Source organism: Peribacillus sp. TH16 (assembly GCF_016651095.1).
Lineage (GTDB): Bacteria > Bacillota > Bacilli > Bacillales > DSM-1321 > Peribacillus > Peribacillus butanolivorans.
Map to the genome: position 1 here is coordinate 1 of NZ_JAEKEM010000009.1, position 57,671 is coordinate 57,671.

Genomic DNA, 57,671 nt, shown 5'->3' on the forward strand with positions numbered 1-57,671 from the left:
GTGGGATTTCACCAATTTCATCGAGAAAAATGGTCCCTCCATTAGCCTGCTCAAATTTCCCTTTATGCCCTTGACGCTTAGCCCCTGTAAATGCGCCTTCGACATAACCAAATAATTCACTCTCCATTAAATCTTTGGGGATGGCTCCGCAATTTATGGTAATAAACGGTCCTTTTTTTCGAGGACTATTTTCGTGAATAGACATAGCAACAAGCTCTTTTCCAACCCCTGTTTCACCAGATATATACACATTAGCTTCGGTTGGTGCAACAAGCTTTACTTTATGTAATGTGTTTTGAAACGCTTCACTAATACCCATTTCACCCTTGAAATTAAACAACTTAGATGGCGAAGAAGTTGGAAAAAGCCTATTTTGGGTATGACTAAGACCTTCTGATAAAAATAAACACTTTCCTGATACCCTTTTATCTTCTGTAGAAATAAGAAGAGTTTCCTTTTCAATTTGGTATCCAAAGTTTAAAAAATCAGACAGTCTCATTCCAATAGATTGAGAAATTTTTTGACGAACTTGTTTGCTGGCTGAAATGATGATTTCTTTATGATTACAAACAATAAAGGGGCGGTCTGGATAAGCTTCTGCTAGTTCAATAGATTGCTGAGTTAGTGCCAACTCTCTTTTATAGGAGCGAACCGCCATCTCTTGTTCTATCGTATACGCCAAAGTGGCAACCATACCAAGCATAGATGGATGAAAATATTCAACCGGATATCTAAAACGCCCATTAACATCCTATCTTCATTAAAAATAGGCATTGCAGAACAACTCCATTTATGTGAGGCAATAGAGTAATGTTCAGTTCCTTGAATCATTACTGCCTCCCCCGTTTTCAAAGCAGTTCCAATAGCGTTTGTTCCGACTTCACCCTCCGTCCAGCGTACGCCTTCCACAAAATTTATTTTACCTGCTTCATCCAGAATTTTTTCGTTTCCAGATAGGGAAAGAACATATCCATCAGGGTCTACTAATAAAGCCATCATTCCAGACTCTTTAATCGCTTGGTTCATTCTTGTTAATTGGGGCGATGCTACATCTAGAAGTACGGAGTTTTTTTCTCTTTGAACGTTCAATAAATCATTTGTTAACACATGATTACCTTTATTTAGATACGGATTGACTTGTTCTTTTTTACAGCGATGCCAAGATTCCTTAATTCGCTTGTCCAAGCGATTTGAATCGAGAACCCCCTCACTAATAAAACGTTCCCATGTACGTAAATAACAACTAGTGGATAACATATAATCCTCCTCTAATCATCTGGTTTAAACATTTTCAACATTCATTTGAAAAATAAGAGCATGTCTTTTCAATCAAGAGAAATAATACCGTGGAGTAATAAAAAGGATGTTAATCGAGGTCCACTTTATTATAGTAGATTATGTATACGCTTACAATATTTTGATTGCAATTAACAAAAACTTCACAATAAAAGCTTCACATGATCATTCACGTGAAGCTTACTTATTAATCATTTATGCGATTCCTATTCCTATAATGCTTGTTTTTATGAAAAAATGACGCCTCCATCAATCATGATAGATTGTCCTGTCATATAGTCAGAATCTCGTGAGGCGAGATACGATACAAACTTCGCAACATCTTCTGGGGTCTCAGGTCGTCCCAAGGTAATAGAATCCGAAAACTTTTTAAATGCTTCTCCTTTTCCCAGATTCATATATTGACCCATTTTTTCATCGATAAGATCCCACATTTGTGTACCGACGATACCTGGACAGTATGCATTTAACGTAATTCCAAACTGAGCCAATTCTTGTGCTGCCGCTTGTGTAATGCCTCTAACGGCAAATTTAGTTGCTGAGTAAGTTCCTAGTAGGCTAAACCCTTTGTAACTAGCTATACTGGCAGCACTAATAATTTTCCCGCCTTCTTGCTTTTTCATTTGCTCAGCAGCCGCTTGCAGACAAAAAAGCACACCATTTACATTTATACTAAAAATCTGTTCAAGGTCTTCCTGAGTCACTTCAAGCAATGGTTTAATTTGGGCAATTCCTGCATTTGAAACCATAACATCAAGTTGTCCAAAATGATCCACAACTTGATCAACCATATTGAATACTTCATTTCTTTTACTTACATCAGCTTTCACTGCAAAGCTTTCACGTCCAAGTTCCTTAATTTCGTTTACGACCGATTCGGCGCTATCCAAATTGACGTCGTTAATCACCACATTCAATCCATCTTGAGCTAGTCTCAATGCAATCGCACGTCCAATTCCACGACCTGAACCAGTGACAATCGCTGTTCGATGACTAATAACCATACAAAATACCCCCAATTCAATAGGATTCAGTTCATTTAAGTATGCACTGCTTGGCCACTAACGCTTAATAATGCCTCATGTATGCACTCCGACAAGGTTGGGTGCGCTGCTATTAGATCTTCCATAATATCAGTCGTAATTTCCGCATGGAGCATGACCGTTCCTTGACCAATTATTTCTGTCGCGTGTGGGCCAACGATGGAAAACCCCAGTATCTCATTAAATTGAGGATCTACTACGACTTTGACCTTTCCAATCTGTTTGTTAGAAATAAGAGCTTTTCCATTTGCGGAAAAAGGAAATTCTCCAACTTTAATATCACCATATTTATTTCTTGCTTCTGTTTCCGTCAATCCTACGCTAGCAATCTCAGGGGAAGTATAAATACATCGAGGAATTGCTCGATAATTTACTTTAGTCTCGTGTCCACAGGCATTCAGAGCAGCTACTCTTCCCTCATGAAAAGCTACATGTGCAAGTTGGATTCCACCAATCACATCACCACAGGCATATATTGAAGAATTACTTGTTTGCATTTGATTATTTACAGAAATACCATGTTTGGAAAAATCAATACCATTCCGCTCTAGGTCCATTCCGTTTACTCTAGGCTTTCTCCCTATTGAAACAAGTACGTAATCGGCATGAACTTCGTCAATACTGCCATCACCTTTATCTAAAAATACTATCTTATTATTAGTATTCATGTCTTTGACAGATGTGGAGGCATGGATTATTACCCCTTGGCTTTCCAATTCTTTATGTAGGACGGCTGAGATATCTTCATCTTCCCCTGGGAGCAGCTTTTCACCCATCTCAACGATTGTAACCTTAGTGCCCATCCGGCTATAAATACTTGCAAACTCGCATCCAATGACTCCGCCTCCAATAATCAAAAGTGAAGTAGGAATAGAAGGGAGTGACATGGCTTGGCCACTATGGATGATCCATTTACCATCGAACGGTGCAAATGGCAATGGAATCGGTTCGGAACCTGTAGAAATAATGATTTTACTAGCTTCAATCTCTTCATATTTATTGTCATTTTCTATCCGAAGTTGGTGGTTCGTTATTAAAGAAGCTCTTCCTTGAATTACTTTTATATTATTTTTTTCATTAAACAATGAACGCCTTGGACAAGTGTCGACACAATAGCTTTCTTTCGTTTCTGCACCACTTCCCAATCGATATCAATTGAGTTAGATGGGAGACGGATTCCCAATTCACCTGCATTTTTCACCAACTCATACGTATCAGCACTTTCTAACAAAGACTTCGTTGGCATGCATCCTTCGTTTAAACAGGTTCCTCCAAGTGGCCCATCGACAACCAGTATCACTTCTTTTCCCTGCTGGGCAGCAGTAATTGCCGCTACATACCCAGCAGGACCTCCTCCGATAATTGCTATACGATTCAAGAGATTTCCTCCTTTTTCTATAAAAGCATAGTCATTGGCTCTTCTAAATATCTTTTTATTGTTTGTAAAAAGGCAGAAGCAGGAGCCCCATCTAAGACACGATGATCAAAGGTTAAACTGAGTGGCAAAATAGTTCTTCTTTCCAACGTATCTTCAATAAAGAGCGGAGTATCATAAGCAGAGCCAATTCCAAGAATTCCTGTTTCCGGGGTATTTAAAATCGGCGTGAAGTGTTCTACACCGTATGCTCCCAAATTGCTGATCGTAAAAGTAGAGCCATTCATTTCTTCAGATGGCAATTGACCTTCACGAGCAAGCTTAGCTAGTTCCTTTCCTTTCTTCGATAACTGCTTTAGTGTACAGACATCCGCATTTCTTATAACTGGAACAACTAACCCCTTTTCCAAGGCAACAGCTAATCCAAGATGTACATGCTCAAATAAATGGATTTTATCTTCTACATAAGCACTGTTCATTTTAGGGTGATCTTTTAATGAATGGACGACAGCTTTGGCAACAAAGTCTGTGACCGTCAGTTTACTATCATCATGTTTTTGAATAATTTCTGTAGCTTGTCTTTGCAATTTGATTAAAGCGGTTACATCTGCCTTCATCGTAAGAGTTAATTGAGCACTACTTTGTAAGCTATCCTGCATACGTGTGGCAATAATTTTCCGCATTCCGTTTACAGGAATCTCCTGTGTTTTCTCTATAGATTGCGCAGGGATTAAGATACTATCTTCTTTATTTTCAGGCTTTGATTCAGGTCTCTTAATTGCTTTCTGTACATCATCTTTAGTAATTCTTCCACCCGGTCCAGTGCCTTGAATTTTCTCAATATCAAGATTAGCGGCCTGTGCCATTTTACGTGCAACAGGGGTAATCATCACACGATCCACATTTTTACTAATTGGCAAATTAGGTAGATCTGGATTTTTCTGTGTTTCTTTTTTGTGGTTTTCCGGCTTGATTTCTTCAGCAACAGGCTCATAAACCAATACGTTTTCATTCGGATTTCCGATATAACAGATAACAGTTCCAGGAGGGACGCCTTGTCCTTCTGGTACAGCTATGTTTAGTATCGTACCTTCTGACGGCGACTCGATATCCATTTCTATTTTCTCAGAATTAATGCTGGCTATTGCTTCGCCCTTTTCTACAGTATCGCCGACTCCCTTACTCCATTCCGAAACAGTACCTTCTTTCATTGCCATGCCTAATTTCGGCATTACTACTTCAACAGCCATGTCTTTTTTCTCCCTTCAGCTTTGTTTCTTTGCCTATCATTGGTTTCAGGCTCCAACTTTCGAGGATCAATGCCAAAAAGGTGGAGCCTTTTTCATTTTTACTTACACCCTAAGAATAGATGGTTCTCCTAACAATTCTGATACAACTTTAATTACTTTCTCTGGTGTAGGTAGATAGATATCTTCTAGTGGTGGAGAAAAAGGTACCGGCGTATGTGGTGCAGTAATTCTTTTTATTGGCGCATCAAGCGTATCAAATCCTTTATCCGCGACCAATGCTGCAATATCTGTGGCCACGCTGCACCTTGGATTTGCTTCATCCATCACAATAAGACGGTTTGTTTTTGCGACGGAGGAAAGAATCGATTCTTCATCCAGCGGTGACAAGCTCCTTGGATCAACAATTTCAACTTCAATGCCTCTACCAGCAAGTTGTTCAGCAGCATCCATTGCCGTATGAACTTGTTTACCGATAGCAACGATGGTTAAATCTGAACCAGACCGTTTTATTTCTGCTTTTCCGATTGGAATCGTATAATAACCTTCTGGTACCTCACCTACCATGTTATATAGCGTTTTATCTTCAAAAAAGATTACTGGATCATTATCCTCGATAGCTGAGAGTAACAGCCCTTTTGCATCATAAGGGGAAGAGGGGACAACTACTTTCAGTCCCGGAATACTTGTAAACAAGGCATATAAGCTTTGCGAATGCTGAGCTGCTGCCCTAAATCCTGCGCCATGCATCGTACGAATCGTAACAGGAACTTGCGCTTTTCCTCCAAACATATAACGGAACTTGGCCCCTTGATTTAAAACCTCATCTAAACAACTCCCAATAAAATCGTTAAACATTAACTCTGCAATCGGACGTAATCCCGTAGAAGCTGCTGCCATAGCGGCTCCCATATACCCTGCTTCGGCAATCGGTGTATCTAAAATCCGGTCACGACCAAATTCTTGCACTAATCCTTTTGTAACCCCTAAAACACCACCCCATGCTTCGTCATCTTGAAGATGATCAACTTCTGCTCCGCCGGCTACATCCTCTCCCATAAGAATGACATTTTCATCTTTTCTCATTGCGAGCGCCATTGCTTCATTTATTGCTTGTGACATACTGATTTTTCTACTCATCTCAATTCCTCCTTTTATTGTTTAATAAGAAACATAAACATCGTTTAATAAATCGGAAGCCTCTGGATATGGGCTTTCTTCACTAAACTTAACAGCTTGTTTAATTGCCTCTTCAACTGAATTCTCGAGGGAAACCAATTCAGTTTCAGCTAACAGATTCTGATTCAGTAAGTATTTTCTAAATTGAGCAATAGCATCTTTTTCTTGTTTATGTTCTTTCTTGTCTTGTTCTTTTTTATATTTCTGAGCATCGCCCTCGAAGTGTCCATAATTTCTATAGGTTACGCATTCTATTAATGAAGGACCTTCTCCTCTGCGAGCTCTTTGAACTGCTTCTTCTGCTGCCTGATAAACAGCAATTACATCCTTCCCATCCACTCGAACTCCCGGGATATTGTAGCTTATCGCACGATCGGCTATTGTTTTGCAGCTAGAAGCATAATTAAAAGGTGTGGCTTCACCATAACCATTGTTTTCAGCAATAAAAACAACAGGAAGATTCCAAATAGCCGCAAGATTGATCCCTTCATGAAAAGTGCCGTGATTATTAGCACCATCTCCAAAAAAACATACACTTACATGATCAGTTTTTTTATACTTGGCAGTTAATGCTGCACCACAAGCAAGTGGAAAGCCTCCTCCGACAATACCGTTTGCGCCTAACATTCCTTTATCTAAATCGGCTATATGCATGGAACCGCCTTTTCCTTTACAAAGACCTGTTACTTTCCCGTAGATTTCGGCCATCATTCCATTTAGGTCGCATTCTTTAGCTATACAGTGACCATGACCCCGATGAGTGCTTGTAATGCTGTCCTTTTCTGTAAGGTGGGCACACACGCCTACTGCCACCGCTTCCTCCCCAGCATACAAATGAACAAATCCTGGTAAGATTCCCTTAGCAAATGATTCATGAACTTGGTCTTCGAATTTTCTAATCTCAAGCATTTTTTTGTACATCCAATAAGCCTTGTCCTGTGATAACTGAATTTCTTTAATTTGAATCGTTTCCATATTCCAGCCCCCAATCTTAATAATGAGTCAATAATATATAGTGCAATTTACGTGCCAAAATGGAAATTCGCTATATTAGGAATTTATCTATTTTCTAGAGAAACAAAACGAGACAAAATGAGATAGTTGTCTCGTTTTGTCTCGTTTTAAAAGAAAAATGATAAAGGTGGTTTTAGAATTTTTTATATAGAATGTATGTAACATGATTTAGCATGCAAAATTGATAGGTACTATTAAATAGCAGTTCAAAAACTAATAGAGATGGGGACAAAAAAAGACGGATCCATTTTGCTCCGCCTGTATTTGTAGCTTTGTAATAAAGTTTGATAAAAAGTAACCTTATTTGGTTGTTAACACAAAGACTCCATTTTGAAAAAAGTTTGATTATTTCATTGAACCTTCTTCTGCTAAAGCCCCCGTTAGTTCCATAAAAGTGCTGCTGACCTGCTCCTGATATTGAAGTAAAGCACCGTTAAGTTGTAGAAGACGTCGCTTCCACCTACCTTTAGATGGTTATTATAGAAATCTCACATTATGAAATATATGTTTTTTTTCATTCCGTTCGATTATTAATTCTTCTATACCTAAAATTGCTGTATCTGATTTTGTTGTTTGTTCTTGAATCCATGGCGGGTAAAACTGAATTATTAAATTCTTCGTACGCTTTTTTTGGATAAGTATTTCTGGATATTGCAAAGAAATAAATACCTATCGTTCTACCTCTTTGGTAAGAGGCAGTGGCGATAACGGTAGACATCTACTATCAAATTCAAATTGTCTAGTCAGACCAAAGCAAATACTTAGTTCGTCGCTATTCAAAAGTTGATATTTAAGTTGCTTTTGTAACATATTTCTCAGTATCGTTCAGATTCCTATAATAAGTAAATTACCTCAACTTATAAAAAAAGTTGCGTAGCAACCCTGTAATAGAAGTAAATCCACCTGTTAGGTGGAAGATCGTTCTGCATTACCGCGCTGCACTATATAACAGATAGGGCCCGTTTGGTTATGTAAGTCGATACCTGACATAATAATCTGTATTACAATATTTATTATTACTAAAGTATTTAACATTAAATTATTTGTTTAGATATCTAAATATATTTTCCACTTGCTTATGTTTATTAAATTTGCTAATATAACTGACGAACGTTCGTTAGATTCGAGGTGATTTTATTGAAAAGCAATGAAATTAAGGAGGCAGCTCTAAAATATTTTACAATTCATGGTTATGAAGGAGCATCCCTTTCTCTAATAGCTGAAGAAGTCGGCATGAAAAAGCAATCCATTTACGCACATTTTAAAGGAAAGGATGATCTTTTTCTACAAGTTTTACGTGATGCTAAAGAGACTGAATTATCTTCAAAACTCCAATATTTCAGTGAAATTGATTCACAAAATCCTAAATCAGATTTATACGGATTTCTACAATTGGTAATCGATCTTTTCCAAAAAAATGAGCAGTTAAAGTTTTGGCTACGTATGTCTTTTTTTCCGCCAGCACATCTTGCGAAAGCAATCGAAAAGGAAGTAATCGATATAGAAGATAAGGTGCAGGTGATACTGGAAAGTAAATTTCAGGATTGGATCGATGCTAAAGTAATAGTCGGAGATGTATCAAAAACGCCGACCTTTGCCTTCTTAGGAGTAGTCGATTCTATTTTGCTGGAGCTTGTATATGGCAATGATGAGAAGCGGCTGAAGGATAAATTAGAAGCCTCTTGGACAGTATTTTGGAGAGGTATTTCACATCAATGATTCATAAAGAAAGGAGGTGTTGATACATGGAGAAAACAATAAAAGAACAAAAGGCGGTATTAATTATTCTTCTAAGCAATATATTCATTGCTTTTCTGGGAATTGGACTCATTATCCCCGTTATGCCGTCATTTATGAATATCATGCATTTATCAGGAAGTACGATGGGCTATCTTGTTGCTGTATTTGCGGTATCACAGCTTGTTATGTCACCATTCGCGGGTCGTTGGGTTGACCGTTACGGCAGAAAGAAAATCATCATTATCGGATTATTCCTTTTTGGTGTTTCAGAACTTATCTTTGGTGTAGGCACGAACGTATCCGTGTTTTATTTATCAAGGATCCTAGGGGGAATCAGTGCCGCCTTTATTATGCCAGGTGTTACTGCATATGTTGCAGATATTACATCTGTTCAAGAAAGGCCAAAAGCAATGGGCTATATTTCAGCCGCCATTAGCTTGGGCTTTATAATAGGACCTGGGATCGGTGGCTTTATTGCAGAATTTGGTATACGCTTACCCTTCTTCCTGGCAGCGGCCATTGCTTTTTTAGCATGCCTTTCATCAATATTCATTTTAAAAGAGCCGATGACAAAGGAACAGCTTGCAAAAGTTTCTGCTAATACAAAGCAAACAAACTTTATTGGTGATTTAAAAAGATCACTTAATCCACTTTACTTTATTGCGTTCATCATTGTATTTGTACTCGCTTTTGGTTTATCGGCCTATGAAACTGTTTTTAGCCTATTTTCTGATCATAAATTCGGCTTCACGCCGAAGGATATTGCAATTATCATTACAATAAGCTCTATTTTCGGAGTTGTTGTGCAAGTATTTATGTTTGGAAAACTGGTAGATATCCTCGGCGAAAAAAAGCTTATCCAATTATGTTTAATCGTCGGTGCAATTTTTGCGGTAGCGTCCACTATGATCTCTAGCTTTTTGGCAGTTCTTGTGGTAACTTGCTTCATCTTCCTTGCATTTGACTTGCTTCGTCCGGCATTGACGACATTTTTATCAAAAGCTGCCGGGAAAGAGCAAGGATTTGTTGCTGGAATGAACTCAACCTATACGAGCTTAGGGAATATCGCCGGGCCATCTATGGGAGGATTACTATTTGACATAAACATCCACTATCCTTATCTTTTCGCTGCTGTCATTATCGTCATTGGCCTCGGTATTACAGTCATTTGGAAAGAAAACCGATTGGCAGAAAGCTTAGCGAAATAATTAGAAAAGCACAGGGAGCCTTTGAACAATCAAAAACCCAGGTTTTTTCCTGCGATGATCATACAAAGTAGCTTTCCTTGTGGAGATTGACAATTTTTCTAACTCGAAAAGTTATACTTTTATTTGTATCAAAACCCTTTGTCCATATTGAACAAGGGGTTTTGATCTTATCTACTAATAAATATCCGTTGAGTCAGAATGTAGATTTAAAACGTGTTTTAGGTACTTCTTTACCCTTTTAGCTTCTCCCGCTGTCGAGCCAACCGAGCCATTTTTTATATATAAAATCCTTCTGCGTCATCTTCATTTAATAATCTCAAAGAGACTTCTTCATCAATCTTATGGATAACAAATTTTTCTCTTCCGTTGTCTCTATCCTACCTTGTCTTCTAAGAAAAAAGTTACTTCCCTCTTTTTTCACCAACCTACTACTTTCGTTAAATAAAAAATATCCTGCATTAAACAGGATATCTTATCTAACCACTCTTCATCGGAACATTTTTTAAACATCACGACTCTATTTTAAAGCCACAGTATTCTTAGAATATTTTTTCCTCATTTAATTCAAATGCTAAATCTTTGAAAAATTGAAGCGATTCAGGATTGCCCATAGAGTCTGGATTCACTACCTTATCAAACTCAAAACCTAATAGTACTTTGCGAATCGGAACTTCCATTTTCTTTCCGTTCAATGTTTTTGGTATTTGCTCAATGACATAAATTTGGTCTGGGATAAAACGAGGAGAAACATTCCCTCTAATTTGTTCCTTAATTTTTGCTTTCAGGGTAGGGTCTAGACTGTTGCCAGACTTAAGAACAACAAACATCAGTAAGGAAGAACCACGCCCTAGCACTTCTCTATCAATTACAAGACTTTCCATTACCTCTTCAATCGCTTCAACAACCCGGTAAATATCACTTGTACCCATACGTACTCCAGAACGATTAATCGTCGAATCGGAACGTCCATAAATGATACAACTGCCTTTATCGTCAATTTTTATCCAATCACCATGTTTCCAAATACCAGGATACGTATCAAAATAACTCTCGTAGTATCTTATCCCATCTTTGTCATTCCAGAAATAAAGCGGCATGGATGGCATCGGTTTGGTAATGACCAGTTCTCCGACATCATTAATTAAAGATTGGCCTTGTTCATCAAAGGCTTCGACATGAACACCTAATGCCCGTCCCTGTATTTCGCCAATTCGAACGGGTAATGTAGGCACACCTCCTACAAATCCGGCACAGACATCTGTTCCGCCACTCGATGAACTGAGCCAGATATCCTTTTTAACATTTCCATATACCCACTTGTATCCGTCACCTGATAAAGGAGCTCCTGTAGAAAAAAGAGCTTTCAATTTCGATAGATTATATTTTTCCATTGGCTTGATTCCTAATTTCATAGAATTCGTTAGAAAAGGGGCACTTGTTCCAAAGAATGTCATGCCTGTATCTTCAGCCAATTCCCAAAGAGTATCCATGTTAGGGAAGGAAGGACTACCGTCATAAAGAACTATTGTCGCTCCATTAAGCAAACCACCCATTAGCAGGTTCCACATCATCCAACCTGTCGTTGTGAACCAGAAAACGGTATCTTCGGAAGTCATACTTTGATGCAATCGTGTGGATTTAAAATGCTCCAATAAAATGCCACCATGCCCCTGTACAATCGGTTTTGGCATTCCGGTTGTACCTGATGAATAGAGGATCCAAAGCGGGTGATCGAATGGAACACTTTCAAAAGATAGATCCGCTGATTCGTTTAGAAGGGTTGACCATGGAATTATTTTCTTCAGATTTACCTCAAAGTTCGTTTTATCTATGTACGGAATCAACACTGTATGCTTGATAGTGGCTATTTCCTTTTGCAGCTGCGAAACAACTGAGGTTTTATCATACACGTTCCCATTATACTGATACCCGTCAATTGCAAGTAAAACAACCGGTTCAATTTGCTTAAAGCGGTCAATGACACTTCTTGCCCCGAAGTCGGGTGAACAACTCGACCAGATGGCGCCTATACTTGCTGTTGCCAAGAACGCTATGACGGTTTCAGGGATATTTGGCATATAGGCCACAACACGGTCACCCGATTTCACACCAAGTTTCCTTAATGAATGAGCGACAGAGGCAACTTTTTCTTTCAGCTCTTTCCAGCTTACCTCTTGCTTCTTGATATGCTCGGAACGGAAAAAAATCGCCGTTTTATCTTCTTGATCATTCGATAATGCATTCTCTGCATAATTGAGTCTCGATCCTTCAAACCACTTTGCACCCGGCATCGAATTATCTGCTAAAACCTTGTCATATTTTCTTTCAGCTTTTACTTCACAAAAATCCCATATTGACGCCCAGAAGTTCTCTAGCTCATAAACCGACCATTTCCATAGCTCATGATAATTATGAAACGCCAAACCTTTCTTTTCCTTTAACCAATTCACGTAATGACTCAATACCGTCTGATCGATTTGTTCTTTACTCGGTTCCCAAATGATTTGTCCATCTGCAAGCGTTTTCATTTAAATCATCTCCCTTTGGCATCAAATGCATTATTGAATTATTTCATATAATTGGTAGTTTAATTAAATGATAAAGTATTCTCTCAAAACCGTCAATTCACTCAAACTTAGGATGGATTAATTCTTTAATCTATCACTTTCGTTTCTATGAATAGGAAGTTTAATACAGAAGCAAGTTCCTTTCCCTTTCACACTTGACACACTAATAGTTCCATTCATACTTTTAATAATACTATAAGAAACCATCATACCTAGTCCTGTCCCTTTTTCTTTTGTCGTAAAATAAGGCTCACCTAAGCGGCTTATTTGTTCTTTTGTCATGCCAACGCCTTTATCTTGAATCTTAATTTGGAGAGTTGTTGTTGGGGCGTGATGGATTAAATGTATGTATAGTTCACCATTAACTTGCATCGATTCGATGCCGTTTTTTAAAATATTAAACAAGCACTGTTGAAATTTTTTTCTTTCTCCTATGATATAATAAGCGTCATCTTCCAAAAGCGATAATTTTATGTCTATTCCATTCATGTTTGCCAAGGGCTTAATAATATTTACCGCATGCTGAATCTCATCGGACACTCTTAAGTGTTCTTTATTTTCAGGGGTTGTTGCTGCAAACGTTAAATAATCATTAATGACTTCTGTAGCTCGATCTAATTCCCTCAAAGCGATATTTGCATACTTTACCTTTGTTTGCGAAGAAACTTCCTCTTGTAACATTTGAATATATCCTCTAGTTACTGTTAGGGGATTACGAACTTCATGTGAAATACTTGCAGCAAGGTGACTTACGATTTGTAACTTTTCTGCTTTTGCTAATTTTTCTAAAATCTGAAAATTCGCAAGGATGGCCTCCCACAGAATAATCACAATAACAATGCCAACGACTTGGATTATAAAGTATTGTTTCCATAAACTTATACCTATATTGATTCCAAATATTTGTGTTGCAATAAACTGTGTAAGAATCTGAACAATAAAGATTAATAAAATACCAACGATATTTTTTTGAATACAGACATTTGTAAATAGTATTTAGAAAGAAAAGATATTGAAATACCAATTAATGGAAAAGTGATGCATGAAATATAAAATCCATTTTCTCCCCCCGACAAATATCGAATAATAAGAGTGATAGCTATTAATAAAAAACTTAATCGATAACCTCCATATAAACCACCTAAAAGAAATGGAATCCATCGGAGATCCCAAACAAAGTGTTCTTCTATTACTACTGGAAATAACATACATAGAACAAGTGAAAGAATAGGAAAAATGGCTAAGAACCATCCTTTTAATGCATCTAAACGGTACACGTATTTCACTAGATACACCATTTGCAATAAAAAGATGGGAAGAAGAATTAATAAAAAGTTAATCAGTAAATCTTTGGTCATAAGATTCATATCTACACCGAACTTTCAATGTTTTGCGAAAATTTTGAAATGCATATAAATCATAACAAGTTAGGGAATTTTAATCTAGTAAAATTATTGAGTAATTTTCAATAAAGAAAAGCGCAAAACACTGAAGTACATAATAGAATACGAAACAAGAAGCGGTCGATTCAGTCTAAAAAATGAATAGGTGAGAACTTCTCAAAAAAGACAAAAAAAAAGCACTGAAACAGTCATTTCAGTGCAGCACAAATATAATTCTTTAATAAAGAGCTGCTTTTGCGAGCATAGTAATCGTTGCATCGTCCATTGGAGGATTATGAAGTCCCGCACGTACATCTCTGTAATAACGTTGCAATGGGTTCGTCCGTTGTAAGCTTTTGGCCCCAACGACCCTCATCGCTTTATCAACGATAGATATTGATTTGTTTACGACTGATAACTTAACCGCACCCAGCTCTTTCGATAATTCATCATGATTTTCAGTTTGTGTTTCCCATTTTTCCGCGACAGAATAGAGAAAATGGCGTGCTTCACTTAATTCCAGTTCAATTTCTCCAATCATTCTTTGAACATTAGGAAGATCTCGAATTGGTCCCGGCAGGCTATTTGGTGAATAAGTTTTCGCAAATTCGACTGCATAATTTCTTGCAGCCATCGCGATTCCTAAATAGCAGGCTGGTATATGTAACAGCCATGATTCAGGTTTCTTCTTGCCAGGTTTGCTTTGCATGACATAATACTTATCTGGAAGGATGACTTCATTTAACACTAAATCATGACTTCCTGTACCCTGCATAGAAATCATATCCCATGTTTCTTCTATACTTATCCCTTTTATGTTTCGATGAACCAAAAAGGTGCCAAGTTGCTCATCGTGAGGTACCCAGGCTGTAACAAGGAAAATATCTAGGACAGGTGATAGGGTCGTAAAGGTTTTTCTGCCATTCAATACCCATTGATTACCTTTCTTGATAGCTGTCGTTTCAGGACGTCCTCCACGGGTCGGACTTCCTGTTCCTGCCTCTGATGCTGCCGTGTTGATGAGGGCACCTTTGGACACTTCATCAAACAATTCGTCCATAACCTCTTTTTCCCATGGTCTTTTTTCAGTCAGAGAAAGTACCGTTCCTACATGCCAGCCGATTCCTAAAGCAGTTGGACCACAATACTCAGCTATTTTCTCCTGGCTAAGGAGGAAATCATACAAGGATCCACCATTACCTCCATACTCTTTTGCTAGCGTTAATTTAGGATATCCGAAATCCTTTAATTCCTGAATGTTTTCAAAAGGAAAGCCTTTTGATTCATCAAGATTTTCAGATCGTCCGGAAAAAGACTTAATCGCCGCCTCTAATTTTTGTATATATTCTTTTTGCTCTGCTGATTGAAAAAACGACATGAAGATCATCCCTTCTATATATGTAAAACAATATCCTATACCATCTAGCAAGAGAATCAGCATCTGCTAGAACTCACCTTTATCATATCACTTTAGTGGTGATTACAGTTTGAATCTGTACATTAAGAGTTAATGTCTTCATTTTTATATTGTTTATTAGCATTCTTATAAGCTTCTTTCGCTTGATTCATATCTTTATTTTCTATGAAATATGCAATGGCAGCTTGACCAATACCATAAGTAACAGCTCCCGCTACCGCACCTGAAACAGCAAGACCAGCACCTGGAATGAATCGAACTGCAGCTCGAACACCTTCCCTGACAAGCAAACCAATTCCGACGTTAATTCCTAAAGCTGTGATGAATTCACTGGCAGTTTTCGTATTGATATCTTTATCTGCGATAAAACCAATCACAACAATCATCAGTCCTTGGATACCAGTCAATATTGGAAAATCAGCAAAAGGGATTGGCTCGGCACCGATTAGACTGGCAATGGCCGTGAACGTACCTACGATAGTCCGCGCAAATTTTTTCTTAACGAATTGGCTCTGTATCGCCTTTGCAGTCTTTAGTTTCGCTTCACTGGGTAAGGCCTCAATTAAGTAATCAGAAAGCAAATCTATATTCCAGCGCATGTCATATTCAATTATTCCCTTTTCATCAAAATCAATATATGAACAAATTGGAATGATGTTTAATAGTGGGATTTCACTTTCTTTAAACCGCTTAGCCATTAAACCGATGGCCTCATCAATATGCTGTTTTTTCTTAGGGTGGGCATCAAAAGGTACTTGTTTATAATGTGGCGGATCTAATTCATCTACCTGGGTGATAACACAGATTACTGGCACATCATAATGATGTTTATCTTTCACAATTTTCCTCAATTTACTTAACTCTTGTAAATCCTCTTCAATCCGAGAATCCGTTTCTTTTGCTTTGATTAAGAAAAGAAACACATCCGGCTGTTCCTCAGTCACCGCTTTAATTAATTCATCCATTGGTGTCTCTTCTTCATAGTCTTCCGTAGGAGTCTCACTCTCACCCAATCCACGAGAGTCCAGCAGACGAATTTTAGGTTGAGAATCACTCGGATACCAAAGCCATTTACCTTTACCAGTTCCAGATTTAACGGAGCTAACGTATTGCCGTTCTTGGCCAAACATTGCATTAATCAGTGATGACTTCCCTGAACCGCGCCTCCCAACAAGAGCAATCCGCGGTTCCCTCGCATCGACCGTCATCGTTTTAAGCTTCAAAAGCTGATCGAGCATTTTGTTCTTTTTCGATTCTGAAATAGGTAATTTATTTACCTGACCTTTAATAAACGTAAACAAACTGCCCATTTCATCGTGTTTCTCTACCATGTGAATTCCCCCTTGATAAGAACTGTTTTATATAATATTTACCCCTGATTGGTTCAACTTAAGCATGTTCATCGAACCATCCCATTACATCAGCTAAAGGGGATTTATCTGTTCTTCAGGAAACTAGAACTGGAGCGAATTGTTCATTTCTCAGTCAGGATTTATCTTTTAGAAACATAACCACACTGGCCATGTATTTTTGAATTTCTTGTACTTGATATGCGGCTGAATCAGCAATCTGTTTGTAATGATGTTGTCCTTCATCCGTAATTCGTAAATAACGTTTTGTTCGTTTTTCACTTTCCCATCTGCCAACAAGCAGGCCGGTCTCTTCCATTTCATGTGATAAATCGTATAAATACCCGTTAGAAGCAATCCAACCGAACTGATTTTTAAGCAGGTCCCCTATTTCCCCCATATAAATGGGCTTCTTTTTGAAAGCCGCCTTCAATGTGACATAACGGACTAAGTCCTTTACGGATATTATTTTCGAGAAATAAGATCGGTATTCCTCAGGAAGTTCGTTCACAACCGGAGGGTTTTCACCAGATCCTTTTAAATCGAACATAAAGCGGTCAATGACATTTTTCACTTCAGAAAAGCGTTCTAGAAAATTCTCCTGGTACCATTTATAAAGTTCTTTCCCTTTTTCCGTTATTTGATAATAATTTCTTCCCTTGTTCGTGTATAATGATAAATGGCCGGATTCGACAAGAGTATTAGAAATCTTACATAAGTAGTCATAGCTATGCACTTTTCCAGTAAACGTATTTTTCAGGTCCTGATGAATCGCCCTTGGATAATTTGTTTTTACTGTTAAAGAATGCAGTAAAAAAATCGTTAAAAATTCTCTCTGACTTAAACCAACCGATTCTACCGTTGTAGACAGTTTTTCCCCTTTCTTCACTGTCAAAACCTCCTTTATATTGTGTATCAGTTAACTCGTTAGAATAAATATTTCTTCGTCCTCCCCTTATTATCCTGTGCTACCACATAATAGTAAAGTTTTTAATGCCTAATCCACTTAGTACTATAGTTTGGGATTTCATCTATTATTGGTTGAATAGAATTCTGAATATTCTGTCGAGTTATTCTTTCAAATAAATAATGATATTTACGACATAAAAAAAGCAACGACCAATTATTAGGCCGTTGCTTTTTTAAATACTCTTATTGTTCCGTTAAAATAATCGGAGCTTCTTTTGTAATAACAAGAGTATGTTCATATTGAGCGGAAAGTTTGCCGTCCGTTGTTCTAGCGGTCCAGCCGTCTTGGTCCATTTTCATATGCCATGTTCCTGCATTCAACATTGGCTCGATTGTTATGACCATTCCTTCTTTCAGACGAGCACCTTTACCTGGTTTACCATAATGTAAAACAGTAGGGTCTTCATGCATTGTTTTACCAATGCCGTGTCCTGTGAAATCACGGACTACAGAAAATTTTTCGCCTTCTGCATAAGATTGAATCGCATGTCCAATGTCACCAAGGCGATTGCCTGCCCGGGCAACTTCAATGCCTCTATAAAGTGCATTTTTTGTTACATCCATCAAACGTTGAGCTTCCTCGGAAACCTCACCAACTGCATAGGTCCACGCTGAATCCGCCAATCCACCATTAAGATTCACAACCATATCAATCGTTACGATGTCTCCCTCTTTCAAGGCTTTCTTTTGCGGGAAACCATGGCAAATTACATCATTCACAGATGCACAAGTTGCATATTTGTAGCCATTATAGCCCTTTTGTTCCGGCGTTGCACCGTGCTCTGCTAGATATTTGTCGACAAACTCTTCAATTTCCCAAGTTGTAATGCCCGGCTTAATCATTTTAGCGATTTCTCTATGCGTCGCAGCAAGAAGCTTTCCTGCTTCATGCATCAAATGTATTTCTCGTTCACTTTTTATTGTAATCATTTAAAATCCTCTTTCGTTTAATATCTTTTCTGATTGAGACTCTCCTTATTTATCATATGCCTTTTTTTATATAAAAAGCAACCAAAAACCCGGTAAAATTACCGGGTTAATAAATTGATCGCCATTTCTGTATCCGTAATCGGCTTGTAACAAACGTAATTCTCACAAATATAAAACGTTTTATCATCGTTTACCTTTTGACAACTTTCATTAAAAGACGCAAACTCCGCTAGTTTCTGGCTATCTTTGCTGACCAGTAGGTGCACTGTGCTTCTATAAAGTCATTCCTGTAAATCCTTGCTCATTGATATAATGTGCAAGTGCATGGAAATGAGCCTACCTACTCATACTTTTTTACTTCTTGCTCTTCTGATTCAATAGGCTTAAAAATTGATTCAGATGAAAACATATTAAAGTAGATATTAACAAGTACCTTATTTAGTTTTTGATTTACCACACTTCGCTTGGTATTGTCCAAAGCATTTTTCATTATTACTGCCGCAGTTTATCCTCATCTTTAGGGATGCTACTGTCTCCACATACATATATAAATGACCTTTTTCTGTTTTCCTGAATGAGTAACTTGTAACTCACACATTGTAGCTGTGGAATCTATAGGAATCTAATTTCTTTTAAAAGAATCTTCGTTATATGATTTTTTTATCATTGTAAGGACTTAACTAAAATGTGTTCATGAAACTATACTAACTCCAGCCATCACTATTTATTTATTAGGCTTTAGTTACTTCATAAAAGCGCCCTTTTCTGGAATAAAGCTCAAGGATTTAAATATTTACAAATCCTGAGTAATAATAGTTGAATTTTTTATAAATCTTTTAGCTGTTTGCTTTCAAAAGTTTTATTTAATAGGCTATTTTACATTTCATTGTTGCTTTTTATTTCCATGAAAAAAGACCGAAAATTACGGTCTTTGTACTAAACATTCAAATCTCTTTTTTTATAAAAAACATAGGTTACGACCAAAAGTGTTAGAATCAATATTAGTGAAATTACTACAAATATTACATCCAAACCGCCGCCATACATTACATTTTTCGCTTCAAAATATTTAAATGGTGTAAGATATCTTAAGCCTTCAAGGTTCTCATTCAAATCAATAACGATTGATAACAAATACGTTAGTAAAAGGATTCCAGCCGCTACAGATGCAGCCGTTTTTGGCTTCTTTTTTACAGCAGCAAGTGCGCTGCCGATGACCATGAACAAGACCTGCAAAAAGAACATTGCCGCCATTAATATGGCTATTTCACCATTAACCGCCTCACCATCGCTGTATTTCCCTAAAAGAATAATGGACGAAACGAATGTTGCGAGATTAAAGATTACGATATTAGTGAATGCTGCCAATAGCTTATTTGTAATGACTTTACTTCTAGATACTGGTTTGACGAATAAAAACTCGGATGTTTTATCCCGTTCTTCTTTAGCAATAATGGTTGCTCCAAGCATTACCGCATGAATGGTTGCCATTAATAATAAATAGAGAAAAAGCATTCCATAGTAGCCGCTGGCCTTCGTTAAATCTAAATCACTGAAACCCAATACAGCCCGCAGCGATTTTGGAATATCTGCGATCAAATCATTTATCGATTGCCCCGATGACGAATATGCTTCATATTTAGTCATTCCTGATGTCACCATAAGGAAGATACCGATGCTCCAAAATATGAGCGATTTTCGATGATACTTCATTTCTTTTAAAAATATATTCATGACCCAACTCCTCCATATAGCGTTCCACAAGTAAAGCAAGCATTCTTAAACAGCATGTATATCCTTCTTGTTATAGACGACATAACTAGCTGCTATGGCAAGAATGATAATAACTGCACCAACAATCAAAAATGTTGCTTCATAGCTGGAATGTTTAATGATATAAGCCGCGTCGAAATATTTAAACGGGGAAATATAACGTTTCACTTCATCACCTGTCGTATCACTGAACATTCCCACAAAGTAGAAAACAAAGACAGTGGCAAGCGAGACGGTCAGCACGGATTTGATCCTTTGGACAATAACAGAAATGATGATCCCCAAGGCTAAGAATAGGAGTTGAATGAAAAAAATTGTAAGCGACAGCAAAAAGAAAATTTTCAAGCTAAACTCATCAGTCTTGACTTGTAATGCCACAAAGCTAGCTGCCGCGAAATAAACGATATTCGTCATGACAATCGAAACAAAAGCTGCCAATAACTTGGCTGTCAAAATTTTAGTACGGGTAACAGGCTTCGTTAACAAAAAGTCCGCTGTTTTTGCAAGGACTTCCTTGCTGACAATAGAAGTGCCGAGATTCATTGCCTGGATTGCTGCGCAAAGAGTAATGAACGATAATGGGAAGCTATAGAATCCTATAATAGTAAAGAAATTTTCTTGATTAAACCCAAGTGCGTTTCTTATCGCAGCCGGATAATTTTCCAATATTTTTTTAAAATCCTCTGCATCCTCTGCAAATGAGGAATACATCGACATGAAAATAACGATGATCACAATTAACGATAGAGACCATATGATCGTAGACTTTCGATAAGCCTTCAATTCATGCATAAAGATATTCATAGTTTCTTAGGCCTCCTTTTCGTAATAATGCATAAAGATCTCCTCAAGGTCCGGCTCTTCGATCCATAGATTCGCGATTTCAATTTCCGCGATTCTTTTCATCACTGTATTGATATTACCTCTAAATAAAAAGCTGATTACGTTATTGTTAACCTCTAATTTATTGACCCCTCCGATTTGGAAATAATTCTTATCTAGGGCAGATTTCGTCTCAATTTTAAACTTTTTATAGTTGTTCTCCTGTAACGTACTAATCTTTTCTACCGTTACGATTTTACCTTCTTTAATGATGGCAACTCGATTACATAATCTTTGAACCTCGCTGAGGATGTGCGACGAAAATAGAATCGTAGCACCTTTTTTATTCTCTTCCTCTAATAGTTCAAAAAATTTTTGCTGCATTAATGGGTCAAGCCCGCTCGTGGGTTCATCCAAAATAATAAGTTTAGGTTCATGGAGAAGCCCTTGAACAATCCCGACCTTTTTCTTGTTTCCTAAAGAAAGGTCATCAATTTTTTTATTGAGATCCAAGTCCATTATTTTTGCTAAATCTTTGATTCTCTTACTACAATCCTTTTTATAAAAACTGGCTGAGTAATTTAAAAGTTCCTTTACTTTCATATTGTCATAGTAAAAAACTTCTGATGGTAAATAGCCAATTTCCTTTTTTATTTCTGGAGCAAAACGAATACAGTCTTTCCCAAAAATAGTGGCGCTGCCGCTCGTTGGGTAAATGAGCGATAATAATGTGCGAATCGTTGTCGACTTCCCGGCACCATTCGGTCCTATAAACCCGAAAATTTCACCCTGTTCAACATTAAAACTAATATCGGATATTCCTCTTGATTTGCCGTAAGTTTTGGTTAGATTTTTAATTTCTATTACGTTCATTTATTATTCCTCCCTTTTTTCTCATCGGTATGCGGAATTACCAATTTTAGAAATGATGGATCACTACCTTATTCGTACAAAGAATCCCTTAGTATTTCCAAGTATTCTTCCATTTCTGCTATTGTCTTATCGCTAGCGATTTGCTCCAGGGATAGGGACGATACTTTTTCTTGCATTTGATACGCAAACCCTTCTAATGTCCAATTAATAATGTTGATCGCCTTTTTAATATCAATCCCTTTTTTAAATTTAGAAAGATCAATATCGGAAAATAATTTATTAAAGGAACTTTCGAACAATTCCTTCCCCCTGCTGTTTATATCAATTTTAACTGCAGGGGAGGAGTCTTTATAGATCGACTTAACGAAATTTAACATTTCAGGGTAAATTTGATATATTTCAATTTTCAGTAATGCGATTTGCCGATAGCGGACAAAAATGTCTTTTTCTTCCCAATTTATTTTTTCCATAATTTTATCCATTAGAATATCGATCATATGTTCATACAAGAATAAATATAATTGCTTTTTATTTTGAAAATAATGAAATAATAACCCCTTTGATATTCCTGCTTCCTTGACGATTTCATTGGTGGATGCATTGTCATATCCCTTCTGGGCAAATTCCTTTATCGCAGCATTTATTATACGGTCTTGTTTTTCTTTATCCATGTTCAAAAATTTTGAAAACATAGGGGCAGCCCTCTTTTCTTTCATTCTAAATTTACGGTTGACCACATCAGTCAATCAAATTGTACTATCGTTGACCTATCTGGTCAATATTGTTCAAGCTATATTTTTTACAAAAAAATGAAATTGTTGCATTTGTAACTTTTGAATAATGTTTGCTCAAATTAATACTATTAACCTTTATAAACGAAAAAAGAAAGAGCGTGTTTTGAAAAAGATTTTAATCAAAAACACGCTCTTAATATATTCATTTGAATCATTCTTTTATTAAAAATTTTGATGATTTCTGTGATCCTTCCCCCGTTAAAGCGCCCGTTAATTGAGTAAGCGTTCAGAATTTCAATAAAATGCGAGACCAATTGTGTATCCAATATAAGCTAGGATAACACCAAAGGTGGTTACTGTATTTATATATAGTGCGACTGTAATTAATAAAAAATATGATTTTAGAAATTCTTATCTATAGAGACCCATGATTAGTAATTGGGTACAGGTTCCCATTTAAGGCAAATGAAACTCTACCTGTTTCCTCAGATACTACCAGTACAAGAGCATCACTTCGTTCAGTTAAACCTAAAGCAGCACGATGGCGTGTTCCAAGTTTTTTACCCCCTGATGATCTGTCTGAAAGTGGAAGGACATTTGCTGCGGAATCAATATGATTAAGAGTAACCAGTACAGCACCATCATGTAGTGGATTTCCAGGGAAAAAAATTGATTCCAATAAAGAATGGGTTAATTCTGCTCCAATTGAAATTCCTGGTTGAATCAAAGACTCAAGAGAATCTTCCCGTTGAATCACAATTAAGCCACCATGTCTCAGATTCGACATATTTTGTACACAAATTGATAATTCGGGATATTTGTCCGTAAACGGAGACAAATAACAGTTTAAATAAAAAGTTGCAGCTTTCATGTCAATGTAGACAAAATTTTCTTTGATTTTTTCAAAATTTCCAAGAAGACAATAGTTTTCATTATCCATTGCTTCTAAGTTATTCTGTAATTCAGTTATTACTTGGCGAATATCCTCTTTTAATATTTGTTTCATTGGTGAAAAATCGCAATTACCATTATTCACAGACACGCACCTCCCTTCTATTTTTTCACTTTCTTTTTTGCGATTATCATCATTGAACGCAAAAAGTTCAATCTAGATTTTTATTTATTTATATCGGTTTACATCTTGTTCAATCTAGATTTATTAATGTACTTAAAGTTTGTCTTCAAGAGAGTTATTATTCATTAATGAAAGCAAAACGAGTTTTCCATTTCTTCATTCATCTTTTTACATCAATCAGGAATGACTTTACATTTTATTATGTCATAAGGGCAAGGTAAGACAATAAATATGTTAAAGACCAATTGGAAGATATTATATATATGAGGTGGTATAAAATGCCTTACGTAACTGTATTTGACCAAGGAACTTTTGAAGTTGAAATGGGTAAAAAGTTAGTATTAGCTCTAGAAGATAACGACATTAATATTCTCCATCGATGTGGAGGGAAAGCAAAATGTACGACTTGCAGAGTAGAAATATTGGCAGGTGATTTTTTTGAGGTAACACATAAAGAAAAAAAGGCTTTTGAGGAAAAAGGAATGGAAGATCATTTGCGTTTATCCTGTCAAATTTTCGTCAATGGAGACATAACCATTCGACCGATCATGACTGCAGAAAACTCTCGAATAGACGCTGGACCAAGGCCAGCTGACTAAATTTGAACAATATTTTATTCAGTGACCCATTCTAACATCATAACATCAAAATGTAAGCTGCAGCCGATTCGTGATCAGTAGCAGCTGGAAGATATGAAATAGAGGCTGAAGCACCATTAATTAAACAATACTCAGGACTATCGGCAGTTAAATAAGGGGTGAAAGTTCTGCTGTCGTTCCGGGGATAGAATGGATAATAATCTTATATTCTTAAATACTTTTCAAACAAAAAAGAGGTTCAAATGAAAACATTACACCCTTTCAAGAGGTATATGAGGTAAAGGAGGTAATTGTATTCTAACCGGGTCTCCGGGGTGAACCTCACCACTTTCCATAACTATGCTCATTATTCCTGCTTTCCGTATCAAGTGCCCCTGCTTATCACGTTCTAAAACTGCTTTCATAAGACCTGATTTAAATTGATCTATTTGGACACATGGATTTCGTAAGCCTGTTACTTTAATAACTGCTGTTTCCCCAATATATAGAATCGTATCCCTCGGTAAACCAAGCAGATCGATACCTTGTGTGGTGATATTTTCACCCATTTGTCCAGCTGTAACATTAAAGCTATCTTTCAACTCATCTAATAATTCTGAGTGGATTAGATGAACTTGTCGCAGGTTAGGTTGATTTGGGTTACTTGCTACACGTGAACGATGCTTAACTGTTTTACCTAAATGGGCATCTCCTTCGACTCCCAAACCTTTCAAAAGTTTTATACTACTGCAATTATCCTTACTAAATGTGTGTTTATCACTTTTACTTACAGCTAGTACTATTCCACTAGCCGAGCCAATTTTTTCGTAATTCATTTTAATTCAACTCCTTATAATACTTATATTTGACATATTTATTAAAGTATCCTTCCCTGTTATTTGAAGATTAAGGGAAAATAGTATCTAGATCACATAATGGCACTTATCCGCAATGAAAAAAGGATTTTCGGTTGGAAGATCCTTTAACAATCAAAAATAGCAAGGTTTGATCTGAATAATCTTGAAACTAACTGGTATGACCGTACCCTAAACCACTTTCATCATTTTCTGATCCATTAATAAAAAAAACAATATCTCTTTGGATGAAGCAACTTGCCAAAAGGCTTTAAAAATTTTTTTCAACTAGACGAAATTTATTCGGAGTCATGCCAAATGCAGTTTTAAACTTTTCGATAAAATAGCTAGTACTTGAAAAACCTACTTCTAAAGAGATTTCTGTAATAGAACTTGTTGTTCGAACTAAAAGCTCTTTACTTCTATCTAAGCGGTAAGACAATAAATACTGAAAAGGTGTTCGGCCCAGATGCTTTTTAAAAAGACGATTGGTTTCAGCTCTACTTAAATAAGCAACATTTGCGACATCATCTAGTGTGATTTTACTTCCATAATGATGATGCATATATCGTAATATTTCTTTTACTCTTGGATCGTAAACTACTTTTTTCTGCCCATGATTAGGTACGATGTTCGTGACCAGACGCTCAATACAGAAAAGGTACTGTTGTGTAATCACTAATTCACATCCAAATGATTTGTTCTCATACGCGACAAATCCTTTTTTGATTGTTTCCATAATGTCATTTTGCCAATTGATACTAGGTGAAAAAGGGATAAAAGGAACTTTTTCATTTTGAATAAGGAACCCTATATACTTCTTTTCAATATACGAACTGGCTATATGCACACCTACATTCCAACAAATATAACGTCCCTCACATGAATCGGCATGTGCTTCATGGATTACTCCTGAATTAATAAAAATCCCTTCTCCTTCATTTAAATTAATTTCTTCACCATGAATTTGAAAGCATACATGACCACCTGTTACAACGACAAACTGTAGCTCCTCATGCCAATGAAGTGGAATATAGCCAACAATATTTTTCCGAATATTAGTATGATAGAAAATGACTGGCCATTGTGGATCTTTGTATCGTACAAGTTCTTGGTACTGTGAATTAATAGAAATGTTGTAGATTTGCACTTAATCACCTCAATATTCTTATATTTTTAGAGATTAATTCGCTATTTATAGATCTTAATATTCTATATATTGATTATATCTTAATATTGATAGGTGATTATATGAATAAACAAAATCGTTTAATAGGAATTTTCTATGTCATTTTTGGCGCTAGTTTTTGGGGAGTTGGTGGGACAGTCGCGCAGCATCTTTTTCAATCTGGTAATATCGATGTGGATTGGTTTGTGACAACACGACTCTTAATTGGGGGGATTCTCTTACTTAGTAGCCAATTAGTGAGCAGTAATCGTAAGCATCTTTTTCAAATTTGGAGGGAGCCGACCAGTCGGAATCGGTTAATCACCTTCAGTCTGTTCGGCATGTTACTTGTTCAATATTCTTACATGGTTTCCATCGCTCTCGGCAATGCTGCAGTAGCTACATTACTACAATACTTAGCACCGATTTTTATTATTTTTTATTTCATTGTAAAGGGGATTCAAAAATTAACAGGTTCCGATCTTTTGGCCATTAGTTTGACACTCCTTGGTACTTTTTTATTATTAACCAATGGATCATTTAATAATTTATCTGTACCCTTATCAGCTGTTATTTGGGGCGTAATTTCAGGACTATCATTAGCTTTTTACACACTCTATGCACGTTCGTTATTGGAGTCCTTTTCATCCGTTATTGTTGTTGGTTGGGCTATGTTACTTGCCGGAATTATTATGAATTTTGTACATCCTATTTGGGCAATCGAAGCTACAAATTGGTCCGCTTCCATTTATATCGCGTTAGGGTTTACAATCCTCTTTGGCACAGCACTCGCTTTTTGGATGTTTATCAAAAGCTTAGAATACTTAACGGCGAAGGAAACGACTTTACTTGGCACAGTTGAGCCATTAACAGCTGTTGTCAGTAGTATTCTTTGGTTGCAGTTACCATTTGGATTTTTGCAGATTGTTGGTGGACTCCTTATTTTAATATTAGTTGTTTATCTATCTCTACAAAATAAGAAAAAATAGAAAAATCCCCTCCAAGTAATAGTGTAATATCCATGTATATACATGGATGTTACACTGTCTACTTAAAGAAGATAATACCAACAGGGAGCCCTTATTTATGTCTACTCTATAGAATCTATTTCAAGTTCTGAAGAGACTTTCCATTCACATAATCAGTATTATCGAAAGTCAATGTTGTCGCTAGTTTGGATTCGACTTTTGTATAGCTGGCGAAATTTGATGAAAGAGATAATTCTCCAAGGTAAGATATATCCTAGTGCTACAGTCATAAATAGTGATGCTTCTGTTTCTGGACCTAGCCATTTTAAATAATCACGAAGCAAAAACCGGAAAATAAGTACGATGAGAAAGGTAATGATAAAGCTTTTGCTTTTTACAGCATAAATATGCTGATCAGATCGGAGTTCATAGTTAGTGGTCCAAATAAGTGGAATTGACAAAAGGAACCCAAAGATACCTGCACAAACCCATTCCCAACCAGCGACATGTGCTGTTGGATTTAAAATGACGAGAATAAAGGGTAATAACAAAAATAGTATGGGTAAGAGAATGCGGGTCCCGTTTCCCTTAATAGGACGATACATTGCTCTGGTTCTACGCCATAAGACCAATACAGCAATTATGATCACAATAGAATAAAACGAGGAAGAGTCCATAAATTCACCTCTATACATAGTGTATTTCAATTATATGGGAAATATAGATGGTTTAGTAGTGGTATTTGTAGAAATAAGCAGCCGTTACTTAAGACGGCTGCCCAGTTTGTAGACAAAAGAATACCTCTTATCGTCCGTCGTTAACTAAAATATTACGTTTTCTTTTCATACAGCTGGTAAAAAAATAGGCTATCAACACAGATGAAAAAGTAATTTTATATACGAAATTTTCAGAGGGTAGCCATGAATAGTCTATCAACAGCTATTTTCTTAGGAAACAAGTGGAACTTATGGAACGAACCATACAGCATCAACTACATCTAGTACTTAAATATCAATAAATTCCATTAATGTTTAGAATACACTTCACCTACAAAAGCAATGGAATACCAAAAAAGGCATAGGGTGTATTTTCCTAATATTCGTGATGAGCTAATAATAGGAACGTAATGAGAAAAGCATTACGTTTCTGATTCAAACATACGGCGGCTTACTCAACGATATTATTAAAAGATATTTACATGGTAATCATCAAGATTATGAAGAATGTTTAGATGATGTATTATTAGAAGTTGGGTTTCATACCGATTCATTCGATCCAAAAAAAGTACGTTAAACAATGGATGGCAGCCTTGTTAAATATCGAACGATTGATTTCAGTGAAAAGATGGTACTCATTTTTTTCCAGACATAGAACCCCGTCAAATTACCGGGGCTCTTTTTTATAAATAAAGCTTTATGATTTCTTCTTATCCCACTCCAGCAGCCGTTCCGCCAATTTCTTCGGGGTGTTTCGAAAGGCATCATTTGTACTTCCAGCCATATGAGATGTGATTGTCACATTGTCGAGTTGCAGGAATGGACTGTTGTTCCCCAATGGCTCATGGTCAAAGGTGTCGATAGCTGCTCCTGCAATTTCATTATTTTGCAACGCTTGAATGAGATCGTCTTCCTTAATGAGGCCGGACCTCGCTGTATTAACGATTATAGCCGTGTCCTTCATTTGTTGGAAGTGCTGGTAACGGATCATATCTTTTGTCTCTTCTGTTAATCGTCCATGCATCGAAACGACGTCGGACTGTGCAAGTAATGTGTTAAGGTCAACTTGTTCGAAGTCGTTTTGACCTTTATAATACGGGTCATAGTATATGATTCGTGCATCGAATCCGTTTAAGAAACGTCCAACGAGTTGACCGATGTTCCCAAATCCAATTAGACCGATCGTTCTTTCTTCGAGTTCTGGCACGAACGCTCCGTTAGGAAAGTCCTTGCGCCATTTGCCTTGTTTTAAAGAGGCGTGAGAACGAGCTATGTTACGAATTTCTGATAGAATTAAACCGACTGTAAATTCAGCTACACTACGGGCGTTGCGCCCAGGAGTATTGATGACTTCAATGTTTCTGTCTTTCGCCAGAGCCTCATTGACATTCTCCGTACCACCACGCAGGACACCTATCAACTTCAAGTTGCTAGCAGCAAGGATTAATTTAGTATTTATAGGGGCAAATTGCGTAATGACGATATCAAATGTCTCGATGTCCTCAAACAAAGTGTCGGGTAACTCCACGACTTCGCTCCCTCCATTTTCGATAGTTAAATTGTCTTTTTGCAGCTGTTCTAAATTCTCATGTATCCACTCGCGGACAGTTACTTCTATTCCAGCTTCAACTAATTTTTTCAAGCCCTGTACCATCATATCTTTTGTAATAAATAAATCAGCAATCGCTAAGCATCTCACCGTTGAACACTCCTTATCATCATTTTTCTTTACTTTTAGCGCATTAACATGCCGCCTGTGGCGTCTAGCGTCGCTCCCGTAATGTAGTTTGCTTTTTCGGAAACTAGGAAGATAGCAATGTCAGCGATTTCTTTCGCTGTAGCAACTCGCCCAAGTGGAATACGATTGACGTAATAGTCTTCATTCTTCTCAAGTGATTCTCTGATCATGTCGGTCTCAACAATACCTAATGCAAGGTTATTGACATTTATACCATTCTTCGCTATTTCACGAGCGAGCGAAATCGTAAACCCGACCATCCCCGCCTTGCTTGCAGCGTAATGAGCGTGTCCAGTCGTCGATCCATGAAACGCAGCTTGCGACGTGATGTTTAAGATTTTGCCACGTTTGTTTCGTTCAAGGCAATGATTGGCAAATGTTTGACACGTCAGAAAAACGCTAGTCAAATTGATTTCGATCGTTTCATTCCATTCCGCTAAGCTCATATCCTTCACATAGCTCGTTGGCCACACCCCAGCATTATTGATGAGCAAATCCACTTCACCAAAATGCTCGATGCTCTTATGAATTAGCTCAACAGCTGCATCAGCATTGGCTAAGTTTACTTGAAAGGAGACTGCTTTGCAGCCAAGCGACTTAATCTCCTCAACCACTTCTTGTGCTTTTTTTTGATTGCCCTGGTACGTTAAGACGATGTTAGCACCTTCATGCGCTAAGGAGAGGGCGGTTTCACGACCTACCCCTCGTGAGCCACCCGTGATGATTGCAGTTTTTCCTTGAATACCTAAGTCCATAGCATTATATACCTACCTTCCACATTTTTTCCATATGCTCCAGAGTTTCTTTATACCTATTGTACTTTTCAGCATACACTTTTGCTTTATCCAGATTCGGTTTAATAATACGGTCGACATTCACCATTTTAATAGCCGCTTCTTTAATTGAACCATATTGTCCATTCATAACAGCGGCACACATTACGGTTCCAAGCGTACCGTGTTCTTTTACTTCAACAATTTCAAGGGGGATCTGCAAGGAATCAGCGAACATTTGAAGCCATACATCTGATTTTGTTACTCCCCCGGCAATGCGAGAGGAGACTGGTTTATCACCATATTTAAGCAATCGCTCAATATGATACATATGGCCGAACACGATTCCTTCGTATACGGCACGAACGAAATGCTCCTGCTTATGCCAACTATTCATGCCAATAAAACAAGAAGTGGCATTTGGTACCGTGTTCGACCCGAATAAAAAAGGGAAAAAGAGCAAATTACTGTCCTCCGGTCCTGTTGAAGCCACCAATTCATTGCAAAGATCGTACACGGACCTCCCTTGATTCTCATACTCAAACTTTTCTCCAACCATGAACTTATCAATAAACCATTCAAGATTGCTCGCTGATGTTGGACTCGCTTCAGTTGTGAGCCAGTAATCAGGCAAACAGTAAATTGACGTCATGAACAAATCTTTATCAATGACTGGCTTTTTTGTGATGTACTCATTAATGCTCCATGTTCCAGCGACGATACATAGCTTATTTTCTTCCACAAGACCGGATGCAATGGCTGACGCGGCAATATCAAAAAGCCCTCCAGCAAGGGGAGTTCCTTCTTTTAGCCCAGTCGCTTCCGCAGCTTCTTTTGTGATGTATCCGCACACATCAGTAGATTGTTTAAGTGGGGGAAGCTTAGTCAAAATCTTTTGTAACCCGAAGAAGTCAAGTAATTCCTCATCAAAACATTGATCTCTCACATTCAATAAGCTCGTGCCAGAAATATCGGTCAACTCCAAGTATGCTTCTCCTGTCAATTTAAAGCGCAGAAAATCCTTAACCATGAATATATAATCAGACTGATCAATTACTTCTTGCTCATGGACTTGCAACCAAGCTAGCAATGCTACTGGCTGACCCGCCCAAACAGATTGCATAGTCTTAGGAAGTACTTCAGTCTCGAAGCGAGGATCTGCATACCATTCATCTATATACTTCTTCGCCCGATTATCAGTAGAGATGATTCCGTTATAAGGAGACCCTCCGTCTTTTGTCGCTAAATAAAGACCGTTACCGTGACCGGTAATGGATATACCAACAATTTGCCCTGCATCTATCGCCGATTTCCTCAACACTTCTTTAATTACCTTGACGTTTGCTTCCCATAGCTCATCGATATCCCGTTCCGTATGAAATGGCTTTGGCATTATCATTTTTGTCTTTTGCGAGGCAATCTCCACTTCTTTTCCAGACAGTGTGTATAAGGCTGCTTTTGTGACTGTGCCACCATTATCAATTCCCAGTAAATAATTCTCCATTATCGTTCCTCCCTATGCAAAGAATGACGCGATTTTAATCAGTAACCATCCAAGCGGAGTCGAAGCTCCACCGACTAAGTTAGCGAGTTCAGTAGTGTTGCTAATATTGTCTGGTAATGCGACATTAGCCAATTTTGCAGCTTCTGTAAATGCGCCCGAGATATCCGTCCCAATGTAGAGAACCATAGTCATGATGACGATTCCAGTAATATAAAGGCGGACCATATTATGTTTAAGGAATGGTGAACACATCGCAAATAGAAATGAAAGCGATGCCAAATCCGTGAATGGCAATAAACGATTACCTGGAAGGATTACTGCGAGCACAAGCGCAGTTGGTATCATTAAAAGTCCAGTTGCCAGAACTGCCGGATGGGCAATGAGTAGCGCTGTATCCATAGCGATGTAAAATTCACGGTTTGGAAACCTTCTCTTCAAGAAAGCTTCCGCTGCTTCCCGTATGATTGATAAACCTTCTACAAGGACGTCAACCATTTTAGGTAAAAGTACCATGACCGCACCAACGGTCACCCCTAGCGTCATAACTGATCCAATGTCAAAGCCAGCAAGAATCCCAAGCAAGACGCCGATAATCGCTCCTAGTGTTAATGGTTCGCCGAACACACCGAATTTCTTTGTAATTGATTCAGGGTCCGCCTTCACATCGCGCAACCAGGGTATGCGTTCAATGAACCAGTTGATGGCTATCCCAAACGGAACAAACACGGCGGTCGTCCCATGTGGAAAAGATACACCCTTTAAATTAAAGTCAGACTGAATACGTGGAGCAGTCAAATCACCAATAATCAAGACAATGACAAAGTGAATCAGTGCTGCCAAGGTCGCAATCCATATACTATCTGTCATACTATAAATAAGTGCACCTGTAACCATGAAGACCCAGAAGTTAAATATATCAATATTAACAGTTTTTGTTACTTTCAAGAATAGTAGAATGATATTTAAAAGAATGATCCCCGCTACGGCAAATGGAACGATAGGCGTCCCCCAGCCTATCGCCGCTGCTACAGGCCACCCAGGGTCGATGACTGTCAATTGCAAATCAAATCGGGAAACCATTGCTTCAGCAGCTGGTCCCATGCTTTCAAGAAGAAGTGTGATAATTAAGCTAATACCGACAAATCCAATACCTACAAGCATGGCTGCTTTAAAGGCACGGCCAATTGTCACTCGAAAACAGAGCGCCATGATAAAAAAAATTATCGGCATCATCACCGACGGACCTAAATTGATCACCCAATTAATCATTTCCATGCAAACTCCCCCTTTTTCCTTCTTTTTAAAACAAAAAAACCACAAAGAACGACAGCTTAAACTCTGTCAACTTTGTGGGGACTCTCCATGGTCTCATACCCATTCTTGCTATTTTGTTGTATTTGTTTACCAAAGTTCTTTTTGACTCGTCGTCACAGCTGAAAATCCAGCGCGAAAGACGGTTTCAATCTTTACTTTTGAATCAAGGAAACCACCCGCAAGTAAATGAGTGTTTGGTATTATTGACTGAATTTGGTTAACGTAATGAATCGCGAAAGGACCCGGTAAAACCTCAACTCCATCAAAGTTAATATTCTCCAAAGATTTCAAAGCTTGTTCAAGAGAACGAGAATCAAGTAGGAACACGCGGTAAATTGCCAGTAAATCAAGCTTCATAGCTGTGTTTAATACACGTTGGTTCGGTGAAATGACCCCATCAACCTTGAACATTTCCTTTAACCACTTAACACCCTTTGCATCCTTCGTTAATCCTTCAATCAAATCTAAGTGTACTAACACTTTCTTACCTGCTTGATGACACCGTTTCGTCAATTCCTTTAAATTGCCGATATGTGCTTCTGATAACAATACGTACTCCGACTTACTTGAGAGCGCACTGTCCAAATCTTTTAATTGTCTTGTTGATGGAATAACTGTCTTATCTGAAAACATCTCGACCACCCTTTTAATATAGCGCTTACAACCTTCAATTGTAAAATGTTCCTAAAAAAGTGTCAAGTCATGTTCTTACACATTGTATGTGCTGCATGGTTTCAGTATGCTCTGTATGTTTCATACGCCTCTTCTGCTGTACCTTTCCCGTGAATGATTACATTCAGCGCGGCTACCACACCCGCTGGCTTTTCATTTTGCGTAATATTGCGACCAACGGCTACCCCTTTTGCACCAACATCCATGCAGTGTTTTACGAATTTGAAATAATCTAGTATATGTTCGGTTTTTGGTCCTCCCAAGGCAAGAACAGGCCTTTGAGCCATCTTTACGATTTCTGAATCTCCTGCTTCCCCTGAAAAACGTGTCTTGATAATATCAGCTCCAAGCTCTGTACCAAGACGTGCCCCAGTGGCTATCACTCCCGGATTATTGGAATCCTCATTCGTAACAGCGTATCCGTAAGGCAATGTCTCACACATAAATGGCATGTTCCATTTATCGGCATCACGAGCTAGGTTCCAGGCAATTTGATGTGAGGCTGCTTCGTTAGCTGCACCAGGAAACGTCATTGAAATAATGCCGTCTGCACCAAGCTTCAGTGCATCCTCAACGACTATCAAACCAGTTGTATTTGGTACACTTGAATCGAACACTCCCGTCGATAAATCAGCACGAACGAGCATGCCCACATCTGCAAATGAATTGGCGTAAGTCTTTGCCATACCATACGTGACAAGTACTGCATCAAGGCCATTTTCAATCATCTTTGGCAATTCGGCAATTGTGTCATCAATTCCCCTGGTATTCGTCGAGAAATAATAACCATCAAGAGCCAATGTGATTGACTTCCCATCTTCTGCAAATATGTTTGCCATTCTCCTTGTTTTTGGCATGTAATCTCCCCATTTCTATAAAGTAAACGAACAAAAATCCCCACAAAGAATCGACAGCTATCTGTCAACTTTTGTGGGGATTCACTTAGTCACATACCCAATTAGTATTGCTATTTTGTTGTCCGTTTTATGTTACCTTAATCATATGGGAACTTAAGTCTTCTGTCAAGGATATTTCTGAATCCGTTTTCATTTGTATATAATTTACTTTTTTTCCATAACCGCAAAGTAATTTTCTTCATTATCAGCAAAGTTAAATACTCTACCAAATGGCATACTTACAAGTTCTCCGACTGTGATATTTTTATCCGAAAAGTCTTTATATAATTTATCGAGATTTTCCGAGTAAAACATTAACGACGGTGTATTAAGATTTAATTCAGGCTGCATTTTTGCAATTAATTCTTTATTGTGGAGAATGATACTCGTTTCTGCTTCCTTTGTTGGAGCAATTTCAATCCATCTCATTTGGCCGTTATCTTCTTCAGAAACTACGGTAAACCCTACTTTTTCTGTCCAAAATTTCAATGTCTCATCTTGGTTATTTACATATAACATAATTTGACCGACTTTATTAATCATTTGCTTATCTCCATTTCTACTAGTTAGGTTAATATTGATATTTTTTTCGTTTGAGCATTATACTTTTGTTTTTATGCATATAACTACTTAATGATTATACCAAATGTAAGATTTAAGCCAAGTTTTGCTATGCTTCACTTTTAATTCCGTATTTGATGAACAAATAAAGTTAAGTACCTACATTTTTTGTTATATAAATCTGCCCAATTAGTAGCATAAGAAATGCACCTGTTTCTAGCCTGCCCCATATAGAAGTATTTGATAATTTACTTTCACTTCTAGATTATGATTTTCTTCTGCTTGAACAATTTATGAAAAAGTATGAATAACAGAACAAAAAGAAGTATTCTTATTAAATTTTGTTATGTGACTAAACTGTCCCGTTACTTGAATAAGAATTTATAATCAACAGAATTTGAATGAAATTATTTTTTCTTTTTCAATCTGCCTTCAGCTTTCTTTATATTCTCAGCAACTCTAAATTTAACTATCTCGCTTATTAATTCATACGGCATCGGCTTTTCTAGAGGAAACTGAACTGCCCCTTTTGAACTTTTATATTCCGAAAATTCATGTTCAAAAGCAGCGATTCCGCTAGAAGTTGGATAAAATCCTATATGTTTTTTATAGGCAGCGAAATGTACCAGATTCCCATGTAAAACAAAGGTAGGCATTTGATAACTTATCTTTTCTTCTGCATCTGGTGCTGATTCTTTTATAACTTTTCTTAACCTTTTAAGTTTTTCCTGAACCTCATGAGGAAATTGTAAAATGTATTCATCAATTGATTTAAACGTATAGGATCCCTCCATGATTTCTCCTCTCATTAAACCAAACCCTTAGAATTTCATTTACATATATTATAACGTTTTCTTACTTAAATTTCCTTCCCATTTAGCTCAACAAAATAAAAGGCTACCGCAGCAACCTCATTATTAAACTCAAGCACTCATTAGTTGAACAAGTCACTTCTCTTAAAATGCATATAATAGACGGACTGTGCAGTAATTAATCAATTTGTAATAGCGTTAAGGTCATTTCACCAACTCCTATACTGATATTTTTAAATACCAATTAAGTGCATTTTTATAAAGAACTCTTTTAGCTTCTTCTTCCTCAAGTATATTATTTATCAGCTCTATATCTGAATATCAAAAAGGCCTATTAGCCCTTGTTGAGGGTAAATCTGTTCCGAACATCAATGCATCTGGGTTTGTAGAGTATATAGTCCGAATTGCTTCTTCATCATCAAAATCAATTCTTCCGAAACCAGTTGCTTTTACTCTTACACCTTTATCAACTAAAGATAAAAGGTTCGTAAAACCGCTTTTTGATAAACCAAGATGATCTATCGAAACCGAAGGAAGCTTTTCTACTATCGTTGTTATCTCTGTTAAAGAGTTAGAATCAATGTATAGCTCTGTATGCCAATTTACTAATTCATAAACTCTTCTCGCTAAGTAATCTAAACGTGATATATCCTCGGAACCTCCACGATTTACATTGAATCAAATGGCTTTCACACCAAGTTCCTTAAGTTTAATGATTTCATCATCTGATGTATTGTATGGCAATTGAGTTACACCAACAAAGTTTTCACCAAGGGTTTGTAACGCATCAATTAAATATGATTGGTCATATCCTTGAAAAGAGCCTGAGACAACGGCACCGCCCAATAAATTTATGTTACTTACGGAATGTAGGTAATCGGCACAGGTAAAAGCATCAGGCATAAATCCCTGATTTTCAATCAATGGAAATTTCGTATCGATAATATGTAAATGCGAATCAAAAACTTTCATATTTTTTCCTCCAGTCTAATTACCTTTCTACTAAATTTTATATCCTGAATTTCCATAATGAAATTTAATAATATTTATAAATATCGATAGGTTTAATTTATCAGTTGATTAATTAAGTTTGCATTTTGATGTTCAATTAAACCTGCCTCTTTGTCTCCAATAGAAAAGAGCTGCATCAACAGCCCTTTATTAAACCCTTGTTGTTCTAAAAAAGTTTGATTAAAAACATCTAACACTCATGTTTTTCAAGATACAAAAAGAAACCATTTTAATCAAAGTTAGATCAAAATGGTTCTTTTCTTGCTAATTAATATAGATTTCATAAAAAAATTGATCATTTTATTAAAGCTGTTAACAAAGATAATGCGATAGTCAGGAACAGTACTGACTAACAGCTGTTGATTCTTTTTCTACGTTTAAAATGCAATACAGCTCTTCAAGCTTTTGTATTTGATATGTTGGAACAATTTTAGTTTCATTAGGTTCCAGTTTAGGGTTGAGCCAACATGTATCTATAGCAGTTTGCTGTCCGCCTTTAATATCCGCACTTAAGGAGTCTCCGATGATTAATGCTTTTTCCATCGAGAAATTAGGAATTCGCGCAAAGACATAATCGAAATATTCCTTCATGGGCTTTTGAAAACCAGTATCCTCTGAAACGAAAATATCCTTAAATAGCGGAAATAATCCTGAATCACGTAAGCGTTTATACTGGGTCTTGGAAACACCATTAGTAACAATATATAAGTCATATTTATTTTGCAGATCGGCTATCAATTCAAAGGCCCCATTAACAAGCTGATGCCCCTCTTCTAAATAGCTACGATAGTTCTTTTCCATTAATACTCCATCAACTTCTCGACCGTATTCCTTAAATAAACGTGAATGGCGAGTATTCACTACCGTATCACGATCTATTATTCCTTTTTCAAAGGACTTCCAGAGATCTTGGTTTATTTTTTTATATTGTGCTTCGATTTCAGGAGTTAAGTGGATATTTTGATCCTCGAAAAGCAAGCGCAAAGCTAATTTTTCTGCTGCGCCAAAATCCAATAGTGTATCATCTACATCAAATAATAATGTCTGATATTTTTTCACAATTCCTTCTCCATTCCTACGTATGTAATTTACAAAATTGAGCTAGCATATCTGGGACCAAGCAACTTGATGGCCCTCATTATACTGATGAAGACACCTACTCCGGTTAAGACACTGAGCCAGTACCAGGGCTTCATATTTTGCAAAGCAAATATCCTTCAACGATGAGACCAATCATCAGCAAAGGGAAAGATTCCATTCCTAATACAAGTGTCGTTGCAGCCCAAGAGCCTATATTTTCATTCGCTTTACTATTCATTATATTTTGCGAACTGACTAACAAACCTACGATCAGTGCAAATGTTAGTCCTACAATAATAACCTCTACTCCCCAATTTAATGATTCTATTCTAATTCATTCATAAATATTGTGATTGGCTAGGTCACTCAATCCTTCTCGATTTTTAACATGGATGAACTCCTTGTTACGTTCAATCAAACCCTCTGTACAGAGGTGTTGGATAACTCGATTGAGATGTCTATAGCTCGTCCCGATTAAATCCGCTACATCTCTTAAACTATTTGTACTGAGACGGCCTTTAAAATGAGCATCTGATTCATCAAAAGATATGGACAATAAATAACTTGCTAATCGTATTTCTACCGGATACATCAAATTAAAGCTCAAAGAGTTAGATTTAATACAAAATTTTCTTGTAATGGTTTTGAGTAAAAATTGTAGAAACGGTGCATAATCACTTCCGTATTTTCCTAACGAATCATAATGAATTCCAATCATGTTAACAGACGAGACGGCCTCAACCGTATTGATAATATCAATACCTTGTACGTATTCAATATCCCCAACCAATTCAAGTGGTGTCTTAAAAGAAAGAATCAATTTCTTACCTTCCAAAGAGGTGGTATAAATTTTTATTTTCCCCTTCACAAGTATATAGAGATACTGTGATGGCTCTCCTTGTGCACAAATAATCTCTCCCTGATCAAAGCTATACAACGACAACTGGGCTATTAATGGAGCGTTAAATATAGATTCTATTTGATGAGCATGCAAATAGTAATTGAGTTGCTGTCTATCTTCGGTTTGCTTCATGAATCGCTTCCTCCTCTGCCCTCTCATTCATTCCATTTCTGAAAAAGTTCTACTATTTAAGCACTAATATCACAACGCTAGCTACCAACATACCCAATACCGATAAACTGCGGTAGCTTCATCTGCTGCTTGATTTCACCGAGCCAGCCACTAACAATGCCAAAGATCAAACTGAGCTGGGCAAGGAGCACTGCTAAAATAGTGTTATCACGAATCCCAATTAGGTAATCGTTGCAGTTTACCAAGTTCTTATATCTTGAATCATCCGCTAATTAACTACTTCTTGCAAAGAAATAAAGGTACTTCCTAAAAACGCGAAGAAACTTCCTCTCATTTTTCACTCACCCATTTAGATTGCTCTCTATATTAAATGATAGATTCACGTATTTTGGAAAGGACATATGTCCTCAATCTAACAATTACTCGGTTTTTCTTTAGCAGACCTTCTAAGGACTACGCAATCATCGAAAGGTGGTTTACTCTTGCCACGCCTACATGTGCCTTAAAGAATCATGCTTTTAAAGCGAAGAACAAACAATTGAACTAGCTATGTTATTCATGATGCCATTGTTTTTCTATTTTCATCATTCTTGATTTATTACTATTTAAAAAGCCCAAATCGGACCTTTTTAAGTGTCCACCATTTTAGGTGAATTCAACAGTATCTAATAACTCTATATCCCTCTTAATATCATTCCAACTAAACAACTAAAAATATTTCTATATACCATTTATCTTAATTGGTAGTTTAAAATTCGTGCATAAAAAAACACTCATCTATATAATGAGTGTCAGGCTCGCACCGATGTTCGGTGCTTTTTCTTACATCCAAGATCTGTAAATTAGTTTACTTCAATGACTCCACATATGAACGAACCATGTCTGGGGTAACTAATTTACGAGTAGGTATAAACCTTTGATTTGCAAGAACATTGATTTGCATAGTGATTTGATTAATTTGGTCTGTTGTAAAATCCTTTTCAGCTTTACATAATTCAATAGCTCCTTGAATATAATCTTCACGTTGTTGGTCTAAAAGGGAAAATTCAGTAAAAAGTTGATTTTGTTTTTGGGCATGTAAAGAAAGGGCTTTATGTACACTCATTGTCCTTCACTCCTATGATTTTTCTAATAGCTACTTCTATAATAACAAGATAATATAGAAAACTAAAGAATTCAAATTTTCAATTTTCAATAAATCTATTAAATTAAGCTTGGGGAACTCTGACGTACAAAACTAATTAACCTTTAGATTACCGTTAAATCCCTAATAGATGTTTGTAAAGAATATTATCTAAGCATGTCTCTGTGGAACAAGAATTTGTCTACTGATCATCTTTTTCTTCACTAGAAACAAAACTGGTAGACCACTTAATATCTCAAGCGTTTTGCTACCGAAAAGGATAATCGGTTGACTTTCTCCGTACATATATAGCATATGGTCATGCAACTAATACATTGCTTATTTGTGTAAATCCCATCGCACTAATCACTTTATCCTAACGTTTTAAAACACAAAAAAGCCATTGAAGGATTGGGGTATAAAACCACACAATTCACCTCAAGAGCGGGATTTAAAAAATGAAAGGACCTTTAAATGGATTGTAAAAGGGTTTATATGTACATTAAAGAATCTTTATTATTTTCCTCATGTATGGGTTCTAATAATACTTTTTCGCATCAACGTTCGTAAACGCTTTAACTCTAATTCAATAGTATTTTCAATAAAAGAAGGTTCTTTTTTGAACATAAGCCATTGCATAAAAAATAAAGGAGCGAAAAGTTCGGTTATTTTAAATAATATAAAAATTCATTAAAAAATTAGCTGTGCTTTAAATTACTCCCTCTAATATGTCGAGAGTAAATTGAAATAGTGGTAAATAGTTCATAGATCAAAAATTATAATTTTTGATCTCCATTGACTCCATTAATTGAATAACTCACTTCAATGTTTGCATTTAATGAGTGATATACTGAACAGTACGTATCTTTCGATAATTTAATAGCACGGACCACTTTATCTTCTGGCAGTTCCCCTTCTAGTAAATAATGGATATGATAATCGGTAAATCGTTTTGGATGATTTTCTGCCCGTGATCCTTCTATTTCTATTTGAAAAGTAATTGGTTCAAATCGCATTTTTTTCAAGATCATTACAATATCAATTCCTGTGCAACCGGCTAAGGAATGTAACAGTAACTCTGTGGGTCTCGCTCCACTATTTTGTCCTCCTACTTCTTTGGCAGCATCCATTTTTATTACATGTCCTGACGGAGTAGATCCAGAAAAAGCCATTTCTCCTGACCATTTAATTATTGTCTTCAATTATTTCAACCCTTCCTTGGTGTTTTCCTATCCTTTAAACGTTCGTAGAGCTATTTAACAAAATTTCAGGTCAATTAAGTTTTTATTAGTACATAACCTACCGACTATTTTTTGTGTTGAGTCTTAGAGTACCTTAAGGACTATTCCAATTCTTATTTTACATAGTTAACATGTGAACGCCCTTGAGAGATTGTTTGACCTATATATTATGTAATATAGCTAGAAATTATTTAACCAAATTTTCACTGCTATTCTGTAATTAACAAGGATACTATGATTTGCAGGATTTTTTTATCTTTTAACTGTCATTGCAACAAGCACTACGTCTTGACCTTTTCACGACTGATACCTATCTTCAATTTATTAAGAATAGTCTCTCTGCAGGGGAAATCTTTTCATGCAAAAAAGGAGTAAGGAAAACTCTCTACTCCTTTTTATATTTAGGATGTTAATTAACTATTTTACGTTTTTTTCTAAGCCAAAACAGTATTGGACTAAACCCTCTTTTTAAAAATCTAAAATAAAAGTTGATCACATTTAACATTCCAGTCTGGATTTCCGACTAATAATAGAACCTATTTTGAAAAAATATTGAAATTCAAAATAGGTTCTTTATGTTAATTCAGGCATCTAGTTTGTTTAATGCTTCTTCAACTAAAGCACCTGATTGTTGAAGGTCTGATAGCTTTAAGTATAAATCTACATAAAAAAAGCCAACAAGTTGTTGATTCTATGGTAATTAAAAAGTAGAAGCTAAATCTTTTGCTCTTGTAATAGCATTTTCTTTAATTTCTTGTGCTTTATCAGGCATTGCAGCATGTCCTTCAACGAATAATCCTTCAAATGAAGGAACTCCGAAGAATTGCATTATGATATTTAGATATCGGTGTCCCATTTCCATTTCAGCTGCTGGTCCTTCGGAATAAATTCCACCACGAGCTTGAATATGCAATGCTTTCTTGTCAGTTAAAAGGCCAACTGGACCTTTGTCGGTATATTTAAATGTTTTTCCTGCAACAGAAACAGAATCAATATATGCTTTTAATACTGGTGGGAATGAAAAATTCCATAATGGTGTTACAAATATATATTTATCGGCAACAATGAATTGCTCACATAATTCTGAGAGTCGACCAACTTTAGTTTTCTCTTCCGACGAAAGTTCTTCAAATCCCTTTCCAGATTGAAGTTTTCCCCAACCACTGAAAACATCCACATCAATTTCAGGAATATTTTCTTTATAAAGGTCAATATTCACAATTTCATGGCTAGGATTTACTTCTTTATAAGTTTCAATAAATGTTTTTCCAACGGCCATACTGTAAGATTGAGTTTCATCATTCGGATGAGCTGTGATGTATAATACCTTTGTCATTCTGCATCTTTCCTTCCCTTTTACATATTTGAACATTCTAGTTTGTCTAAGTAATTTAACATTTATACAATTACCTCTAGCTAAAATATCATTAATTTTAGGTAGTTATATCTTCTACTTTGTATCAAAAAGGAATCTTGCCATAAAAGGTAAATAACTAATGTAACTAAAAAAGACACAATTCCTTGTACAAGAATTACGCCTAGTTAAAAATCACAACATTATAAAGGGCAGCTGAATATTTTCGCGAAAATTGAATAAAAGGAGCCCATTAAAAATGAAACTGTCTAAATTATATAGTCACATGCAAAAACGATACTTCTAAACCTAAAACCCAGGCTAAGACATTTTACGGAAATAAAATGGAAACTTCCTTACAAGAAAAAAGAGAGAACATTAATTGCCACTCTTCCTTTTATTTCTAAATATCACTTAGCTATTAAAGATACATGATCTGCAGTTGCCCAATTGTTTATAGGTACTACTTTATATTTTACACCAGACTTAATTTTCAACATCGCCTTTCTTTATCAAAACATTTGGGATATGGGAGTACTCATTCTTCAGATGGAATACTTGTAAAGACAAGAGGAAGATGCAAGCTTGTTGCTTACATTTTCCTAAAAAATTATTTGGATTGTGTCTTTTCTTCTTTCTCATCTGGAGAAATCAAATCTTTGGTAGAGTTTTTAAATTCTCTTAATGTGCTACCAAAAGCACGTCCAATTTCGGGCAACTTAGATGGTCCAAATATGATGAGGGCAATGACTAAAATCAATATCAATCCAGGCATCCCAATATTTTGAAACATTGTGTATCCTCCTTAAAATTTAATTCCTTTTTTCTTCGGTCTAAAACGTAACAAACTCTCAGTTTCTATATTGGCTGTCTCTCTTAAAATAGTAAACCAGAAGTTACGGCTGCAAGGGCTGCAGCACCTGTTCCCATATATGTAAAAATGGTACGCCGATTTCACGGTTTGTTTTCCATCAGGTTGTCCTCTTGTATTTCTCCTGAAAGCTAAAGTTATATTAGAGAGTAGCTAATGCTTTTGTTTTTCCCTCTATTTTCAAGAATGTTTTACTCATATTCCCAAATGAATCTATCGCATATACTTCGATATCATAACTTATACCTGGCTGCAATCCCTTAACTGGCAGAACGAATGGGTTGGGTATAGGATCTTTGTAGAATTCTGAGAAAGCCCGAAACTCTTTCGCTATTTGTCCTGTTTGTTTGTTCTTCGCCACTACTTTATAAGAATGTACCAGTAAATTATCATTTGCCTGAGTAAACATGATATTCATCTCAGTACTAGTTGTGTCAAGAACCGTAATGCTTGCTCCTTTAGGGAAATGAGGTTTTACTTGCTCTCTCATTTCTGTATATTTAAATGTATTTTTTTTAGCGGGATAGTCAATTACCCATGGCTCGCCTATCCAATTATTTTGATTAAAGTCACGACGATGAATGTTCACTTTGTTTCCATGAACCTCTACAATTAGACCCTGACTAAAGGTTTCGGATCCTTTAGGTAATTCTCCTTGAAGATACCCAGCCTCTACCCACATATTTTTTAGAGAAGCTGTTGCAACAGAGGTAAAATCCTTTTGATGGATTGCTCTTGGTTCATCCAATGGATAATGTGTGTGACCGGAAAACGTAATTACTTGCGGATATTCTTTTAGAGTGTTATACAGTAACTCTCTGTTAACTTCGAATCCCCATTCACTCCCGTATACTGTATTTTTGATAGGCTGATGCAGAAACACAAATATCGGTTTCTTAGGATCATCTTGTTTCGCCTGCTGCAGTTGCTCCCCTAACCACGCAATTTGTTGTTCTGAAAAGTATCCTTCTGTCTTTCCATTTTCAGTGCCAAGAACTATGAAATGAAACCCTTTGATTACCTTATGGTAGAAAATAGACTCCATCCCCATTTTCTTTAAAAACAGTTTTTGGGCATCTGTTACAGATAAACCATTCCAATAGTCATGATTTCCTATCGCAAACAAAGAAGCGGCCTGCGTTTGTTTTTTTGCATTATAAAGAGCCACAAAGCGATCATACTCTTCCGTAAATCCATTTTCTGTTAAATCCCCAACAACAACAAGAGCATCTTGTTTTGGCACCAACTCATTCAATTGATGCAATGCGCTACCCAACTTTTGCAGATCGGTTGTACCACTCTTCAACATATGCACATCACTAATAACAGGAAACACCAAATCAGGATTTTTGTGTAAACCGAACTTTGATGCTTTTTCGACATGCGATGCTGCTTCGGCCTCAAGTCCATTTAGTGAGTTTACTAGCGATAATCCAAGAGTAAGCCCGGCAATCTTCGTTGTACCTCCCAAAAAACTACGTCGATCCATTCCCTTTTCTAAGATAGTATTTGACAATTTTTCAGTTTCGTTTTTTAGTTGCTCATCTTTCATTGCTACTCCTCTTTTCACAATATGATTTTATTGATTTCAATTAAGACCAATCTAATGAAATTTCTAAAAATTTATGTAAGTAAAGCAAATTCCAAGGTACTTTTAGTTTATTTTATATATAATAAATCATTGAAATTTTGGTAATAAGAATGTATTCATATCATGGAACCCGCCACTCAATCCCCCTCTTATATTCATTTTTTCAGTAGAAAAATTCACTCCTAAAGTTAGTAACGCAAATTGTGTATCACTTACTTTGAAAACTCTAAAAAGAAGGAATAAAATTTTCTAATTTGAATTCTGTATCTTCCTATATGAAAGATCTAGAGGAACTAAGACTTGTTTGTCGGTACAGTATTTATTGTCTATGCGAGGTAATAATAACGGAAAAATTGTTAATGCTTGTATTGATTTGTTTCCGACCATCATTTGCTCTCTACAAAGCCCACAATAAAACAACTTTTCCACAAACGGCCTACTTCCAACTCAATATTACTTATTAATTATTAAGCTAACGTTAATGTGAAGTGTATTTTTTTGATTTTGTTGTTAATTCAAACAAATAATTCCATGTTCATTTTTTAAACTAATAAAAAGAGGAAAAGCCAACATTCACTTTTCCTCAATGTAACATGGTATGATTTCTATTTATTCACAATCTCAATTCCTTCTTTTCGTACCTCTGCAATACTTTTTCCGACAGCTTAGAATCTGAAATAATACGGTTAATCCTATCAAACTGGCAAACCTTAAATAAGGATGCAACATCAAATTTACCCGGCAATAGTTATACTTCTCTTTATTAATGGTTTTTAGCTTCTGTTACCTTCAGAAACCAATAGTATATTATTCTTAACGATTTATTCATGAATAACATAGTGAATGAAGTACAAAGTTTAAGTAGCCAGATTCAATCTTTAAGTAATACCCTCCTTTAATAAGTTGATATCTTCTAGATTCATGTTATTCAAAAAAGCAGAGAGCCTGCTCTCTGCTTTCAACTTACATGTAAATTTTCACCACTTCACTGACTTTTCCTTATTCCTGCGACTGAGTTTCCAATGATTTCGTTTCTATCTTTTGATTGTACAATGGCAAAATGAAAAACATCCCAATAATAAAAAAGAATGCCGCTGTTTCAAATATAGCGACGAGTGAAAATTGTTCTTTCAACACTCCTGCCGCACTCATAGTCAAAACCATCGAACCAGTGAATAATGGGCTTAAGATTCCATTTACTCTTCCGATGAACTCGCCTTCGGTCCTCTGCAATATCAATGTATTAATTCCAATTTGAATACAAGGCAACATTAGCCCGTTAAAGAACTCTGCGGAAAGTGTAATCCAAAGGTTGGTCGACAACCCCATTACCGCTAATCCAATGGCATTCACAAGCATTCCAAAGGCCAATAACCTCTGCGGTGCCACTTTTTTAGCAAAAATCATCACTCCAGCACCGCCTAAAATCATACCAATACCATTCACCATAAATAACCATTGTAGATTTTCCTTCGGCAGACCTAATTGTTCGGTAACTAGGAAAATCGAGAGCGGCTGAATGAATCCAAGTCCGAGCCCGGCTGCCAGAAAACATAATCCTAATAGACTTAGCTCTTTTTTTCGCAACACGTAGCTCACTCCGCTTTTCATTTCCTGCCATAATGTCGTTTTTACGGTTCCTTCATCCAGTTTGCGATCTTTTGGAAGGAAAGCGAGTGCACCCGCTGATAGTAAAAACGCTAGGCCAGTAATCGCAATCGAGATGTTGATTCCGAATGATTGGAAGGCAAATGTACCCAGGATCGGGCCTAAAACCATAAATACGGCGAATACGGTCTGATATACAGACATCCCTGTTTGAATTTGACTCTCTGGCAAATGCATCTTAAATAGCTTCATGCCCGATGGCTGAGAGAATTGAGAAAGTATTGCTGAAATTAATGTTGCAAAAAATACCACTTTCCAACTTCCGAAGATAAGGGCGATAAGCACAGCAAATACCGATACTGCACTTAAAATATCACACCAAACCATCGTTTTTTTCGGGCTCCATCGGTCTGCAAACGTCCCACCAATAAATGAAAAAATAAAAATAGGTGCGAATTCAGCCACTGAAATCATTGAAATGGCAAAGGCATCACCGTTTGTTTGTTCCATAACGAATAACAAAACTGCAAAATTCCGTACCCATATCCCTATTTGTAGAAATAATCCTGAAAAGATAATGGCCCGAAATACACGATTTGTAAATAAGTTAGGTTCCTTATTACTTAATGTTACAGATGCGTTTTTCCCCAATATAAAAACCTCCTGTCAAATATCTGGACAGGAGGCAGTACAATACAAATTAAAAAGGCAAAATATCCCTGATGATGGAAGGAACACAATGATCTTTGTTTGTATTTTAATGTACAGACTAATCCTATCCAGAAAAAAGTTCGTATTTAACACGCATTTTTTCTTAAAGAATAGGATTATATATCATTGTTTAAAGGTCACCCTTCCATTTAATGTTAATTATATAATAAACGAATCATTCTGATTAATCAAGTGCAAATTTCAAAAAATAATACTATTATAGAATAATTACCAAGTATTAAGTCATGAAAATAAAAAAACAGACTTTCTTTAAGAAAGCCCGTTTATATTCTTCAACCTCATGAATAGTTGCTGAGTCTATTTTTCTGCCTCAACAGTCCTAGTTAATAATGACTTCCCCACAATCCGTCATTTCATAAGAATCCAATATTATTTATAACCACTTTCGAAATAGCCCCAACAAAAATCCAAAAAGATGCTTCTTTTTTAGCTTTCCATCAAACTTCCATGATTCGGATTTGTCTGAACAAGTAAATTGGAAGATGGCATTTGAATTTGATGCTCATGTAAAGCAGACATCATCTCAAACCTCACATTTCTTGATGTTTCAAAATAATCTTCAGGTTTTACTAGTCCAACTATGCATAGCTCATATCCAACATATTTAAGATTCGGATTTAAATCGGTAATGCCAAGATATCTAAAATCTTCTTCAGGTGTACCGTCCTCGAGCCTTAGAAGGCTTTCAGCAAACTTCTCATTACAGGTGAGGCATAATTCTTCCAACAGATGCTTCACCCTATCTGGTTTTTCTTGGTAACTCACCGTGATGCGTTCAATGATTCGCATTCTCCCTTTATTAAAATTTTGAATCGTCTTGATTTCACTGTGTGGGATAGTAAGCAGTTTTCCTGACCATTCCCGAATCTGCATGAACCGGATGCCAATTTCCTCAACCGTCCCGGAACTTGTCCCATTAAATGTAACAAAGTTCCCCACTCGAAATTCATTATCTGAAAACCTAACAAATCCCAATAAAATATCCTTAAGCATTTGTTGAGCGGCAAATCCGATAACGACCCCTACAATCCCAGCTCCAGCCAGTATTCCCTTTATGTCAATAAACTGTCCAATCAGATAAATGAGGAAAAGCGCCGAAATACCGTACCTTAGAGCAGAACGAGTAACACCCTGTATCGTTCTTTCGACTTCTTCCTCAAAAAAATTAGACCTTCTAAAGAACCATTCAACCATTTTGTTTAATATATAATAACCGGCCAATAACAGTAGAGCTATTATAAAAAGCCTCAATAATAAGAATTCTTTCAAATAATCCAAAGCCCGCTCTGTAAAATTCAAAATATCCATGTTCCCACCTTCGTTTCCACTCTTATTCAGAATCGATTAAAATCCAATCATCATCCTTGCCTATTATCCCTTTATCAAGAATAAGTCTCGTTTTTAGGCGATAGGAAACCCCTCGCTTATATGGTTCCTTTAATGTAGGCAGACGAAAGTTAAAAGGAATTTCATTACTTTCCCCTGAATCAATCTCACTTGAAGATAGAATGGTGCTCGTTTTAAGGATATCTTCCATTCCCGTAGAATGAGTATCCATAATTAAATCACATTCAATCCTCCTTATTCTTTGCTCCTGGGTACCACCCTTAATCAAGAAATACCCATTTATTAATTCACCAGATTTATACGTATTTTTGGGAAGGATTAAATCTATCTGTGCAGACCCTATCCCTAAAAGTAACAAAGATTTTCTCAGTATCAAAGAATACACTCCATTTATATTTATTTGTTTTTCATTTATCATTCCACAAGCTTAGCTTAAACAATTCTTGAAGGGCTACATTATCCGGACTACAAAAAAACCTTTACCATTTCGGTAAAGGTTTACTAATAGAAAATAGACCTTTACCACTAGGTAAGGTCTGGCTAACAACAAAATGTTGCCAACAAAGCCGAGAGCGAAGAACTCCGTATTGACGACATTGTTGTAAAAGCTACTCCCCTTAGGAGAATATATTCAAGTATATTATTTATCATACGGTAAGATTAGAAAGTTTGTCAAACCTTTTTAGTATTATGGAATTCCGGGAATAACTCCCGGAAATCACTTAGCTTACCAATGTTTACTAAAATAGGAGTATTCTTTTTAGATAAGCATGGTGTGATTAGTGGTACGTTTTCAGCGTCAAAGAAAGGTAAAAGAAATTAAAAGCAGAAAGTCATCGGGAGCTAATGGAAAGTAGGTATTCTTTATCAAATCTTATGGTTTTAAACATATTTCCTTGAATTTAGGGGCATGTCAAGTACCAATCGGAAATACAATAAAACAAGGCAGCAGTATAAGATTTTAATCCAAACAGGCCAAATTTGTAGCATCTTGTCAACCATGTATTACTTGAACCAATACGTTTACATGATTTAGGTATTGGAAGATGGATTTAATGCAAAAAATGGGTGAACGGTTATAAAAATAGCGACCAATATTCTTTGGAAAAGTGATAGTTAGGAGTGTTAAGATGGTTGGAAAGGATGATTTTGTTCAGGGATTTGTGCCAAACCATAATCATGGGTCCGTTGACTATACATCTGTTAGTGATGGCCATGTTCATCTGTGTTTAGATGTAACTTCACCTCCAGTTATGATTAAAGATGATAACCATGTGCATTACACTGAGGGTTATGTTGTCTTTGAAGATGGTCATACTCATTATTACCAGGCATATTCGGGTCCTGCTATTCCAGTAGGAAATGGAATGCATGTTCATTATTATGATTTTTATACGACTGAAGCAAACGGACATCGCCATCAGGTAAAGGGTGTTGACCAGCCAGCGCCTGGAAATAAGTAAAGTCATTCAAGCTGTTCCAATAATTATACTTTTTTATGAAGATTACCTGTATAATAACGTGCAAAAGCAGTTAGAATATGCGAATCTTACTGCTTTTATTTTTATTTATATGTTTTAATTCCTACGGCTACCTATACAATATCCAGGTCTTTCAAATCATCCAAGAAGGCCAATAATTCCTACATCAATAGATGTGAATACTCATATGGATATCTTTATAATTTGGCATACATATGGGTATTGAGGAAGTTAGTTAATATAAAAATTAACGATTGTAACTTGATGAACCTGACTAAAAGAAAACTTTAGGGTAGCGTTTTTTCTTATAAAAATATTGGTTGTAGTCTAACTCATACATAAATAACACACCCATAGGTTTAGGAAGCCAAAGTCAAACTGAAACACAATTTACAATCTTTTTAAATGCTATTCAAACGGATAGTCGGGGATCAAGCTCTATTGAAGAAATTTGAGAGCTGCATAAATAGCCCTTAAATATTTATTTCCAAGGCTTTTCCCATTACTCCATATATATAAACTAGTTACAGATATGATTTACTCAAGGTATATCAAAAAAGAGAACTGATATTGATATATCAGTTCCCTAGTAAATATTCTTCTACATTTGTGAGGGATATGAGAGGAAATTTATACTGGAAACCAAAAAAGATCAGGCCCTATTGAACCTTCCCCTTATACTTGCTTCCATCATTATGCTCTTGGTTATTCTTTTCTGACATTCGTCTTTGATATGCTTTCGTCTCCGCATTCACATGGTTTGCATCATTTGGTTCATTCTTTTTAGAACGTCCTGCACCGTTACTCATATTTATTCACCTCCCGCAACAGCTTATCATACGTTTGTAGCTTACTCTTGTCCCCCAATTTTATACGCACGTCTGAATAGTATGAGTCACTGTTTTTTAAGGATACTGAACATGAAATTTCTAAAGAATCTATAGAAACTATGCAAATTCCCTCATTTGCACTTTAAATAGAGAAACAATCATAAAAAAACTTGCTTCTAAAGAAGAGCTGAGCATTTACCTCGACTCTATTCATAATGTTACCGCTATCTATTTTGAAACATTTATTAAGTAATGTGATTTCAGTAGATTAGAAGTAAGTTCCACTACATCCGCCTTTGATTTAATTTTTACCTTTTTGGTAATAAAGTATTTCGCATCAAATGTTTTATCACTGACAAAGTCCCTAATATCTCCTGCTTGTCCGCAATAAAGTAGCGTGCATCAAACATTTTATCACTAACAAAATCCTTCGTATCTATCGCTCTGTCGACAATAAAGTTTTTGGTGTCACTCGCTTTATCCGTAACATAATATGCTGCATCCTCTACTAAGTCCTTCACATCACTTGCCTTATCAGCAATAATATATTTTGTATCGAGTACCTTATCCTTGACAAAGTCTTTCGCATCTTCCGCCTTGTCAACAACAAAATATTTTACATCATCTAATTTATAGCTTACTGAATTTTTCATATCGCGAAGTTTATTAAAAAATCCCATCGTCTCTCCCCTAACCGAAATGTAACGTTACAGATTTATCACGCATTATTGTCTTTAATCCGACGCGGTCTTCATAAGGAAGAGCAAGTTGCATTTCTTTAATGGCGCGCATTACAACTGCATTTTTCTCGGCTGTTGTTGCCGCTTTAGTAAGACTAGACGACATGTTGTGGACTATCATATGCTGTCATACTTCTTTATTTTTTGTTATAATATGTATTTTTTTAAAAACATTACAAAAGTCTCATTGATAGCGCTTACATACTAGCCATATACTAAACTAGTATTCTATTTTTGGGGAGGCGAAGGAGTTTGAAAAAAGGAACGAAGATTTTAGGAGCTTCTTTATTGGCAGGGAGTTTACTGTTTTCATCACATTCTGTTATGGCAATCCAGGGTGAAAACCCGTCCGAGCATGCATTTGACAATAAAGTGATCAAACGAATCGATGTTGAAAAAATCTACCAGAATCTTTCACATTTAGCTGTAAATATTGGACCACGGGTAGCCGGAACACAAAGTGAACAAACGACTGTAGATTACATAACTGGTAAATTTAAGGAGTATGGACTTAACGAAGTAGAGGTCCAGCCTTTTCATTTTATTAAGGACTATAAACACCCAAGCTCTGTTTCCTTAAAAGTAAATGGGTGTAATTATGAAACGGCCGCCTTCCGCTTTTCCAATAACACACCTTCCGGTGGAGTGTCAGCAGAGCTTGTGTACGCAGGTTTAGGAACGACGGCAGAGGTAGCTCATGCTTCGGTAGAAGGAAAAATCGCCTTAATTAAAAGAGGCACGATCCCATTTACAGAAAAAATGGATAATGCAAAAAAAGCCGGAGCGATCGGAGTCGTGTTCATTAATACAGATAATTCCACGCCGCTATTTAGCTTGCCGGCAAATGAGAGTAATCTACCTGTACTATTTATGAAAAAGAGCGATGGTGATGAGTTAATTTCTTCTCTGCAAGGCAATAACCTGACAGCAAATATGTCTGTTGAAGGAGCAGAGTTTGTAAAAGCCACTTCTCACAATGTGATTGCCACGAAAAAACCGATGAAAAATAAGGATACGAATCAAATTATTATAGTTGGCGCGCATCATGACTCTGTTTCTGTTTCATCAGGAGCCAGTGATAATGCATCAGGTACATCCATTGTGCTGGAACTGGCAAGAGTCCTGGAAAATGCACCTTCTGATACAGAAATCAGGTTTATTACCTTTGGCGCAGAGGAGAACGGATTATTAGGCTCCAAGCATTATGCACAAAGCCTTACGAAAGATGAGATTAACAGAACGGTAGCGATGTTTAATATGGATATGGTGGGCAGCAAAAATGCCGGCGAATTTGCCATGTTTACGTACGATGGAAAACCAAATACAGTCACGACATTAGGAAATTCAGCAGGAACAAGGCTTTATGATGCCATTCCTTATAATCAAATTGGAAGAAGTGACCACCAGCCATTCACAGAAGTAGGTATTCCTGCCGCGGTGTTTACGTATGCTCCATTGGAGCCGGAATACCATACGGCAAAGGATACAATTGAGCTGATCAGTAAGGAAAAATTGTTAAAGACGGCTCAAGTGCTCGGTGCAGCAGTCTATCAAGCAGCCCGTCCGGACACACCGGCACTGGAAAGGTCCAATGTAGCACCTGTACCGGTTGAGGCAGAATATGATGAGGATTTACATTTATAATTCTTTTTTCTAATTTACTAGAACCACAGGATAGAATAGTTTCCTAATAGAAAAGACAAGAGACATCCATATTAAACGATGTCTCTTGTCCTTCTATTTAGCTGCTTTTTTAATTTACTGGACCCTATCGTCAATCTCAAATCGCTTTAGCTATTTCGCATTAACAAGATAATATAAAAACCAAACGGCATGATTTTGTTCATCTGCTGCCGCTCGGCGAAAGGCCTCTTTAATACTTGGGTTCGTTACTTCATCTGCAATTCCCAAATAAAAAATCAACTGTTTCCTGTTCATCTTTTAAAAAGAATTCCAATCCGTCGATATACTATTCTCGACACTCTTCACTGACGACCTGTTAAATCGGCATAAATCTATAGCTGCTTTTATCTAAGCGACAAATCCCTTCAATCAAGTGAAGAATTGTAATATTTAGCGATAACACAAAATGATATAAGGTTTCCTCATCCTTTATTTAGGTAAAATAACAATCGCATCCCCAATCGGACGTTCACCGGCCGCATCGGATGTACGATTCACCAATTTGGAGCCTACTGTCATAGTCGTAGAACCTCCGCCATCCAAGTTTACTGCATCAACCGCCCCGAGAGCTTTCATGAGACGGGCACTCTCTTTAAAATTTGCTCCCACACTATAAAATGGCTGACGTCCATCAACCGTAACCAAGAGAATTTTCCCTTTTTCAGTGACCCCTGCAAGAGTTCGGGGATTTCTACGCTCTCCAAATTTATAGTAGAATTCTGGATTTTCGCTCCAATTGAACCCCTCTTTTACCGCATTAATCTTCTCTTTACCGTCATGCAGCAATTGCGGCCCACCATTGACAATACTAATTTTCGGTGCCGCCTTAAGTGGTTGTTTATCAGCAAGAATCCTGGTATTCACTTTCAGTTTTGCACCTAGCTTCGCATGGGCCAAAAGCCAATTAGCGGCATCGCCTGTACCTGCTAGGACGGAGCCTTTAAGCGGAATGAAGCTGCCTCTGCTTTTGCGTACTTCTGTAACTTCACCCTTTGAATTTAAATTAACTTCCACTCCATCCCCAGGCTCAGTTTTAGCACCATAGGAGGTTGTAAATTGAATAAGTTCCCCAGAATCCGTACAAGTGAAATCATGCTTTGCAAAGTTTAAATTATCACCAATGCCTCCACATCCACGGATCAGGCCAGGTTTACGGTTAAGGCCATCCAATTCTCTCTTTGCAGCATCAGATGCCGTAACTGAAAGTTTAGTTTCTACTGAAGCTATCTGTGCCCTATTTCCAGATAAAACCAGGCTTGTCCTGCCATTTACCGCTTCGCTAATGAGCTCGCCACCAATCATGGACGCACCAGCAAGATCCCCTTCTGTACCATCACTCGGTCCCATTACAAAATATCCACCGTTTACAGTCGCTATCGCACCAGTACGGGCTGAAATGCTAGTTAATTTTTCCTTCCCGGGTACTATCTCAGTTCCCAGTTCAGATAAAACTTTTCCTTTAAACTTCTTTGGATCGATTTCTAAAATATTCACAACCCAAGGGCCCGTAGATTTCCCTCCATCTTCAGCCGAAAAAACAACGCGTGAATTACCATATCCTTTTCCTTTTAATTCATCTCTTAATTTGTTGGCATCTCTCTCCGCTTTAAATGATCCAACACGTACAAGGTATCCAAGCGGACCTTGTTCATGATCGTCGGCAGGCCGTTCTGAAATTTTCTTAACTTTGGACTCGTAACCTTTTGAATCCAGTTGAATTTTCACCTTATTAGCTTCTTCCTTGGTTTTGTAAAATCCCACATCAATGATAAAGACATCTTTTTCCGAACTGGCCCCACGGATGATATGCGTATAGGTTAAGCCCTGCGTAATCTTTGTTTGATCCCGGGTTTCCGCAAGATTAGAATTCCCTAGAGGAAGAGCTTGTTCCTTCACAGACGCGGCTTGTACAACACTTGATGGCAAGTCTAACGTTAAAATCGAACCAGCTGTTAATGCCATTGCTGAAAATAAACCTTTACTGACAAGCCTTTGAAAAATTTTCATTGAATTTTTCTTCATTTTTCGACCCCTCCCCCTAATAGAACACCTTGTGTTCCGTCGGTTTCATTATCCTAATCTAATGTGTAGAACCTGCTACAGACCAATGAACTTATTGTAAAGAAATGGTATGAAATGATTAAATTTTTCAAGCTTTCAGGATGTATTAGTAGTTACCAAATTGATTTAACCGAGTTTTTTTAGGTCGGTACTTTATTTTAGTGAATTTCAATGCATCCCTTGCACAAGGACTACAATGTTTTTTTGTGACTACGTGATACTTTGCAAGCCCATTCCTTCTATTAAATACAACAGGTTTTTTGAAACTTTAGAAATTGGAGAAGAATTACTGGGATTAGAATTGAGGAAAAAATTTGCTGATCTATCAGTAAGCTTCTGTTTTATTAAAGATGAGTTTCTAGAAAGTTCTCGAATTTCCGATCATTTCTGCAATTTTCGCAAAGATGAAGCATTCTAGTAGGTACCGATTCATCTTTGTTTACGTTTTCCAATTCTTCTTCTAGACCACAGAGTTCACAGATTCTCATTTTTAACCCTCCTTATCATGAAAAAATAAAAGTATTTGCTTACCAAGATTGAAAATTAATGATTTGATGTCTCGATAGTGAAGCCCGTATCTTTAATAGCTTGAAGAAAATCCTCATAAGAAGCTGCATCTTCAATAAAACTTAATGTTGCCAGCTGTTTTTGCAGACTCAACCCTCCCAAAAAACCAAGAATAAGCATACTGTGAAGGGGCAATGTGACTTTTCGAGTATCTGCCTCTACCGTTAAATGTGCAATCCGTGGCTGACTATGAAATCCCATGATATCCCTCCTTGTTCCTTTTAGATTTACCTTATTTGAAATTAATATTATTCATTATCGAGATTTTACAGTTGAGATAGAAAAAAGGGTGCATATGAACATCTAAATTGGTTACCCTTTTAGGGAATTAGTTAAGTTTCTATATATTCATATACGAACAGGGAAGGAGGCTTACAAATGGAAAAGGATACTTTGTTTCATCGAGTACAAACTATGATTATTTCTTCTACCAAAAAGCCGAAATACATCTCCATTTCCACAGTTAAAATCGCAGATCTTTTTCATGTAAATACAGAGGAGGTTGAAAGAACCCTACAGAATTAGTAAACGAAGGACGGCTACAAAAAAGACCCTACCCGAACCGCCTCATTATGAAATTTATGTACTGCCCAGAATAAGAATTTTTTCCATTCCTTGGTCAACTCGTTCACACAATGTGGTTCTTTAAGAATTAGCCAAGCTAAATTATCTTAATTTTGAAATTTAAGCTAAATAAACCATCTTTTTGAGCCTATAAATAAAAGGCTGATCTAGTAAGATCAGCCCCAGACTGTAGACAAACTCGATAAA

At 36.8% G+C, this 57,671-nt stretch carries 53 protein-coding genes and 3 pseudogenes; 7 read left to right on the top strand and 49 right to left on the bottom strand.

Translation table 11 applies throughout. From position 1 onward, the window contains the following. From JFV29_RS31105 to JFV29_RS14225, 7 genes and pseudogenes are all read right to left on the bottom strand, one after another. Nucleotides 1-703: sigma 54-interacting transcriptional regulator (locus JFV29_RS31105; RefSeq protein WP_201184663.1), on the bottom strand; the 703-nt coding region annotated here is incomplete at its 3' end. Continuing rightward, nucleotides 667-1,257: a GAF domain-containing protein gene (locus JFV29_RS14195; protein WP_201184665.1), complete on the bottom strand. Its 591-nt coding sequence runs from the start codon at nucleotides 1,255-1,257 to the stop codon at nucleotides 667-669. The genes JFV29_RS14195 and JFV29_RS31105, both read right to left, overlap by 37 nt. Before the next feature lie 266 nt (nucleotides 1,258-1,523). Next, nucleotides 1,524-2,300 carry an acetoin reductase gene (locus JFV29_RS14205; RefSeq protein ID WP_201184669.1) on the bottom strand — a complete coding sequence of 259 codons (777 nt, stop codon included), beginning with the start codon at nucleotides 2,298-2,300 and terminating at the stop codon, nucleotides 1,524-1,526. A 35-nt stretch (nucleotides 2,301-2,335) separates the two neighbouring features. Beyond that, a pseudogene (lpdA, locus tag JFV29_RS14210) lies at nucleotides 2,336-3,717 on the bottom strand (dihydrolipoyl dehydrogenase). Between the two features lie 17 nt (nucleotides 3,718-3,734). Then, nucleotides 3,735-4,964 (bottom strand): dihydrolipoamide acetyltransferase family protein, encoded by a 1,230-nt coding sequence (locus JFV29_RS14215; RefSeq protein WP_201184671.1) that lies wholly within the window; start codon nucleotides 4,962-4,964, stop codon nucleotides 3,735-3,737. A 102-nt stretch (nucleotides 4,965-5,066) separates the two neighbouring features. Continuing rightward, nucleotides 5,067-6,101 (bottom strand): alpha-ketoacid dehydrogenase subunit beta, encoded by a 1,035-nt coding sequence (locus JFV29_RS14220; RefSeq protein ID WP_053346095.1) that lies wholly within the window; start codon nucleotides 6,099-6,101, stop codon nucleotides 5,067-5,069. Nucleotides 6,102-6,122: 21 nt separating this feature from the next. Further along, nucleotides 6,123-7,115, bottom strand: coding sequence for a thiamine pyrophosphate-dependent dehydrogenase E1 component subunit alpha (locus JFV29_RS14225; protein WP_201184673.1), 993 nt, complete (start codon nucleotides 7,113-7,115; stop codon nucleotides 6,123-6,125). A gap of 1,176 nt (nucleotides 7,116-8,291) precedes the next feature. Here JFV29_RS14225 and JFV29_RS14230 point away from each other — a divergent pair. Together JFV29_RS14230 and JFV29_RS14235 are read left to right on the top strand one after the other, a co-directional pair. Then, a complete protein-coding gene (locus JFV29_RS14230; protein ID WP_201184675.1) occupies nucleotides 8,292-8,873 on the top strand; it encodes a TetR/AcrR family transcriptional regulator in 582 nt (193 codons plus the stop codon). 26 nt (nucleotides 8,874-8,899) lie between these two features. Next, the gene (locus JFV29_RS14235; protein WP_201184677.1) at nucleotides 8,900-10,102 is read left to right on the top strand and encodes an MFS transporter; all 1,203 of its coding nucleotides are present in this window, start codon (nucleotides 8,900-8,902) and stop codon (nucleotides 10,100-10,102) included. Between the two features lie 539 nt (nucleotides 10,103-10,641). Here JFV29_RS14235 and JFV29_RS14240 read toward each other — a convergent pair. The 12 genes from JFV29_RS14240 to cdaS form a co-directional block, all read right to left on the bottom strand. Then, nucleotides 10,642-12,630 (bottom strand): acetoacetate--CoA ligase, encoded by a 1,989-nt coding sequence (locus tag JFV29_RS14240; RefSeq protein WP_201184679.1) that lies wholly within the window; start codon nucleotides 12,628-12,630, stop codon nucleotides 10,642-10,644. Nucleotides 12,631-12,747: 117 nt separating this feature from the next. Next, nucleotides 12,748-13,500 carry an ATP-binding protein gene (locus JFV29_RS30505; RefSeq protein WP_342366561.1) on the bottom strand — a complete coding sequence of 251 codons (753 nt, stop codon included), beginning with the start codon at nucleotides 13,498-13,500 and terminating at the stop codon, nucleotides 12,748-12,750. A 113-nt stretch (nucleotides 13,501-13,613) separates the two neighbouring features. Then, on the bottom strand, nucleotides 13,614-14,027 hold the full coding sequence (locus JFV29_RS30510) for a LytS/YhcK type 5TM receptor domain-containing protein (RefSeq protein WP_242486877.1): 414 nt from the start codon (nucleotides 14,025-14,027) through the stop codon (nucleotides 13,614-13,616). Nucleotides 14,028-14,289: 262 nt separating this feature from the next. Continuing rightward, nucleotides 14,290-15,429, bottom strand: coding sequence for an acyl-CoA dehydrogenase family protein (locus JFV29_RS14250; RefSeq protein ID WP_201184681.1), 1,140 nt, complete (start codon nucleotides 15,427-15,429; stop codon nucleotides 14,290-14,292). Nucleotides 15,430-15,551: 122 nt separating this feature from the next. Continuing rightward, nucleotides 15,552-16,799, bottom strand: a complete 1,248-nt coding sequence (locus tag JFV29_RS14255) for a GTPase (RefSeq protein WP_201184683.1) — start codon at nucleotides 16,797-16,799, stop codon at nucleotides 15,552-15,554. A 154-nt stretch (nucleotides 16,800-16,953) separates the two neighbouring features. Beyond that, the gene (locus JFV29_RS31390) at nucleotides 16,954-17,706 is read right to left on the bottom strand and encodes a helix-turn-helix transcriptional regulator (RefSeq protein ID WP_056522848.1); all 753 of its coding nucleotides are present in this window, start codon (nucleotides 17,704-17,706) and stop codon (nucleotides 16,954-16,956) included. Nucleotides 17,707-17,969: 263 nt separating this feature from the next. Then, nucleotides 17,970-18,716, bottom strand: coding sequence for a type I methionyl aminopeptidase (map, locus tag JFV29_RS14265; RefSeq protein ID WP_057215668.1), 747 nt, complete (start codon nucleotides 18,714-18,716; stop codon nucleotides 17,970-17,972). A gap of 936 nt (nucleotides 18,717-19,652) precedes the next feature. Continuing rightward, nucleotides 19,653-20,450 carry an ABC transporter permease subunit gene (locus JFV29_RS14270; RefSeq protein WP_201184685.1) on the bottom strand — a complete coding sequence of 266 codons (798 nt, stop codon included), beginning with the start codon at nucleotides 20,448-20,450 and terminating at the stop codon, nucleotides 19,653-19,655. A 45-nt stretch (nucleotides 20,451-20,495) separates the two neighbouring features. Continuing rightward, nucleotides 20,496-21,293 carry an ABC transporter permease subunit gene (locus JFV29_RS14275; protein WP_201184688.1) on the bottom strand — a complete coding sequence of 266 codons (798 nt, stop codon included), beginning with the start codon at nucleotides 21,291-21,293 and terminating at the stop codon, nucleotides 20,496-20,498. A 6-nt stretch (nucleotides 21,294-21,299) separates the two neighbouring features. Continuing rightward, nucleotides 21,300-22,184, bottom strand: a complete 885-nt coding sequence (locus JFV29_RS14280; protein WP_201184690.1) for an ABC transporter ATP-binding protein — start codon at nucleotides 22,182-22,184, stop codon at nucleotides 21,300-21,302. A 68-nt stretch (nucleotides 22,185-22,252) separates the two neighbouring features. Next, nucleotides 22,253-22,876, bottom strand: a complete 624-nt coding sequence (locus JFV29_RS14285; protein WP_201184692.1) for a TetR/AcrR family transcriptional regulator — start codon at nucleotides 22,874-22,876, stop codon at nucleotides 22,253-22,255. 457 nt (nucleotides 22,877-23,333) lie between these two features. Then, entirely contained in the window at nucleotides 23,334-23,954 is a 621-nt protein-coding gene (cdaS, locus tag JFV29_RS14290; RefSeq protein ID WP_082527466.1) for a sporulation-specific diadenylate cyclase CdaS, read from the bottom strand. A 317-nt stretch (nucleotides 23,955-24,271) separates the two neighbouring features. Between cdaS and JFV29_RS14295 the strand changes: the two genes are divergently transcribed. After that, nucleotides 24,272-24,592 carry a 2Fe-2S iron-sulfur cluster-binding protein gene (locus tag JFV29_RS14295; protein WP_201184694.1) on the top strand — a complete coding sequence of 107 codons (321 nt, stop codon included), beginning with the start codon at nucleotides 24,272-24,274 and terminating at the stop codon, nucleotides 24,590-24,592. A gap of 251 nt (nucleotides 24,593-24,843) precedes the next feature. Here JFV29_RS14295 and JFV29_RS14300 read toward each other — a convergent pair whose 3' ends face one another. Together JFV29_RS14300 and JFV29_RS31395 are read right to left on the bottom strand one after the other, a co-directional pair. Then, entirely contained in the window at nucleotides 24,844-25,407 is a 564-nt protein-coding gene (locus JFV29_RS14300) for an MOSC domain-containing protein (protein ID WP_201184695.1), read from the bottom strand. A 289-nt stretch (nucleotides 25,408-25,696) separates the two neighbouring features. Next, nucleotides 25,697-26,575, bottom strand: coding sequence for a helix-turn-helix domain-containing protein (locus JFV29_RS31395; RefSeq protein WP_201184697.1), 879 nt, complete (start codon nucleotides 26,573-26,575; stop codon nucleotides 25,697-25,699). A 101-nt stretch (nucleotides 26,576-26,676) separates the two neighbouring features. Here JFV29_RS31395 and JFV29_RS14310 point away from each other — a divergent pair, with 101 nt between their 5' ends. Beyond that, entirely contained in the window at nucleotides 26,677-27,582 is a 906-nt protein-coding gene (locus JFV29_RS14310; RefSeq protein ID WP_201184699.1) for a DMT family transporter, read from the top strand. Between the two features lie 158 nt (nucleotides 27,583-27,740). Here JFV29_RS14310 and JFV29_RS14315 read toward each other — a convergent pair whose 3' ends face one another. The 21 genes and pseudogenes from JFV29_RS14315 to JFV29_RS14410 all read right to left on the bottom strand — a co-directional run bounded on the left by JFV29_RS14315 (nucleotide 27,741) and on the right by JFV29_RS14410 (nucleotide 49,914). Continuing rightward, the gene (locus JFV29_RS14315) at nucleotides 27,741-28,238 is read right to left on the bottom strand and encodes a CcdC protein domain-containing protein (protein WP_201184700.1); all 498 of its coding nucleotides are present in this window, start codon (nucleotides 28,236-28,238) and stop codon (nucleotides 27,741-27,743) included. A 736-nt stretch (nucleotides 28,239-28,974) separates the two neighbouring features. Continuing rightward, nucleotides 28,975-29,976, bottom strand: coding sequence for an NAD(P)-dependent oxidoreductase (locus JFV29_RS14320; protein ID WP_201184703.1), 1,002 nt, complete (start codon nucleotides 29,974-29,976; stop codon nucleotides 28,975-28,977). 35 nt (nucleotides 29,977-30,011) lie between these two features. Next, entirely contained in the window at nucleotides 30,012-30,770 is a 759-nt protein-coding gene (locus JFV29_RS14325; protein ID WP_201184705.1) for an SDR family NAD(P)-dependent oxidoreductase, read from the bottom strand. A gap of 4 nt (nucleotides 30,771-30,774) precedes the next feature. Then, nucleotides 30,775-32,292, bottom strand: coding sequence for an FGGY-family carbohydrate kinase (locus tag JFV29_RS14330; RefSeq protein WP_201184707.1), 1,518 nt, complete (start codon nucleotides 32,290-32,292; stop codon nucleotides 30,775-30,777). 12 nt (nucleotides 32,293-32,304) lie between these two features. Beyond that, entirely contained in the window at nucleotides 32,305-33,567 is a 1,263-nt protein-coding gene (locus tag JFV29_RS14335; RefSeq protein WP_201184709.1) for a PTS galactitol transporter subunit IIC, read from the bottom strand. A gap of 126 nt (nucleotides 33,568-33,693) precedes the next feature. Then, nucleotides 33,694-34,239, bottom strand: coding sequence for a glycerol-3-phosphate responsive antiterminator (locus JFV29_RS14340; RefSeq protein WP_201184710.1), 546 nt, complete (start codon nucleotides 34,237-34,239; stop codon nucleotides 33,694-33,696). 101 nt (nucleotides 34,240-34,340) lie between these two features. Beyond that, complete coding sequence (locus JFV29_RS14345) at nucleotides 34,341-35,135, bottom strand: class I fructose-bisphosphate aldolase (RefSeq protein ID WP_201184712.1); 795 nt, start codon at nucleotides 35,133-35,135, stop codon at nucleotides 34,341-34,343. A gap of 204 nt (nucleotides 35,136-35,339) precedes the next feature. Next, nucleotides 35,340-35,717: a VOC family protein gene (locus tag JFV29_RS14350; RefSeq protein WP_057214524.1), complete on the bottom strand. Its 378-nt coding sequence runs from the start codon at nucleotides 35,715-35,717 to the stop codon at nucleotides 35,340-35,342. A gap of 425 nt (nucleotides 35,718-36,142) precedes the next feature. Continuing rightward, complete coding sequence (locus JFV29_RS14355) at nucleotides 36,143-36,529, bottom strand: iron chaperone (protein WP_201184714.1); 387 nt, start codon at nucleotides 36,527-36,529, stop codon at nucleotides 36,143-36,145. A gap of 237 nt (nucleotides 36,530-36,766) precedes the next feature. Continuing rightward, nucleotides 36,767-37,519 (bottom strand): annotated as a pseudogene (locus JFV29_RS14360) (amidohydrolase family protein). Between the two features lie 372 nt (nucleotides 37,520-37,891). Further along, nucleotides 37,892-38,617, bottom strand: a complete 726-nt coding sequence (locus JFV29_RS14365) for a YjjG family noncanonical pyrimidine nucleotidase (protein WP_201184716.1) — start codon at nucleotides 38,615-38,617, stop codon at nucleotides 37,892-37,894. A 133-nt stretch (nucleotides 38,618-38,750) separates the two neighbouring features. Next, nucleotides 38,751-38,876 (bottom strand): hypothetical protein, encoded by a 126-nt coding sequence (locus JFV29_RS31120; protein ID WP_274606965.1) that lies wholly within the window; start codon nucleotides 38,874-38,876, stop codon nucleotides 38,751-38,753. A 96-nt stretch (nucleotides 38,877-38,972) separates the two neighbouring features. Then, entirely contained in the window at nucleotides 38,973-39,671 is a 699-nt protein-coding gene (locus JFV29_RS14370; RefSeq protein ID WP_201184718.1) for a Crp/Fnr family transcriptional regulator, read from the bottom strand. Nucleotides 39,672-40,518: 847 nt separating this feature from the next. Then, complete coding sequence (locus JFV29_RS14375; protein WP_056522882.1) at nucleotides 40,519-40,776, bottom strand: DUF2533 family protein; 258 nt, start codon at nucleotides 40,774-40,776, stop codon at nucleotides 40,519-40,521. A 794-nt stretch (nucleotides 40,777-41,570) separates the two neighbouring features. Further along, nucleotides 41,571-41,996: an OsmC family protein gene (locus JFV29_RS14380; protein WP_201184720.1), complete on the bottom strand. Its 426-nt coding sequence runs from the start codon at nucleotides 41,994-41,996 to the stop codon at nucleotides 41,571-41,573. A 739-nt stretch (nucleotides 41,997-42,735) separates the two neighbouring features. Then, nucleotides 42,736-43,371, bottom strand: coding sequence for an FMN-dependent NADH-azoreductase (locus JFV29_RS14385; RefSeq protein WP_201184722.1), 636 nt, complete (start codon nucleotides 43,369-43,371; stop codon nucleotides 42,736-42,738). A 628-nt stretch (nucleotides 43,372-43,999) separates the two neighbouring features. Beyond that, nucleotides 44,000-44,182, bottom strand: a complete 183-nt coding sequence (locus tag JFV29_RS14390; RefSeq protein WP_201184724.1) for a twin-arginine translocase TatA/TatE family subunit — start codon at nucleotides 44,180-44,182, stop codon at nucleotides 44,000-44,002. A 220-nt stretch (nucleotides 44,183-44,402) separates the two neighbouring features. Further along, a complete protein-coding gene (locus JFV29_RS14395; protein ID WP_201184726.1) occupies nucleotides 44,403-45,812 on the bottom strand; it encodes a metallophosphoesterase in 1,410 nt (469 codons plus the stop codon). Between the two features lie 1,038 nt (nucleotides 45,813-46,850). After that, nucleotides 46,851-48,110: an MFS transporter gene (locus tag JFV29_RS14400; RefSeq protein WP_201184728.1), complete on the bottom strand. Its 1,260-nt coding sequence runs from the start codon at nucleotides 48,108-48,110 to the stop codon at nucleotides 46,851-46,853. A 507-nt stretch (nucleotides 48,111-48,617) separates the two neighbouring features. Beyond that, the gene (locus JFV29_RS14405; protein WP_201184730.1) at nucleotides 48,618-49,499 is read right to left on the bottom strand and encodes a mechanosensitive ion channel family protein; all 882 of its coding nucleotides are present in this window, start codon (nucleotides 49,497-49,499) and stop codon (nucleotides 48,618-48,620) included. Between the two features lie 22 nt (nucleotides 49,500-49,521). Next, nucleotides 49,522-49,914 carry a sporulation protein gene (locus tag JFV29_RS14410; protein WP_223305511.1) on the bottom strand — a complete coding sequence of 131 codons (393 nt, stop codon included), beginning with the start codon at nucleotides 49,912-49,914 and terminating at the stop codon, nucleotides 49,522-49,524. A gap of 754 nt (nucleotides 49,915-50,668) precedes the next feature. Between JFV29_RS14410 and JFV29_RS14415 the strand changes: the two genes are divergently transcribed. Next, nucleotides 50,669-51,001: a YmaF family protein gene (locus JFV29_RS14415; protein WP_201184733.1), complete on the top strand. Its 333-nt coding sequence runs from the start codon at nucleotides 50,669-50,671 to the stop codon at nucleotides 50,999-51,001. Between the two features lie 677 nt (nucleotides 51,002-51,678). Here JFV29_RS14415 and JFV29_RS14420 read toward each other — a convergent pair. From JFV29_RS14420 to JFV29_RS14430, 3 genes are all read right to left on the bottom strand, one after another. Continuing rightward, complete coding sequence (locus JFV29_RS14420) at nucleotides 51,679-51,828, bottom strand: hypothetical protein (RefSeq protein WP_098176179.1); 150 nt, start codon at nucleotides 51,826-51,828, stop codon at nucleotides 51,679-51,681. A gap of 329 nt (nucleotides 51,829-52,157) precedes the next feature. Beyond that, nucleotides 52,158-52,502, bottom strand: coding sequence for a hypothetical protein (locus JFV29_RS14425; protein ID WP_201184735.1), 345 nt, complete (start codon nucleotides 52,500-52,502; stop codon nucleotides 52,158-52,160). Between the two features lie 37 nt (nucleotides 52,503-52,539). Continuing rightward, a complete protein-coding gene (locus JFV29_RS14430; RefSeq protein WP_201184737.1) occupies nucleotides 52,540-52,695 on the bottom strand; it encodes a hypothetical protein in 156 nt (51 codons plus the stop codon). A 146-nt stretch (nucleotides 52,696-52,841) separates the two neighbouring features. On the opposite strand from JFV29_RS14430, the gene JFV29_RS31125 reads away from it, so the two are divergent. Next, nucleotides 52,842-54,233, top strand: a complete 1,392-nt coding sequence (locus tag JFV29_RS31125; RefSeq protein WP_201184739.1) for a DUF4910 domain-containing protein — start codon at nucleotides 52,842-52,844, stop codon at nucleotides 54,231-54,233. A 150-nt stretch (nucleotides 54,234-54,383) separates the two neighbouring features. Here the strand turns inward: JFV29_RS31125 and JFV29_RS14440 are convergent. From JFV29_RS14440 to JFV29_RS14455, 4 genes and pseudogenes are all read right to left on the bottom strand, one after another. Next, nucleotides 54,384-54,558: pseudogene (locus JFV29_RS14440) on the bottom strand (ferritin family protein); the annotation flags it as partial. Between the two features lie 143 nt (nucleotides 54,559-54,701). Beyond that, nucleotides 54,702-56,294, bottom strand: coding sequence for a phosphodiester glycosidase family protein (locus JFV29_RS14445; RefSeq protein ID WP_201184741.1), 1,593 nt, complete (start codon nucleotides 56,292-56,294; stop codon nucleotides 54,702-54,704). 383 nt (nucleotides 56,295-56,677) lie between these two features. Next, nucleotides 56,678-56,821, bottom strand: a complete 144-nt coding sequence (locus JFV29_RS14450) for a hypothetical protein (RefSeq protein ID WP_201184743.1) — start codon at nucleotides 56,819-56,821, stop codon at nucleotides 56,678-56,680. Nucleotides 56,822-56,876: 55 nt separating this feature from the next. Then, complete coding sequence (locus tag JFV29_RS14455) at nucleotides 56,877-57,101, bottom strand: hypothetical protein (RefSeq protein WP_201184745.1); 225 nt, start codon at nucleotides 57,099-57,101, stop codon at nucleotides 56,877-56,879. Between the two features lie 177 nt (nucleotides 57,102-57,278). Between JFV29_RS14455 and JFV29_RS30545 the strand changes: the two genes are divergently transcribed. Continuing rightward, entirely contained in the window at nucleotides 57,279-57,425 is a 147-nt protein-coding gene (locus tag JFV29_RS30545; protein WP_242485253.1) for a hypothetical protein, read from the top strand. Nucleotides 57,426-57,671: the final 246 nt, after the last annotated feature.

Coding starts and splice junctions, on each gene's coding strand:
- JFV29_RS14340 (WP_201184710.1), bottom strand. CDS start 34,239: ATGTTTTCAGATAAGACAGTTATTCCATCAACAAGACAATTAAAAGAT.
- JFV29_RS14235 (WP_201184677.1), top strand. CDS start 8,900: ATGGAGAAAACAATAAAAGAACAAAAGGCGGTATTAATTATTCTTCTA.
- JFV29_RS14395 (WP_201184726.1), bottom strand. CDS start 45,812: ATGAAAGATGAGCAACTAAAAAACGAAACTGAAAAATTGTCAAATACT.
- JFV29_RS14370 (WP_201184718.1), bottom strand. CDS start 39,671: ATGAAGCAAACCGAAGATAGACAGCAACTCAATTACTATTTGCATGCT.
- JFV29_RS14335 (WP_201184709.1), bottom strand. CDS start 33,567: ATGGAAATGATTAATTGGGTGATCAATTTAGGTCCGTCGGTGATGATG.
- JFV29_RS14325 (WP_201184705.1), bottom strand. CDS start 30,770: ATGGACTTAGGTATTCAAGGAAAAACTGCAATCATCACGGGTGGCTCA.
- JFV29_RS14450 (WP_201184743.1), bottom strand. CDS start 56,821: ATGAGAATCTGTGAACTCTGTGGTCTAGAAGAAGAATTGGAAAACGTA.
- JFV29_RS14280 (WP_201184690.1), bottom strand. CDS start 22,184: ATGAACGTAATAGAAATTAAAAATCTAACCAAAACTTACGGCAAATCA.
- JFV29_RS14415 (WP_201184733.1), top strand. CDS start 50,669: ATGGTTGGAAAGGATGATTTTGTTCAGGGATTTGTGCCAAACCATAAT.
- map (WP_057215668.1), bottom strand. CDS start 18,716: ATGATTACAATAAAAAGTGAACGAGAAATACATTTGATGCATGAAGCA.
- JFV29_RS30510 (WP_242486877.1), bottom strand. CDS start 14,027: ATGACCAAAGATTTACTGATTAACTTTTTATTAATTCTTCTTCCCATC.
- JFV29_RS14220 (WP_053346095.1), bottom strand. CDS start 6,101: ATGAGTAGAAAAATCAGTATGTCACAAGCAATAAATGAAGCAATGGCG.
- JFV29_RS14385 (WP_201184722.1), bottom strand. CDS start 43,371: ATGACAAAGGTATTATACATCACAGCTCATCCGAATGATGAAACTCAA.
- JFV29_RS14315 (WP_201184700.1), bottom strand. CDS start 28,238: ATGGACTCTTCCTCGTTTTATTCTATTGTGATCATAATTGCTGTATTG.
- JFV29_RS14275 (WP_201184688.1), bottom strand. CDS start 21,293: ATGAATATCTTTATGCATGAATTGAAGGCTTATCGAAAGTCTACGATC.
- JFV29_RS31120 (WP_274606965.1), bottom strand. CDS start 38,876: ATGAATAGTAAAGCGAATGAAAATATAGGCTCTTGGGCTGCAACGACA.
- JFV29_RS14295 (WP_201184694.1), top strand. CDS start 24,272: ATGCCTTACGTAACTGTATTTGACCAAGGAACTTTTGAAGTTGAAATG.
- JFV29_RS14425 (WP_201184735.1), bottom strand. CDS start 52,502: ATGAAAAATTCAGTAAGCTATAAATTAGATGATGTAAAATATTTTGTT.
- JFV29_RS14345 (WP_201184712.1), bottom strand. CDS start 35,135: ATGCCAAAAACAAGGAGAATGGCAAACATATTTGCAGAAGATGGGAAG.
- JFV29_RS14350 (WP_057214524.1), bottom strand. CDS start 35,717: ATGATTAATAAAGTCGGTCAAATTATGTTATATGTAAATAACCAAGAT.
- JFV29_RS14405 (WP_201184730.1), bottom strand. CDS start 49,499: ATGGATATTTTGAATTTTACAGAGCGGGCTTTGGATTATTTGAAAGAA.
- JFV29_RS14330 (WP_201184707.1), bottom strand. CDS start 32,292: ATGGAGAATTATTTACTGGGAATTGATAATGGTGGCACAGTCACAAAA.
- JFV29_RS14255 (WP_201184683.1), bottom strand. CDS start 16,799: ATGGTAGAGAAACACGATGAAATGGGCAGTTTGTTTACGTTTATTAAA.
- JFV29_RS14250 (WP_201184681.1), bottom strand. CDS start 15,429: ATGTCGTTTTTTCAATCAGCAGAGCAAAAAGAATATATACAAAAATTA.
- JFV29_RS30545 (WP_242485253.1), top strand. CDS start 57,279: ATGGAAAAGGATACTTTGTTTCATCGAGTACAAACTATGATTATTTCT.
- JFV29_RS14240 (WP_201184679.1), bottom strand. CDS start 12,630: ATGAAAACGCTTGCAGATGGACAAATCATTTGGGAACCGAGTAAAGAA.
- JFV29_RS14215 (WP_201184671.1), bottom strand. CDS start 4,964: ATGGCTGTTGAAGTAGTAATGCCGAAATTAGGCATGGCAATGAAAGAA.
- JFV29_RS14390 (WP_201184724.1), bottom strand. CDS start 44,182: ATGTTTCAAAATATTGGGATGCCTGGATTGATATTGATTTTAGTCATT.
- JFV29_RS14445 (WP_201184741.1), bottom strand. CDS start 56,294: ATGAAGAAAAATTCAATGAAAATTTTTCAAAGGCTTGTCAGTAAAGGT.
- JFV29_RS14270 (WP_201184685.1), bottom strand. CDS start 20,450: ATGAATATATTTTTAAAAGAAATGAAGTATCATCGAAAATCGCTCATA.
- JFV29_RS14455 (WP_201184745.1), bottom strand. CDS start 57,101: ATGGGATTTCATAGTCAGCCACGGATTGCACATTTAACGGTAGAGGCA.
- JFV29_RS14225 (WP_201184673.1), bottom strand. CDS start 7,115: ATGGAAACGATTCAAATTAAAGAAATTCAGTTATCACAGGACAAGGCT.
- JFV29_RS14205 (WP_201184669.1), bottom strand. CDS start 2,300: ATGGTTATTAGTCATCGAACAGCGATTGTCACTGGTTCAGGTCGTGGA.
- JFV29_RS14195 (WP_201184665.1), bottom strand. CDS start 1,257: ATGTTATCCACTAGTTGTTATTTACGTACATGGGAACGTTTTATTAGT.
- JFV29_RS14430 (WP_201184737.1), bottom strand. CDS start 52,695: ATGTCGTCTAGTCTTACTAAAGCGGCAACAACAGCCGAGAAAAATGCA.
- JFV29_RS14310 (WP_201184699.1), top strand. CDS start 26,677: ATGAATAAACAAAATCGTTTAATAGGAATTTTCTATGTCATTTTTGGC.
- JFV29_RS14420 (WP_098176179.1), bottom strand. CDS start 51,828: ATGAGTAACGGTGCAGGACGTTCTAAAAAGAATGAACCAAATGATGCA.
- JFV29_RS14285 (WP_201184692.1), bottom strand. CDS start 22,876: ATGTTTTCAAAATTTTTGAACATGGATAAAGAAAAACAAGACCGTATA.
- JFV29_RS14300 (WP_201184695.1), bottom strand. CDS start 25,407: ATGAATTACGAAAAAATTGGCTCGGCTAGTGGAATAGTACTAGCTGTA.
- JFV29_RS14355 (WP_201184714.1), bottom strand. CDS start 36,529: ATGGAGGGATCCTATACGTTTAAATCAATTGATGAATACATTTTACAA.
- JFV29_RS14375 (WP_056522882.1), bottom strand. CDS start 40,776: ATGAGTGTACATAAAGCCCTTTCTTTACATGCCCAAAAACAAAATCAA.